The 54,218-nt window shown below is 63.0% G+C and carries 62 protein-coding genes and 1 pseudogene (2 of these 63 running past the window's edge); 27 read left to right on the plus strand and 36 right to left on the minus strand.

The window, feature by feature from the left end:
* A protein-coding gene (ald, locus tag AB0N72_RS08000; protein WP_363934340.1) for an alanine dehydrogenase crosses the window boundary here: on the plus strand, window positions 1-130 show its 3' end. The gene continues 989 nt to the left of window position 1, outside the view; the window shows 130 of its 1,119 coding nt (coding positions 990-1,119); its start codon lies off the left edge, out of view; its stop codon occupies window positions 128-130.
* A gap of 122 nt (window positions 131-252) precedes the next feature.
* Here ald and AB0N72_RS08005 read toward each other — a convergent pair whose 3' ends face one another.
* From AB0N72_RS08005 to AB0N72_RS08045, 9 genes are all read right to left on the minus strand, one after another.
* Window positions 253-1,047 (minus strand): hypothetical protein, encoded by a 795-nt coding sequence (locus AB0N72_RS08005; RefSeq protein ID WP_363934342.1) that lies wholly within the window; start codon window positions 1,045-1,047, stop codon window positions 253-255.
* Complete coding sequence (locus tag AB0N72_RS08010; RefSeq protein ID WP_363934343.1) at window positions 1,044-1,595, minus strand: sigma-70 family RNA polymerase sigma factor; 552 nt, start codon at window positions 1,593-1,595, stop codon at window positions 1,044-1,046. The genes AB0N72_RS08005 and AB0N72_RS08010 overlap by 4 nt, the downstream gene beginning before the upstream one ends.
* A gap of 88 nt (window positions 1,596-1,683) precedes the next feature.
* Window positions 1,684-2,397 carry a hypothetical protein gene (locus AB0N72_RS08015; protein ID WP_363934345.1) on the minus strand — a complete coding sequence of 238 codons (714 nt, stop codon included), beginning with the start codon at window positions 2,395-2,397 and terminating at the stop codon, window positions 1,684-1,686.
* 141 nt (window positions 2,398-2,538) lie between these two features.
* Window positions 2,539-3,585, minus strand: coding sequence for a Gfo/Idh/MocA family oxidoreductase (locus AB0N72_RS08020; protein WP_363934346.1), 1,047 nt, complete (start codon window positions 3,583-3,585; stop codon window positions 2,539-2,541).
* Window positions 3,586-3,774: 189 nt separating this feature from the next.
* Window positions 3,775-5,505, minus strand: coding sequence for an ABC transporter family substrate-binding protein (locus AB0N72_RS08025; protein WP_363934348.1), 1,731 nt, complete (start codon window positions 5,503-5,505; stop codon window positions 3,775-3,777).
* Between the two features lie 77 nt (window positions 5,506-5,582).
* Window positions 5,583-7,742: an ABC transporter ATP-binding protein gene (locus AB0N72_RS08030; protein WP_363934349.1), complete on the minus strand. Its 2,160-nt coding sequence runs from the start codon at window positions 7,740-7,742 to the stop codon at window positions 5,583-5,585.
* A complete protein-coding gene (locus tag AB0N72_RS08035; protein WP_363934350.1) occupies window positions 7,739-8,701 on the minus strand; it encodes an ABC transporter permease in 963 nt (320 codons plus the stop codon). The genes AB0N72_RS08030 and AB0N72_RS08035 overlap by 4 nt, the downstream gene beginning before the upstream one ends.
* Window positions 8,701-9,684, minus strand: coding sequence for an ABC transporter permease (locus tag AB0N72_RS08040; RefSeq protein WP_363934351.1), 984 nt, complete (start codon window positions 9,682-9,684; stop codon window positions 8,701-8,703). The genes AB0N72_RS08035 and AB0N72_RS08040 overlap by 1 nt, the downstream gene beginning before the upstream one ends.
* A 312-nt stretch (window positions 9,685-9,996) precedes the next feature.
* On the minus strand, window positions 9,997-10,611 hold the full coding sequence (locus tag AB0N72_RS08045) for a TetR/AcrR family transcriptional regulator (RefSeq protein WP_363934352.1): 615 nt from the start codon (window positions 10,609-10,611) through the stop codon (window positions 9,997-9,999).
* A gap of 121 nt (window positions 10,612-10,732) precedes the next feature.
* On the opposite strand from AB0N72_RS08045, the gene AB0N72_RS08050 reads away from it, so the two are divergent.
* Together AB0N72_RS08050 and AB0N72_RS08055 are read left to right on the plus strand one after the other, a co-directional pair.
* Window positions 10,733-11,299, plus strand: coding sequence for an NAD(P)H-dependent oxidoreductase (locus AB0N72_RS08050; RefSeq protein WP_363934353.1), 567 nt, complete (start codon window positions 10,733-10,735; stop codon window positions 11,297-11,299).
* A gap of 167 nt (window positions 11,300-11,466) precedes the next feature.
* The gene (locus tag AB0N72_RS08055; RefSeq protein ID WP_363934355.1) at window positions 11,467-12,306 is read left to right on the plus strand and encodes a hypothetical protein; all 840 of its coding nucleotides are present in this window, start codon (window positions 11,467-11,469) and stop codon (window positions 12,304-12,306) included.
* 32 nt (window positions 12,307-12,338) lie between these two features.
* On the opposite strand, the gene AB0N72_RS08060 is transcribed toward AB0N72_RS08055, so the two are convergent.
* The 3 genes from AB0N72_RS08060 to AB0N72_RS08070 form a co-directional block, all read right to left on the minus strand.
* Complete coding sequence (locus tag AB0N72_RS08060) at window positions 12,339-12,878, minus strand: hypothetical protein (RefSeq protein WP_363934356.1); 540 nt, start codon at window positions 12,876-12,878, stop codon at window positions 12,339-12,341.
* Entirely contained in the window at window positions 12,859-13,911 is a 1,053-nt protein-coding gene (locus AB0N72_RS08065) for a hypothetical protein (RefSeq protein WP_363934357.1), read from the minus strand. The genes AB0N72_RS08060 and AB0N72_RS08065 overlap by 20 nt, the downstream gene beginning before the upstream one ends.
* A 109-nt stretch (window positions 13,912-14,020) precedes the next feature.
* On the minus strand, window positions 14,021-14,869 hold the full coding sequence (locus AB0N72_RS08070) for an isocitrate lyase/phosphoenolpyruvate mutase family protein (protein ID WP_363934359.1): 849 nt from the start codon (window positions 14,867-14,869) through the stop codon (window positions 14,021-14,023).
* Window positions 14,870-14,981: 112 nt separating this feature from the next.
* On the opposite strand from AB0N72_RS08070, the gene AB0N72_RS08075 reads away from it, so the two are divergent.
* The 3 genes from AB0N72_RS08075 (at window position 14,982) to AB0N72_RS08085 (ending at window position 17,197) form a co-directional block, all read left to right on the plus strand.
* Window positions 14,982-16,289 carry a PLP-dependent aminotransferase family protein gene (locus AB0N72_RS08075; RefSeq protein ID WP_363934361.1) on the plus strand — a complete coding sequence of 436 codons (1,308 nt, stop codon included), beginning with the start codon at window positions 14,982-14,984 and terminating at the stop codon, window positions 16,287-16,289.
* On the plus strand, window positions 16,286-16,714 hold the full coding sequence (locus tag AB0N72_RS08080) for a universal stress protein (protein WP_363934363.1): 429 nt from the start codon (window positions 16,286-16,288) through the stop codon (window positions 16,712-16,714). The genes AB0N72_RS08075 and AB0N72_RS08080 overlap by 4 nt, the downstream gene beginning before the upstream one ends.
* 171 nt (window positions 16,715-16,885) lie before the next feature.
* Window positions 16,886-17,197: a hypothetical protein gene (locus tag AB0N72_RS08085; protein WP_363934452.1), complete on the plus strand. Its 312-nt coding sequence runs from the start codon at window positions 16,886-16,888 to the stop codon at window positions 17,195-17,197.
* Here AB0N72_RS08085 and AB0N72_RS08090 read toward each other — a convergent pair.
* On the minus strand, window positions 17,194-18,543 hold the full coding sequence (locus AB0N72_RS08090; protein ID WP_363934364.1) for an APC family permease: 1,350 nt from the start codon (window positions 18,541-18,543) through the stop codon (window positions 17,194-17,196). The genes AB0N72_RS08085 and AB0N72_RS08090 overlap by 4 nt on opposite strands.
* 220 nt (window positions 18,544-18,763) lie before the next feature.
* Here AB0N72_RS08090 and AB0N72_RS08095 point away from each other — a divergent pair, with 220 nt between their 5' ends.
* Complete coding sequence (locus AB0N72_RS08095) at window positions 18,764-19,852, plus strand: amidohydrolase family protein (RefSeq protein WP_363934365.1); 1,089 nt, start codon at window positions 18,764-18,766, stop codon at window positions 19,850-19,852.
* A gap of 12 nt (window positions 19,853-19,864) precedes the next feature.
* On the opposite strand, the gene AB0N72_RS08100 is transcribed toward AB0N72_RS08095, so the two are convergent.
* From AB0N72_RS08100 to AB0N72_RS08120, 5 genes are all read right to left on the minus strand, one after another.
* Window positions 19,865-20,461 (minus strand): phosphatase PAP2 family protein, encoded by a 597-nt coding sequence (locus tag AB0N72_RS08100; RefSeq protein ID WP_363934454.1) that lies wholly within the window; start codon window positions 20,459-20,461, stop codon window positions 19,865-19,867.
* Window positions 20,462-20,498: 37 nt separating this feature from the next.
* Complete coding sequence (locus AB0N72_RS08105; RefSeq protein ID WP_363934366.1) at window positions 20,499-22,127, minus strand: 2-oxo acid dehydrogenase subunit E2; 1,629 nt, start codon at window positions 22,125-22,127, stop codon at window positions 20,499-20,501.
* 56 nt (window positions 22,128-22,183) lie between these two features.
* Window positions 22,184-23,164, minus strand: coding sequence for an alpha-ketoacid dehydrogenase subunit beta (locus AB0N72_RS08110; protein ID WP_363934367.1), 981 nt, complete (start codon window positions 23,162-23,164; stop codon window positions 22,184-22,186).
* Complete coding sequence (gene pdhA, locus AB0N72_RS08115; RefSeq protein WP_363934368.1) at window positions 23,164-24,357, minus strand: pyruvate dehydrogenase (acetyl-transferring) E1 component subunit alpha; 1,194 nt, start codon at window positions 24,355-24,357, stop codon at window positions 23,164-23,166. The genes AB0N72_RS08110 and pdhA overlap by 1 nt, the downstream gene beginning before the upstream one ends.
* 150 nt (window positions 24,358-24,507) lie before the next feature.
* The gene (locus tag AB0N72_RS08120) at window positions 24,508-25,626 is read right to left on the minus strand and encodes a histidinol-phosphate transaminase (RefSeq protein WP_363934370.1); all 1,119 of its coding nucleotides are present in this window, start codon (window positions 25,624-25,626) and stop codon (window positions 24,508-24,510) included.
* Between the two features lie 91 nt (window positions 25,627-25,717).
* Between AB0N72_RS08120 and AB0N72_RS08125 the strand changes: the two genes are divergently transcribed.
* Window positions 25,718-26,146, plus strand: coding sequence for a phage holin family protein (locus AB0N72_RS08125; protein ID WP_363934372.1), 429 nt, complete (start codon window positions 25,718-25,720; stop codon window positions 26,144-26,146).
* 3 nt (window positions 26,147-26,149) lie between these two features.
* On the opposite strand, the gene AB0N72_RS08130 is transcribed toward AB0N72_RS08125, so the two are convergent.
* Both AB0N72_RS08130 and AB0N72_RS08135 read right to left on the minus strand, forming a co-directional pair.
* On the minus strand, window positions 26,150-27,496 hold the full coding sequence (locus tag AB0N72_RS08130) for a hypothetical protein (protein ID WP_363934374.1): 1,347 nt from the start codon (window positions 27,494-27,496) through the stop codon (window positions 26,150-26,152).
* A complete protein-coding gene (locus tag AB0N72_RS08135; RefSeq protein WP_363934375.1) occupies window positions 27,496-27,792 on the minus strand; it encodes a hypothetical protein in 297 nt (98 codons plus the stop codon). Before AB0N72_RS08135 ends, AB0N72_RS08130 begins: the two co-directional genes overlap by 1 nt.
* A gap of 181 nt (window positions 27,793-27,973) precedes the next feature.
* Between AB0N72_RS08135 and purB the strand changes: the two genes are divergently transcribed.
* The 5 genes from purB (at window position 27,974) to AB0N72_RS08160 (ending at window position 31,883) form a co-directional block, all read left to right on the plus strand.
* Window positions 27,974-29,380 carry an adenylosuccinate lyase gene (purB, locus tag AB0N72_RS08140; protein ID WP_363934377.1) on the plus strand — a complete coding sequence of 469 codons (1,407 nt, stop codon included), beginning with the start codon at window positions 27,974-27,976 and terminating at the stop codon, window positions 29,378-29,380.
* A gap of 150 nt (window positions 29,381-29,530) precedes the next feature.
* Complete coding sequence (locus AB0N72_RS08145; RefSeq protein WP_363934379.1) at window positions 29,531-30,187, plus strand: histidine phosphatase family protein; 657 nt, start codon at window positions 29,531-29,533, stop codon at window positions 30,185-30,187.
* Between the two features lie 179 nt (window positions 30,188-30,366).
* Window positions 30,367-30,870 (plus strand): GNAT family N-acetyltransferase, encoded by a 504-nt coding sequence (locus AB0N72_RS08150; protein ID WP_363934381.1) that lies wholly within the window; start codon window positions 30,367-30,369, stop codon window positions 30,868-30,870.
* A gap of 61 nt (window positions 30,871-30,931) precedes the next feature.
* Window positions 30,932-31,366, plus strand: coding sequence for a hotdog domain-containing protein (locus tag AB0N72_RS08155; protein WP_159706417.1), 435 nt, complete (start codon window positions 30,932-30,934; stop codon window positions 31,364-31,366).
* Window positions 31,367-31,526: 160 nt separating this feature from the next.
* Window positions 31,527-31,883 carry a nuclear transport factor 2 family protein gene (locus AB0N72_RS08160; RefSeq protein ID WP_363934383.1) on the plus strand — a complete coding sequence of 119 codons (357 nt, stop codon included), beginning with the start codon at window positions 31,527-31,529 and terminating at the stop codon, window positions 31,881-31,883.
* A 13-nt stretch (window positions 31,884-31,896) separates the two neighbouring features.
* Here the strand turns inward: AB0N72_RS08160 and AB0N72_RS08165 are convergent, their stop codons facing one another.
* From AB0N72_RS08165 to AB0N72_RS08195, 7 genes are all read right to left on the minus strand, one after another.
* The gene (locus AB0N72_RS08165; RefSeq protein WP_363934385.1) at window positions 31,897-32,343 is read right to left on the minus strand and encodes a hypothetical protein; all 447 of its coding nucleotides are present in this window, start codon (window positions 32,341-32,343) and stop codon (window positions 31,897-31,899) included.
* 48 nt (window positions 32,344-32,391) lie between these two features.
* A complete protein-coding gene (locus tag AB0N72_RS08170) occupies window positions 32,392-33,195 on the minus strand; it encodes an HpcH/HpaI aldolase/citrate lyase family protein (RefSeq protein ID WP_363934387.1) in 804 nt (267 codons plus the stop codon).
* Entirely contained in the window at window positions 33,180-33,965 is a 786-nt protein-coding gene (hpaH, locus tag AB0N72_RS08175) for a 2-oxo-hept-4-ene-1,7-dioate hydratase (protein WP_363934389.1), read from the minus strand. Before hpaH ends, AB0N72_RS08170 begins: the two co-directional genes overlap by 16 nt.
* A gap of 4 nt (window positions 33,966-33,969) precedes the next feature.
* Window positions 33,970-35,064, minus strand: coding sequence for a 3,4-dihydroxyphenylacetate 2,3-dioxygenase (gene hpaD, locus AB0N72_RS08180; RefSeq protein ID WP_363934390.1), 1,095 nt, complete (start codon window positions 35,062-35,064; stop codon window positions 33,970-33,972).
* A gap of 98 nt (window positions 35,065-35,162) precedes the next feature.
* The gene (hpaE, locus tag AB0N72_RS08185) at window positions 35,163-36,674 is read right to left on the minus strand and encodes a 5-carboxymethyl-2-hydroxymuconate semialdehyde dehydrogenase (RefSeq protein WP_363934391.1); all 1,512 of its coding nucleotides are present in this window, start codon (window positions 36,672-36,674) and stop codon (window positions 35,163-35,165) included.
* An 84-nt stretch (window positions 36,675-36,758) separates the two neighbouring features.
* The gene (locus AB0N72_RS08190; RefSeq protein ID WP_363934392.1) at window positions 36,759-37,412 is read right to left on the minus strand and encodes a GntR family transcriptional regulator; all 654 of its coding nucleotides are present in this window, start codon (window positions 37,410-37,412) and stop codon (window positions 36,759-36,761) included.
* Entirely contained in the window at window positions 37,405-38,910 is a 1,506-nt protein-coding gene (locus AB0N72_RS08195; protein ID WP_363934393.1) for a fumarylacetoacetate hydrolase family protein, read from the minus strand. The genes AB0N72_RS08190 and AB0N72_RS08195 overlap by 8 nt, the downstream gene beginning before the upstream one ends.
* 182 nt (window positions 38,911-39,092) lie before the next feature.
* Here AB0N72_RS08195 and AB0N72_RS08200 point away from each other — a divergent pair, with 182 nt between their 5' ends.
* On the plus strand, window positions 39,093-39,809 hold the full coding sequence (locus AB0N72_RS08200) for an alpha/beta fold hydrolase (protein ID WP_363934394.1): 717 nt from the start codon (window positions 39,093-39,095) through the stop codon (window positions 39,807-39,809).
* Here the strand turns inward: AB0N72_RS08200 and AB0N72_RS08205 are convergent.
* The gene (locus tag AB0N72_RS08205) at window positions 39,806-40,273 is read right to left on the minus strand and encodes a hypothetical protein (RefSeq protein WP_363934395.1); all 468 of its coding nucleotides are present in this window, start codon (window positions 40,271-40,273) and stop codon (window positions 39,806-39,808) included. The genes AB0N72_RS08200 and AB0N72_RS08205 overlap by 4 nt on opposite strands.
* A 399-nt stretch (window positions 40,274-40,672) precedes the next feature.
* Here AB0N72_RS08205 and AB0N72_RS08210 point away from each other — a divergent pair, with 399 nt between their 5' ends.
* The 3 genes from AB0N72_RS08210 (at window position 40,673) to AB0N72_RS08220 (ending at window position 42,228) form a co-directional block, all read left to right on the plus strand.
* Window positions 40,673-40,942, plus strand: a complete 270-nt coding sequence (locus AB0N72_RS08210; protein ID WP_363934396.1) for a GlsB/YeaQ/YmgE family stress response membrane protein — start codon at window positions 40,673-40,675, stop codon at window positions 40,940-40,942.
* A complete protein-coding gene (locus AB0N72_RS08215) occupies window positions 40,935-41,201 on the plus strand; it encodes a hypothetical protein (RefSeq protein WP_363934397.1) in 267 nt (88 codons plus the stop codon). The genes AB0N72_RS08210 and AB0N72_RS08215 overlap by 8 nt, the downstream gene beginning before the upstream one ends.
* Before the next feature lie 160 nt (window positions 41,202-41,361).
* Entirely contained in the window at window positions 41,362-42,228 is an 867-nt protein-coding gene (locus tag AB0N72_RS08220; RefSeq protein WP_363934398.1) for an AraC family transcriptional regulator, read from the plus strand.
* Here the strand turns inward: AB0N72_RS08220 and AB0N72_RS08225 are convergent.
* From AB0N72_RS08225 to AB0N72_RS08245, 5 genes are all read right to left on the minus strand, one after another.
* Window positions 42,220-42,783, minus strand: a complete 564-nt coding sequence (locus AB0N72_RS08225) for an isochorismatase family cysteine hydrolase (RefSeq protein WP_363934399.1) — start codon at window positions 42,781-42,783, stop codon at window positions 42,220-42,222. The genes AB0N72_RS08220 and AB0N72_RS08225 overlap by 9 nt on opposite strands.
* A 1-nt stretch (window position 42,784) precedes the next feature.
* On the minus strand, window positions 42,785-43,720 hold the full coding sequence (locus AB0N72_RS08230; RefSeq protein WP_363934400.1) for an SDR family oxidoreductase: 936 nt from the start codon (window positions 43,718-43,720) through the stop codon (window positions 42,785-42,787).
* Window positions 43,721-43,792: 72 nt separating this feature from the next.
* Window positions 43,793-44,593 carry a DUF1206 domain-containing protein gene (locus AB0N72_RS08235; RefSeq protein WP_363934401.1) on the minus strand — a complete coding sequence of 267 codons (801 nt, stop codon included), beginning with the start codon at window positions 44,591-44,593 and terminating at the stop codon, window positions 43,793-43,795.
* Between the two features lie 132 nt (window positions 44,594-44,725).
* On the minus strand, window positions 44,726-44,929 hold the full coding sequence (locus AB0N72_RS08240; RefSeq protein ID WP_363934402.1) for a hypothetical protein: 204 nt from the start codon (window positions 44,927-44,929) through the stop codon (window positions 44,726-44,728).
* A 109-nt stretch (window positions 44,930-45,038) separates the two neighbouring features.
* Complete coding sequence (locus tag AB0N72_RS08245; protein WP_363934403.1) at window positions 45,039-45,335, minus strand: hypothetical protein; 297 nt, start codon at window positions 45,333-45,335, stop codon at window positions 45,039-45,041.
* Between the two features lie 203 nt (window positions 45,336-45,538).
* On the opposite strand from AB0N72_RS08245, the gene AB0N72_RS08250 reads away from it, so the two are divergent.
* The 9 genes and pseudogenes from AB0N72_RS08250 to AB0N72_RS08290 all read left to right on the plus strand — a co-directional run bounded on the left by AB0N72_RS08250 (window position 45,539) and on the right by AB0N72_RS08290 (window position 49,646).
* Window positions 45,539-46,039, plus strand: a complete 501-nt coding sequence (locus tag AB0N72_RS08250) for an Asp23/Gls24 family envelope stress response protein (protein WP_363934405.1) — start codon at window positions 45,539-45,541, stop codon at window positions 46,037-46,039.
* A complete protein-coding gene (locus AB0N72_RS08255) occupies window positions 46,036-46,227 on the plus strand; it encodes a DUF2273 domain-containing protein (protein WP_363934407.1) in 192 nt (63 codons plus the stop codon). The genes AB0N72_RS08250 and AB0N72_RS08255 overlap by 4 nt, the downstream gene beginning before the upstream one ends.
* Window positions 46,224-46,592, plus strand: a complete 369-nt coding sequence (locus AB0N72_RS08260) for a hypothetical protein (protein ID WP_363934408.1) — start codon at window positions 46,224-46,226, stop codon at window positions 46,590-46,592. Before AB0N72_RS08255 ends, AB0N72_RS08260 begins: the two co-directional genes overlap by 4 nt.
* Window positions 46,589-47,170 (plus strand): hypothetical protein, encoded by a 582-nt coding sequence (locus AB0N72_RS08265; protein WP_363934409.1) that lies wholly within the window; start codon window positions 46,589-46,591, stop codon window positions 47,168-47,170. The genes AB0N72_RS08260 and AB0N72_RS08265 overlap by 4 nt, the downstream gene beginning before the upstream one ends.
* Window positions 47,167-47,772 (plus strand): hypothetical protein, encoded by a 606-nt coding sequence (locus AB0N72_RS08270; protein ID WP_363934411.1) that lies wholly within the window; start codon window positions 47,167-47,169, stop codon window positions 47,770-47,772. Before AB0N72_RS08265 ends, AB0N72_RS08270 begins: the two co-directional genes overlap by 4 nt.
* Window positions 47,773-47,861: 89 nt before the next feature.
* Complete coding sequence (locus AB0N72_RS08275; protein WP_363934412.1) at window positions 47,862-48,092, plus strand: CsbD family protein; 231 nt, start codon at window positions 47,862-47,864, stop codon at window positions 48,090-48,092.
* 94 nt (window positions 48,093-48,186) lie between these two features.
* Window positions 48,187-48,718 (plus strand): annotated as a pseudogene (locus tag AB0N72_RS08280) (RNA polymerase sigma factor).
* Window positions 48,715-49,320: an Asp23/Gls24 family envelope stress response protein gene (locus AB0N72_RS08285; RefSeq protein ID WP_363934414.1), complete on the plus strand. Its 606-nt coding sequence runs from the start codon at window positions 48,715-48,717 to the stop codon at window positions 49,318-49,320. Before AB0N72_RS08280 ends, AB0N72_RS08285 begins: the two are co-directional and overlap by 4 nt.
* Window positions 49,317-49,646: a hypothetical protein gene (locus AB0N72_RS08290; RefSeq protein ID WP_363934416.1), complete on the plus strand. Its 330-nt coding sequence runs from the start codon at window positions 49,317-49,319 to the stop codon at window positions 49,644-49,646. The genes AB0N72_RS08285 and AB0N72_RS08290 overlap by 4 nt, the downstream gene beginning before the upstream one ends.
* Here AB0N72_RS08290 and AB0N72_RS08295 read toward each other — a convergent pair.
* Window positions 49,630-51,063, minus strand: a complete 1,434-nt coding sequence (locus AB0N72_RS08295; protein WP_363934418.1) for an MFS transporter — start codon at window positions 51,061-51,063, stop codon at window positions 49,630-49,632. The two genes, AB0N72_RS08290 and AB0N72_RS08295, sit on opposite strands and share 17 nt — an antisense overlap.
* A gap of 78 nt (window positions 51,064-51,141) precedes the next feature.
* On the opposite strand from AB0N72_RS08295, the gene AB0N72_RS08300 reads away from it, so the two are divergent.
* Window positions 51,142-52,371 carry a GAF domain-containing sensor histidine kinase gene (locus AB0N72_RS08300; protein WP_363934420.1) on the plus strand — a complete coding sequence of 410 codons (1,230 nt, stop codon included), beginning with the start codon at window positions 51,142-51,144 and terminating at the stop codon, window positions 52,369-52,371.
* A gap of 15 nt (window positions 52,372-52,386) precedes the next feature.
* Here the strand turns inward: AB0N72_RS08300 and AB0N72_RS08305 are convergent, their stop codons facing one another.
* Window positions 52,387-53,895, minus strand: coding sequence for a protein kinase (locus AB0N72_RS08305; RefSeq protein WP_363934421.1), 1,509 nt, complete (start codon window positions 53,893-53,895; stop codon window positions 52,387-52,389).
* A 241-nt stretch (window positions 53,896-54,136) separates the two neighbouring features.
* On the minus strand, window positions 54,137-54,218 hold the 3' end of the coding sequence (locus AB0N72_RS08310) for a TetR family transcriptional regulator (RefSeq protein WP_363934423.1). 560 nt of this gene lie beyond the right edge of the window; the window shows 82 of its 642 coding nt (coding positions 561-642); its start codon lies off the right edge, out of view; it ends in the stop codon at window positions 54,137-54,139.

Here is a 54,218-nt window from a genome sequence, read left to right on the forward strand (position 1 = left end):
CGCGTTCGACCGCGACCCCGCCCTCGCCGCCGGCCTCAACATCGCCGCAGGCCACGTGGCACACCACTCCGTTTCCGAGGCGCACAACCTGCCCCTCGTCAACGACTGGCACAGCCTGGTTTCCGCCTAGTAAGCCAAGCTCGACGGCGGGGTGCGGCTTCCACACGAAGCCGCACCCCGCCGTCGTGGTTTAACCCCTCCGCCGAGTGGGCATTTAATGACAATGTTTCCCGCAAACATTGTCATTAAGTGTCATTTCGCGGGCAGTGAAGGGATCAGCTGCGAGGGAACCGGCACGGGAATGTCCGACGGACCAAGCTTGGAGGGATCAAGCTTGGAAGGGTCGATCTCCGGAGGTGTGACAGGCAACGACGGAGGCGCGGGAAGTACGCCCTTGCCCGGCTCGGGGTGTGCGGGAGCCTTGGGAGCCTGGGAATGGTTCCCGCCCGGCGTGGGACGCGGATCAGCGTGGTCGGAGCCGGCGGGGGTGTTCGGGGCAGGGTTGGTCCCGGGCTGGGCGGGGACCACGGCAGGCTGGCTTTCCTGCTGGACGGGGCCCGGTTCCGGAGTGGGCGCGCTGGGCTGCGGCGCGTTGCCCGAACCAGGGGTAAGTTGTGAGACCACCGAACCGATGGCCGCGCCAAGGTGTTGGAAAGCTCCCGGAATGCCGCCCTCCGAGGCCGCCGCCGCCGTCGCGCCGCCCGCCAATGAAACCGCCACGGCAAGGCCGGCGATGGCTGCGCGCCGCTTCTTCCTTCGCCGCGCGGCCAGCTCGTCGGCAGGGGCAGCCTGCTGCGTTTCCTCCGCTGGCGCGGTAGCCATCAGTTGCGTGGCCGCAGGCGCGGTGGACATCAGTTGCGTGGCCGCGGAATCGCCCGCCATCAGTGCGCGGACGGCGTCGGACGGCAACGGAGCCGTGTTCGCCAGGGAGCGCAGCGCCAGCAGTTCGGTGCGCAGATCGCTGTTGCCCTCCAGCCCCGCGTCCGCCAGCATGGAATCGATGACCTGCTGGTCGTTGCCGCGGCGGGGTGCAGTGTTTTCGCTCATGATGTGCCGTTCCTTAGTAGCGCACGTTTTTTCAGTGCGCCCAATGCCCTGCGCTGCAGTTGTTTCACGGCTCCTTGGGACTTGCCCATGATCTCCGCAGTTTCTTCCACCGACAGGTCGGCGACGACCCTCAGTGCCAGGACCTCCCGGTAATCCTCGGCGAGGTCCTCCAAAAGTGCCGTTACTCCCAGGCCCGTTACTCCCCCGAAGGCCTGGTCTTCCGCCGACGGCGTGCGGCGGGCGTCAAAGTCGGCCTCGTAAGGCGTGGAGTCCGGGGTCCGTTCGCGTTTGCGGTAATGGTCCACCATGCGGGCATGCGCCATGGTGAACAGCAACGTCTTGGCCCCCTGGAGTCCGCCGTGGAGGGTGTCCAGCTTGGGATACAGGGCCAGGAAGACGTCCTGAGTTACGGCTTCGGGATCGTCCACGCCCCGTGCTTTGAGATAGCCGAAGACCGGCCCGGAGAAGGCGTTGTAGGCAGCCGTGAAGAGCAGGGCGGGATCGTCGTGATCCGCCTGCAAGTATTCATCAGCCAAGGGTTCAAGCACCCGTGGACGCCTCCATCCCGCGTTATGTGGCAGGGCTCCTTGTCATCAAGCCAAGGAGCCCTGCCGTTAAACCGTAGCCGCTGTGGGCTTAGCGGACAGAATCGACGGGTGCGCCGTGAACAGCCGGAACCTCAGTGGGAACCTGGGTGGGCAGGGACGGTACGGCCGGGACGGCAGGCACTGCGGGTACGGCCGGGGTGGACGGAACAGCAGGCACGGCGGGGACTGCCGGAACCGCCGGCGTGGCCGGAACTCCGGACTTCACGGAAGCATCGACGTCGGCGTTTGCCTTGGCGTTGCCGTCGACCTTCAGGCCGGCAGCCTTGCCGGCTTCCACCACTGCGGTGCAGTGTGCCTTGACGTTGGCTTCGCCACCGGCAGCAATGGTCAGGGACTTGAATCCGGGAACCTTGGTGTCGGCCTGGAGGCCGCCGTTGAGGAACGCGGTGCAGAGGCCGAATGCCTCAGGTGACGTGGCATCTTCGACGTCGGCCTTGGCAGCGTTGACGGCGTCCGTCGCCTTGGACTTGCCGGCCTCTGCAGCATCTTTCGCTGTTGCCTGGGCGGTCTCGACGGCGTCGCTCGCCTTGGTCTTGGCAGTTTCGGCTGCCTCGGCTGCTTCAGCGGCCTTCTGGGTGGCAAGGGGTGCAGGGGCGCCAACGACGTCGTGCGCGGTCTGCTGGATTTCGGTGGGAAGTGCGCCATTGAAGGCTGCGACGCCGGTTCCGCCGACAGCTACAGCTCCGGCAGCCAGGACGCCTGCGGCGACTTTGCTGGTGGCAAGGACAGTGAACAAGGACATGAAACCCTCCGACAAACGATTTTGGGATTGCCCCGGCAGCTGTTGGGTGGCTGCCGGATGATCAGCGTGCGGACGTGGCCCGCACTCCCTCTACATCGCTGGGACCGCCCGCGAGGTTACGCCTTGTCCAAAAATTTTTTCCTAGGCCAATGCCCGGGCTTGTTCGATCAGCTTCAGGACCTCCACGGGACCGGCTGGATCCACCGGCAGGGGGCGCTGGGAGGCGGTGCCGCCGTCGTCGAGTTTTTCCGCAAGGAGACGGTAAAACTCCGGATACGCGCCGCGCTCGGTGGGGATGGTGGTCCGCTGGCCGTCCACTTCCAGCGTGCCGTAGTTTTCTTCGGGTTCGACGCCGTACGCCGGGTCCGTGGGCAGCCCGCCTCCCAGGACAAACGGCTCCTGCGGGTCGGTACCGAACTTCACGAACCCGCCATCGGTGCCGAGGATCCGGAAACGCGGGCCCTGCACGTGGCTGCTGAGGTTGAGGGTGACATGGTTGAGGACGCCTGAATCGTGCTGGAGAACCAGGAAAACGTCGTCGTCGGCGCTTTCCTGCGGACGGCGCGCCTGGATTTCCGCATAAGTCACGGTTGCCGGGCCAAAGAAGCGGAGGGCGAGGTCCAGAACGTGGGTGCCGAGATCGAACAACACCCCGCCGCCGTCCTCTGCCGTGGCACTGGCCTTCCACGCCTTGGCGATCTGCGGCGCCCAGCGCTCCATCCCCAGCTCGACCCGGGTCACGGTACCCAGCGTCCCGGCGTCGAGCAGTTTCTGCACGGTGAGCGCATCGCCGTCCCACCGCCGGTTCTGGTACACGGTAAGGACGCGGCCCAGCGTGGCGGCGAGTTGGATCAGTTCCTCGCCTTGGGCGCTGTGGATCACGAACGGCTTGTCGACGACGACATCGAGCCCGGCTTCCAGCGCGGCTTTTGCCAGCGGGAAGTGGGTTGCGGGCGGCGTGCCGAGAACGATGAGGTCCAACTGCCCGGCAAGAGCCAGGATGTCTTCCGGGGTGTCGACGATCCTGGCATGGGGGTACTTGTCCCTGGCTTTGGCTTGCCTTGTTTCGTCCGAGGTTGCGATGACGGCAAGTTCGTAGGCGGGATTGGCAGCGATGAACGGCGCGTGGAACACGCTGCCCGAAAGCCCAAAACCTGCGACGGCGGTGCGGATCGGCTTGGAAGTCATGCCCCAAGGCTACCGACCCTCGCTCATGTAATAACCCCTTCCCGCGAACCCTCCTTCACCTTATGAGCGAGCGCCCGCCGGAAGCACGTGGGATGTGAAGGAGGGTTGGGGGACGGCGAAGGCCGGGCCCTTCCGAACCGATCAACTGGTTCGGAAGGGCCCGGCCTTCAGGAAACTACAGCGTGGGGGCTACTTCTTGGCGCCCTTTTCCCAGCCGAGGGTGGTCCAGTCCGGAACGTTGGAGAGGCTCTTGAACAGGGACGGACCGTAGTTGGCCAGGCCCTTCTGCACGAACTGGATCTCCGGCCCGTTCAGGACGGTACCCATGGAGAAGTACTTCTCCATGTGCTTCTTTTCCACGTCCATGGCCGCCTTGTTGCGCTCGGCGTTGTCCGCCACTGTGGAGAGACGCTTGATTTCGGCGTCGAGCTCAGCATCTCCCAAGCCGTTTTCATTGGTGGTGGAATCGTAGTACTGCTTCACGGCATCAGTGGCATCCGGGCCTACGGTGTATCCCGAGATGGTCACATCAAACTCGCGCGAACCAACTACCTTGCCGAAGTCAGCGTCACCGCGCTGGTCAATGGACACATCCATGCCCGCTGCCTGGAGCTGCTTCTGCAGGGTCTGCGATGTAGCAGCCGTAGTGGGATCGTCACCGAAGTTGGTGATCTTGAAGGATACGGGGACGCCGTCCTTGGCCATAATGCCCTTGTCGTTGGCGGTGTAGCCAGCGTCTGTGAGGACCTTCTTGGCAGCGTCGGCGCCGGTCTCCTTTACGGGGTAGTTGTCCTGGTAGTACTCGGAGAACGGCATGAGCATCATGGAGCCCGAGCTTTCTTCGGACCAGTTCAAGCCGTTGAAGCGTACGTCCCGGATGGCTTTGCGGTCGACGGCGGTGAAGATAGCCTTGCGCACGGCGACATCCGTCAGCGCGGGGCGTTTGGCGTTAAGGTTCAGGCCGCCCGCGAAGAGACGCTGGCCCCGGCGTACATCTGCATCCTTGGTTCCTTCGAGCTGCTTGTAGCGGCCAAGCGTACGACCACTGGTGGCGTCGATTTCACCGTTCTTGAAGGCTGCGATGGTGGCGCTCGGTTCCATTTGGCGCCAGACCACCTTGTCGAGGACCGGCTTCTGGCCCCACCACTTGTCGTTGGGGACCATGGTGACAGTCTTGGCCGTGGTGTCGTAGTTCTCCACCTTGAACGGGCCAGCCATCCATTCCGGGTGCATGTTGCCGGCGAAACCGGTGTTAAAGATTTCCGGCGTGTTGATGGCCGGGTGAATCAGGCCGAAGAACAGCGAATCCAGCGGGTAAACAGGCTGCGTGGTGGTGACAATGACTTCCTTGTCGTTGGCCCCGGCCTTCACGGAATCCACGTAAGCGTAGTTACCTGCGGTGACGATGTCGATGGACTTGTCCTCGCCGCGAAGCATCTTCCACGTATTTTCGAAGGTCTTCACATCGATGGGAGTGCCATCGTTCCACGTGGCTTTGTCGTTGACCTTAATGGTGATGGTCTGCTTGCCATCCTTGACTTCGCTCTTGACGTCTTCGCAGAAGTCCTTGTTCGGCTCAGCCTTGCCATTGAAGTCAAGCTTCCAGCAACCACCGATGCCGCCGCTGCTGATGGCGGCTGTGTTGACCGGCGTCAAGACAGCAGAGGTGTCGGCGCTGTTGCCCACATTGGAGAAGCCGTTGAAATCCGGTCCGATGCTGCCCACGGCCAGAGTGACCGTGCCGCCCTGTTCCAGGTCCTTTGCTTCCTTTGCATTGACGCTGATCAGCTTGCTGATGTCGCCGCCTGCTGCTTCTGCCTTCTGGGAGGCCGGACCCGACGGCGTTCCCCCGCCGCCGCATGCGGTCAGCATCAGCGCCGCTGCAACAGCTACGCCGCCGATCGTCGTGTACTTCTTCATGGTGTGCCCTTCATGTTGTACGACTGAAATTTCATGTACGAGTGAGACCAAGGATTTACTGGATGCGTCATATGTCGTCAGGCATGCACCACCAGCATGTCGGCATCAATTTCTCCATCCGGGAAGAAGCAGGCGAAGTCCTGTCCGCCTTCCTTCTCCGACGCCAGTGGCGGCTCCAGGGTAAGGCACTTCTCCTGCTTGGCGGCAGGAAGAGCGGCGAACACTGGGCAGCGTGTGGCGAAGTTGCATCCCTTGGGCGCGTCAAGCGGGCTCGGCAGATCGCCCTGCAGGATGATGCGTTCACGGGTCCGTTCCAGCTCGGGGTCGGGCACCGGGATCGCGGACAGCAAGGCTCGCGTGTAGGGGTGCCGTGGGTTGTCGAAGACGTCGTCCACATCCCCGGTTTCCACGATCTTGCCCAGGTACATCACGGCCACGCGGTCCGAGATGTGGCGGACCACTGAGAGATCGTGGGCCACCATGAGGTAGCTGAGGCCAAGTTCGGCGCGGAGCTTGTCCAAGAGGTTGATCACCCCGGCCTGGACGGAAACATCCAGCGCCGACACAGGCTCGTCCAGGACCACGAGCTTGGGATTGACGGCGAGCGCGCGGGCAATTCCGATGCGTTGGCGTTGGCCGCCGGAGAACTGGTTGGGGAAGCGGTTGACATGGTCCGGCTGCAGGCCCACCAGCTTCATGAGCTCCATGATCCGCTTCTTGATGGCGGCCTTGGGCATCCCCAAATTCTCAAGGGGTTCGGCCAGGACTTCGTACACCGTGAAGCGGGGGTCCAAGGCGCCCGTGGGGTCCTGGAACACCATCTGCATCTCTTTGCGCATGGCCATGGTGGTTTTGTGATTGGTTGCCGCCTTGTTGCTGACGCCGCCGATCACTACCTCGCCCACCTGGTCCGGGTGGAACTCCATGATTTCCAGGAGGGTGGTGGTCTTGCCGCAACCGGACTCGCCAACGATAGAAACGCACTCACCCTCGCGGATGTCGAAGCTCAGCCCGTCCACGGCTTTGACCGTCCCGATCCGTCGCTTGATCAAGGCACCCTTGAGCAGTGGGAAGTGCTTCTTCACGTCCTTGAGTTCCAGGACCTTTTCGCGCTCGTGGCGGGTGACGCCGTCGAACTTTGACACGGGCTTGGGCGGCGCATGGAAGATCCGGTGCGCGTCCGCGTTGCCCGACAACTCCTCGGATTTGATGCAGGCCGCCTTGTGTCCCAGAGTCTGGCCGTCCGTTCCGGGTACAGGGAACAGCTCCGGCTCGCCGTGCAGGCAGGCGTCGCTGACCAGCGGGCAGCGGGCCGCGAACGAGCATCCGGTCACGGGCAGCGCCAGGTTTGGGGGCGTTCCCTCGATTGGCACCAGCGACTGCTTGGTGGCCGTGTCCACGCGCGGAACGGCGCCGAGCAGGCCCAGGGTGTATGGCATCCGCGGGTTGTAGTAGATGTCCTGCACGGTTCCGGTTTCCACCGGTTTGCCCGCGTACATCACCATGATGTCGTCGGCCATGCCAGCCACGACGCCGAGGTCGTGCGTGATCATGACGACGGCGGCCCCGGTTTCCTCCTGCGCGGTGTGCAGGACTTCGAGCACCTGCGCCTGGATGGTGACGTCGAGCGCCGTCGTGGGTTCATCGGCAATGAGTACCCGCGGATCGTTGGCGATCGCGATGGCGATCATGACGCGCTGGCGCATGCCGCCCGAGAACTCGTGCGGGAAGGCTTTCAGCCGGTCCTTGGGGCTCGGGATGCCCACCATCCGCAAAAGGTCGACGGCGCGGGCTTCTTTGGCCTGCTTGCTCATGGTGGGGTTGTGGACCGTCAGCGCCTCAATGATCTGGGTGCCAACCGTGTAGACGGGCGTCAGCGAGGACAGCGGGTCCTGGAACACCATGGAGATGTCGCTGCCGCGGTGTTTGCACATGGCTTTGTCGCTCAGGCCGAGCAGTTCCTTGCCTTTGAAGCGCACGGAGCCGGTGATGTCCGCAGTCTCGGGGAGAAGGCCCATGATGGCCATGGAAGTGACCGACTTGCCGGATCCGGACTCGCCCACGATGCCCAGGGTTTTGCCGGGCAGGAGGTCGAAATCCACGCCCCGGACAGCGTGGACCACGCCGTTTTCGGAGTTGAAGCGGACGTTGAGGTCGCGGACGCTCAGGACTGCATCGCCGGGGGCATAGAGTCCGGCGTCGCGAAGACGCTCAGCGGGGGTGATGTTGGTGCTCATTTGTTGGTCACCTTTGCAGTCTTGTTCTTCGCCCGGCCGATCGAGCTGGAGCTGGGGTCGAAAGCGTCACGGAGGCCATCGTTCATCATGGCCAGCGACCCCGTCAGCAGGAACATGACAGTCAGGGGGACCCAGAACATCCACGGGAAGGAGGACACCTGGCCGGTAGCTTGGCCGATCAGGACACCGAGGCTGACGTCAGGGAGCTTGATGCCGATGCCGATGAAGGAGAAGGCGACTTCGGCCAGCACAGCACCGGTGATGCCGCGGGTGAAGTCGAGCACCAGCAAGGAGCCGATGTTCGGGACCAAGTGGCGCCACACGATCCTGCGGGACGGGACGCCCATGTACTTAGCTGCTTTGACGTAATCGCGCTGCATCAGGGACATGGACAGTGAGCGCACAAGACGGGCGGTGCCCATCCAGCTGAAGAACAGCAGGACCACGATCAGCAGGAGCCAGCTGGGCAGGTTCTTGAGGCCACCGCTGCCGCTGGTTGCCACAGCCACCACCAGGATGGCGGGCATCATGATGAGTGCCTCGAGGATGAACAACATGGTGGCGTCCACCTTGCCCCCGAAGAACGCCATGGTGCAGCCGTAGACGGCGGAAATGAGGACTGATACGCCGCCAACAATGAGGCCGATGAAAATCGAAATCCTGGTGCCCTCGACAATGAGGGCCATGAGGTCGATGCCGGCCTGTGTCGTGCCCAGCAAATGGTCCGGAGACGGCGGCATACCGATGTTCAAGGGATCAATCGTGTCCTTGTCCCACGGCGTCAGGAATCCGCCGAAAAGGGAAAACAGGAACAACGCCAGGAAAATGAACAAACCGGCGACGGCGGTCCGGTTGCGCATGAAGCGACGGAAAATGATGCGGGACTTGCCGATCACGACGTCCTGGTCAGCTACGCGGGACTCGTCGATCTCTGCGATCGGGTCAATGATATTTGTCATTACTGGACCCTCACTCGTGGGTCGACCAGCGTGGTGGCGAAGTCGGCCAGGATGGCGCCGATGGCGAAGATGACCGAGCCGTAAGCCAGCGTGGCAGTAGCTACGTTGACGTCCTGCAGGCCGATGGACTGGATGCTCCACAGTCCGATGCCTGGCCAGGCGAAGATGGCCTCGGCGAAGAAGCCGCCCGTGAAGATCGCGGGGATGGTGAACGCGATGCTTTGGGCCACCGGAATGAAGGAGACCCGCAAGGCGTGCTTCCTGATGGCCTGGTTTCGGGTCAGCCCTTTGGCCCGGGCAGTGCGGACGAAGTCCGCGTTGACGTTGTCCAGGAGGTATTGCCGTTGCGCGATCTGGTAGCCCGCCCAACCGAAGACGGTCATCGCGAAGGTGGGCACGGCGTAGTGGGCCACAAGGTCGACGAAAGCCGGCCAGCCAGGGTCAATTCCTGGCGTCGAAATTCCCGTGACGAAGAAGATGCGCTCGCCAACGGCCTCATTGATGCTGATGGCGCCCAGCTGCACCAGGAAATAGGCGATGGGCGCAGGGAGGATATGGACCAGGTAGCTGTAGGACGTAATGGCGCGGTCCTGGAATTTGTACTGGCGGGCGGCGGAATACACGCCCAGGGCCACGCCAATGATCAAGGTGAGGATGATCGACGCGATGAAAAGGCGGGTGGAGACCATCACGCGGTCCGCGAATTCAGCGTTGACGTACGCGCCGTTCGGACTGCGGCCCCAGTCCCAGCGGGTGACAATGCCGCCCAGCCACTCGACGTAGCGCTCCCAGGCGTTCTTGTCCGGGTCCAGGCCGAGTCCCCGGAAGGATGCGGCTACCTGCTCGGGAGTTGGCCGTGGGATTTTTTCTTGCTCGAGGACAGCCGGTTTGAGGGACGAGACTGCCAGGAAATACCCGGCACTTGTGGTCAGGAAGATCATGATCAGGTAGATGCCTGAGCGCTTCAGCAGATATTTCAGCATGTCGGGCGGCTGCCCCGAATCGTGGCAAAACTCAAAGCTCGTCCTTCCGCGGTTCCCGGCTGTGGCCGGCGTCAGCTACGAAATGGCGCAGCGGGTGGTTTGGGTCCCCCAACGCCCCTTCAGTGATCACCGGGCCGTGTATGGCATGGGTCACATTCAAGAGGAAACTACCACAATAAGTGCTTCACGTTTTGCTTCCACGGTGGCACTTTAGCGCCTGCAGCCAGATTGTTATGTGCACGCTGCGTCACGATAACGACGGCGGCGCCACCTATTGCGCGCCACTCTGGGAAACCGTGCAGCTACTGCCCGCTAGGAAGCCTTCAGGAGCCGGGTGATGAGCTCACGCCACGAATCGGTGAGCCGCCGCGGCGACACGCCACGGACCCGCACGTCGTCGACGATCCTTTCCGGGTCCAGCGCATAGGTCAGGGACATCGCCATGACCCAGGGATCTGCGATGCCGGCCTCCCGCAACAAGACCTCCATATGCCGGTGCGAAAGCTTGGTGGCGGGGACATCGAACCGGTTGCGCGTCGCAGCACCAGCGGCCCTGAGCAGTTCACCGTTTTCGAGGACGAAGTAGATCCGACCCTCGCCAAAAGCCACCAAGCGATCCGCCGGAGAAGCGCCCGGACCCAGCGGCGGTGGCCCGAACATGAAACCACGCTGGAACTCCGACTCAGCATCACTCAACAGGGTCATCATGAGGCCCGCCCGGCTGCCGAAACGGCGGAAGACGGTCCCCTTGCCCACCTTGGCCTTGCACGCGAGCGCGTCCATGGTCAGGGCTTCCGCGCCGAACTCGTCCACCAACTCGCGGGCAGCACACAGAAGGCGCTCGCGGTTCCGGGCGGCATCGCTGCGCTCGTGCGGTAGCCCGGGCGTCCCCAATGGCGCATCGGGCTGGAGGGGGATGAAGCTCACAAGAAACATTCTAGACCCGGGAATAGAAACCGGACCGTGGTCCGTTTAGTATCGGTGAAGGCTTCAAAGCCCAGAAACCGCAGGCCGGAAAGCAACCCCCGGCCCGACACAAGGAGACACCATGTCCAAGAGCACCGTCCTGACCCTCGTCGGCAGCCTGCGCGCCGATTCCCACAACAAGAAGCTCGCCGAGGCCATCCAGCTGAACGCACCCGAAACCGTTGAGGTGCAGATCCACGATTCCCTGGGCAACATCCCCTTCTACAACGAAGACATCGATGTCGAAGGCCAGGTCCCCGCTGAAGCCGCTGCCCTCCGCGCCGCAGCCGCCAACGCCGACACCCTCCTGCTGGTCACCCCGGAGCACAACGGCACCGTGCCGGCCTCGCTGAAGAACGCCATCGACTGGCTGTCCCGCCCCTTCGGCGCCGGTGCCCTTGCAGGCAAGCCGACCGCCGTCGTCGGAACCGCCTTCGGGCAGTACGGTGGCGTCTGGGCCCAGGATGAGGCCCGCAAGGCCGTCGGCATCGCCGGCGCCAAGGTCCTCGAGGACGTCAAGCTGGCCGTCCCGGGTTCCATGATCCGTTTCGCTGAACTGCACCCGAAGGACGACGCCGAGGTCGTAGAGCAGATCAAGGGTATCTTCGAGCCGCTGACCGCCGCCCAGGACGAAGAAGCAGCAGCCTAGTCATTCACCGGACTGATGCCCCCGTTCCGCAGCTTGCGGGGCGGGGGCATTTTCTGCTTCTGCCTGCTTCTGCCCGCTTCTGCCCGTGGCGTGACCAACTCTTGTCCGAACCGTCACCGTAACGGCATTTCGCCTCCCGGCTTCCAGCCCTAACGTTGGAGATACAGGTGGACGGACAGGAGCGCGGGGCTGTCATGCATGCCGGACGGGGACCAAAAAGTACGACGACGATCACGGCTGCCTGCCTCGCTTTCGGCCTGTGGATTGCCGGCTGCACCCCGACTCCCGAAGCTGCGCCTCTCCCGAGCGCCGCCCCTCTCCCCACCGTGTCCGTGCTGGCGCCCCCGTCCGTACCGCCCAGCATCCCGCCCGCGGCTTCTCCCCCTTCCACGGTGGTGACCCCCGGGCCAGGTGTTCCCTCCGTTGCGGTCCCCGCCGAGCCGCCCCCTGCCTCGAGTTCCGCTCCGACACCAGCGCCTGCCCCACCCAGCAGCCCCGCACCAAGCACCACCAAGCCGGTTCCCGTCGTCGAGCCTTCGCCGGAACCGGGCACCAGCGCGCCCGAACCTTCGGCAACGGCCACGGCGGTTCCGGTGGCTTCGGAGGCTTCCGGGCCGGCGGTTTACTACGTCGCAATCGACGACGGCGGGGCGCGCGGTGTGCGGTTCGGCTGCAACGACAGCCTGGTCCCCGTGCGCGGGGTGGCTGTTCCGGGCGACCCGCTGTCCATCGCGCTGGGACGGTTGCTGAAAGCCGGCATGCCAGTGGACAGCGACGCCGCACTCTACGATTCGTTGGCGGACTCGTCGCTGACGTTCCTTTCCGGGTACATGAGTGGTTCCACTGTGGTGGTGAACCTTAGCGGAACGCTCCGACCAGGCGGTGTCTGCGACATTCCCCGCATCCAGGCCCAGTTGACCCATACGGTTGTGTCCGCCACTGGGGCGTCTCGGGCCGAGATCTACATCAACGGCAGGACACTGACGGAGGCGTTGAGCGTGCGGTGAGGAGGTGCTGGCTGTAGCGGATTTGGCTACGGCTAGGCAGTCGCGATTGCCAGTACCCGCCGGAGCGCCCAAGCCACGCGCAGCAAAGCCAGTACCGAGGAAAACGCCAACACGAAGACCAGCGCTTCGGGAATCCACAGGCCGGTGGGCGCATCTCCTTCCAGGACAACCGTTACCAAGGCTGCCACCACCAGCAGGCCCAGCCCGGGAATGGCGAACAGGAAGACCTCGCCAATTTGGCGGCGATGGGTTGCCGAGAGCCTTTCCAAGGGTAGCTCGCGTTGCCCGGGCGATGCTTTCTTGCCAAGGACGTTGATCAGCATGGAAACACTGGTGAGCGTGAGCCCAGCGGTAGCACCCGCCAAGGTTGCGAGTGTCTGGAACAGCGCCCGCCGTGTACCGGCGTCGACATGTTCCAACATCAGGGGTTGACGTGCCACAGCAGCGATACCCACCCAGAGAACGACAACCACGCCGGCCCACAGAAAGTCGGCGGTGGGATGCAGCAGAAACCACCGCCACAGGGTCCTGCGGCGACCGGTGCGTTCAACATCAACCTCGTACAAGCTCATGGCCCGCTCCGTCGTGGGGTTCACCGCTCGCTTGGGTCTCTTCCTCAGCGCTCACCACGGCCGCAGCCAAGGCAGCTCGAACCGTGGCCATTCCACCGGCGACGATGTCCGGCACCAGGGCGTTATCGGCCGAACCCTTGATCTCCGGCAAGGTCCTTGCGAAGAATGCTTCGTTGTCCCTGGCCTGCTTGTTGAGGATCGAAATTGCCTCCTCAGTGGACTTTTGGGGGTCGTTGAAAACATCCGGATCCACCTCGATGTGGGAGATGAACCGCTCCTTCAACAAATCCACTACCTCTCGCTCGCCAGTCAACGAGTCCTTGCCCTCGGCCACAACGTAATCGAAATGCTCCACGGAACCGGCCTGGCGGAAGGAATCGATCAACCGCTGAATGCGCTCCCGGATACCCTGCTTCTCGTTCGCACTGCCTGACCTTCCGACGCTCAAGGAAATGCGGAATGTTCCCTGGTTCATCAGCCGGGACGCACTGTCCAGCACGTCAGCCCATTCACCCTCCATGAGCTTCCCGGACAGGCGCTCGGCAGGAAGGGCGAACTCAAAGCGGCTCACCTCCAGACGTGCCAGGATCTCCTCGATATCCTCGCGCACCACCGGAACCAGAACCGGCTCCAGCCCCAGCATTCCCTCGAGGTACTCCCCCATCCGGGCCGCCCTGGGGCCGTTTCCGCTGGTCAGCACGGCAATGACGTTGCGCTTGAGGAACGCGAAGTAGGTGGTTTCCAGCAGATGATCTCCCGGTGCCAAGGGCAACGCCTTGCGCCGGCCGAGCGCATCGCCAACACTCGGCAGGTTGGTCTCCCGAACCCGGTCAAGGATCAGCACAGGGATAGGCGATGACGCCACCGCCCCTGCGAGCAGCACCGTTCCGTCCGCACTTGTGAAGTGGCGGTCCGTTCCGGCGTCCTGGGCCTTTTTCAGGACGCCGACCACACGGCGCGCAGGAAACGGACGGCTGAGCTCATCCCCATTCAGCTGCTCAATCCGCCAGAACTGCACACTGCGCCGTGCCATGCGCCCTCCCCTCACGAGCTTCTTAGCTTCTTAGCTTCTTTACCCAAGGTATCGGCGAGGTCCGACAATAAAGCCGGGCGCCGCCGTCGTGCGTTTACTGTCGGGCCGGCTAGAGGCTGTATTTGGGTCCCTGCTGGAACAACGCATCCATTTCGTCGTGGCTGCGGGTGCCGGCAAGGCCCGCCCAATTTCCGTCACCGAGGATCTCCGTGGCCACCCGCGCCACCTTTGCGTAGGCGGCTTTGGCGGTGTTGCCTCCAATGCTGACGCGACGGACACCGGCGTCGTGCAGTTCAAGGGGCGACGGAGCGCCAACGCCCGCCAGCGCGTTCAGCGGCGCCGGAATCCGGCCGGAAAGCTCGTGAAGGACGTGCAAATCGACGACGCCGGGCACGAAGATCCCGTTGGCCCCCGCGATGATGTACGACTCGGCACGCCGGAGGGTTTCGTCGTAGGCCGTGTCGGGGAACTGGCCGGACAGGTAGGTGTCCGTGCGGGCGTTGATGAACAAAGGGATGCCGCGTTCGTCCGCCACCAAACGGATCAGGGCGATGCGACGCGACTGCTCGTCGATGTCGGTGAGCGGCTCCTGAGCGGAATCTTCGATGTTGATTCCCACAGCTCCGGCGTCCAATACGGCATGGACGGTTGCACGGAGTTCGTCATCGGTGCGTCCGTAGCCGGTCTCGATATCCGCAGTTACCGGCAACGAGGTAGCGCCCACCACCCGGCCCAGCGCCGCCATCGCCAAGCCCCACGGCACGTGGTCGCCATCCCGGAAGCCCAAGCTCCAGGAAACGGCGGAACTCGAGGTGGCGATCGCCGTCGCGCCGGCTTCCTGGACAACGCGGGCGGAAGCCGCGTCCCAGACGTTCACCAGCACCAACGGCGTGGGTCCGGCATCATGCAGTCTGTGGAAGTGCTCGGCTTTTGTCACGGATCCCCGGTGTGCTGTCATAGCTACATTCCAGCCGCTCAGGCCCGCGCCGTAAAGCACGGACAGCAAAACGCGTGCCGTGCTTGAAAACAAGTGTTGCCTAATTAGCAACATCGGGGAGTATCCTGTGACTGTGACCCACGAAACATTGGATGCCGGCGCAACGTTGCCCGCTGAAGCCATCGACGCCATTGAGCGGGCCGCCACGGCCGCTCACCCGCACGAGGAATTGTTCTCGGCGCGGGCCGCCAACATCAAGCAATCCGCTGTCCGGGATGTCTTCGACATCTCCATGCAGCCCGGGCTTGTCTCCCTGGCCGGGGGTAACCCGTACCTCCAGTCGCTGCCTCTGGAAAAGCTGGGCCAGACTGCCGCGCGCATCATCGCCGAAGAAGGGATGACCGCCCTGCAGTATGGCGGCGGCCAAGGTACCGAGGAGCTCCGTTCGCAGATCTGCGACATCATGGCCGCCGAGGGCATCACCAACGCCCTGCCGGAAAACATCGTGATTACGGCCGGATCCCAGTCGGCGCAGGATGTGGCCACCAAGGTCTTCTGCAACCCCGGCGATGTTGTCCTGGTGGAAAACCCCACCTACGTGGGCGCCCTGAACACTTTCGAGGCGTACCAAGTGCAGGTTGAATCGGTGGAAATGGACGACGACGGGTTGGTGCCTGAGCTTCTTGAGGCAAGGATCGCGGCGCTCCAGTCAGAGGGCAAGAACATCAAGTTCCTCTACACGATCCCCAACTTCAACAACCCCTCGGGCATCACCTTGGCCGGGGAGCGCAGGCAGCGCATCGTCGATATATGCCGTGACGCGAACATTATTGTGCTGGAGGACAACCCCTACGGCCTCCTGCGCTTCGACGGTCATCCGATTGCCCCGATGCGCGCTGGGAACCCGGACGACGTGATCTATCTTGGTTCATTCTCAAAGATCTTCGCCCCGGGCCTTCGCATCGGTTGGGCTCTTGTTCCCGCCCATTTGCAGCGCCGCTTCTACCTGGCTTCCGAAGCCGTGACGCTCTGCCCACCGCCGCTGAACCAAATGCTCGTCTCTGCATATCTGCGTGACTACGACTGGAAAGGCCAGATCGACACCTACCGCACGCTCTACGCCGAACGCTGCCAGGCCCTCCTCTCCGCCCTGGACGAGTACATGCCCGCAGGCCTCACCTGGACACGGCCCGCCGGCGGCTTCTTCGTTTGGGTCAGCCTTCCTGAGGGTGTGGACACCTATCCACTGCTCGGCAAGGCGATCGACGCCGGCGTCGTCTTCATCCCCGGTGCCGCTTTCACCCCTGCGGACGGCCCCTCCAACAAACTCCGTCTGGCCTTCAGCGCGGTGCCGCCGGATACGATTGCCGAAGGCGTGCGACGCCTGGCACCTGTCCTCGCAGACGCCATCAGAGCCACCAATGAAGGAGCAGCACAATGACCGGAGTTGTGATTGTCGGAGTAGACGGAAGCGAGACGGCCATGCGGGCGGCGCAGACGGCGCAACAGTTGGCTCTGGGACTGGGGGCCAGCCTTCGCGTTGTCAGCGCTTTCGACAGCAACCGGACCGAAGTTGTTGAGATCGGCACGGATAAGTGGATTGTGTCCGATGCTGCCGAAGCCGAAACCGTAGCGCGCACCGTTGCCGGACGCCTCGCCCACGAAGGCCTTGAAGTGACGTATTCAGCAGCCCGCGGCAAGCCGGGCGAAGCTTTGGTCAAGGAAGCCGAAATCCAGGACGCCCGGCTGATCGTCGTGGGCAACCGCCGCATGCAGGGCCTTGGCCGGGTGCTGGGAAGCGTGGCCAACACCGTGGCCCACAGCGCCCCCTGCGATGTCTACATCGCCAAGACGGACCAGCCCTAAAGCGAGCTGTATCACGCGGCCGGGTGGGGAGACTCACCCGGCCTTTGGCGTCTTTCGGGCGTTCTCCGAAATCCAACCGTTATAAAATTGAGATGCCCCCAATGGCGTGCGCCACCTCCACATCTCAATTTCAGGGGAACATTCTTGCTTACTTTGCAGCCTCGCCAGCGCGTGGGCCACGACATCCTGCTTGCCCGTCACGGCAACAACATCAGCACGATGCGCTACGACCGCGCCAACAACCGAATCGTCGCAATGCTCGACGACGGCACTTGGGACAGCGCCCCGAACATGATCACGCCCAACCTGGAGATGCCGGAGACCGTTGGCAGCGTGTTCCGCAAGGATTGGCGCTTCCTGTCCCTGGCGTGCGTAGCGATGGTCACCATCGCCGCCGTCGCCATGGGAATCAGTGTTGAGTTGGCAAACAACATGTCGACGTCGGAACTTCAGGCGTTGCTGGTCAACTACCCGGCCTACTAGGCGAAATCCAAGGGTTGCTGCACGTCCGACCGCCTGCGGCCCGTCAGGAAAACAACTAAGCCGACAGCAAGCCAGGCGACTCCCAGCAGGTAGGTGAACCAGGCGAGGGACGTCCATAGCCAGGCTATGGACGCGAAACCGAGAAGCGGCAAGATCAGATTCCGCACGGTCCCCCACGGCCCCCGCTTCCGCAGGCGGAAAAACAGCACCTTGATGGTCGCCAGGTTCACCACGGCGAAGGCAATCAAAGCCCCAAAGTTGATCATGTAGACCGCTTGTTCCAGCGTGATGAACAAGGCCACCAGGGACACCGCCGAGACCAGCAGCGCGGCTACATATGGCGTACGGAAGCGCGTTTGGAGTTTCGCCAGCACCCCAGGCAGGATCCGGTCCCTGCCCATGGCGTAGATGACCCGGCTGACGCTCATTTGGGCGGCCGTTCCGCACAGCACCAACCCGCCCAAATTCACCAGCACAAACACCACCATCAAAACGTCACCGCCGGCGCGCTGCATGAGCTCGGTGCCGGCGGCATCAAGGTTTTCGATCGACCTCCAATCCGGTGCGATCAGGCTTCCCGCCACCGAAAACAGGGTGTAACCCAAGCCCGCGAAAAGCGTGGACAGGATGATGCCTCGCGGAACATCCCTCCTCGGGTGCCGCGCTTCCTCGGACAGGGTGGAGACGCCGTCGAACCCCAGGAACGCGAAGGCCACAATGGCCGCGGCCGCCATGACCGGTGCGATCCCCCCGCCGCCGGGAGTCAGGGGTTTGACGATGCTGTCCACGGTGAGATCCGGGGCGTTCAGGACGGCCAGGACAACAAAGACCAGGATGACAAGAACTGAAGCGGCCACCACCACGAGGTTCATTTTCTTGATCCACCCAACGCCGATCACGCTGAAGAGGCCCACGGTCAGAAGACAAGCCAACACTGCCAGCTGTGGTGGCAGACCGGGCAGCAGGCTGTTGAGGTAGAGGCCAAAGAGCAGGAAGTTCACCATCGGCAGGAACAGGTAATCCAGCATCATTGCCCAACCGACCATGAAGCCCACAGGCTTTCCGAAAGCACTGGATGCGTAGGCGTAGGCGCCACCGGTCACCGGAACGTGGCGTGCCATCTGTCCGTAACTGTGCGCCGTGAACAGCATGGCGACCAGGGCTGCAAGATAGGCCGCAGGAAGATGCCCGTCGCTGATCCCAGTCCCGGCCCCATACACAGCCACCACAGACAAGATGCCCATGGACGTCAGGCCGAAGGCGACCAGCGACGGCAGTCCGAGAACGCGCCTCAAGGTTGGTTCCGACGTCGTGGCCTCCGGAACGTTTGTTGATGTGGTGTACATGGAGCCTCCTTGATGCGACCGGCGTCACATAAATGAATGTTGTTCATTAGAGTAGGGGTCGCGGAGGTGGATGTACATACTTTGGTATTCCAGAAAGTATTCTTTGACTAATGCGAGTCGTCCATGAAGGCCTATTTGTGCTGCTTTTTACGATCCTCGGTCACGCGAGAACTGAAGTGCCGTGACTTTTGGTATACCGTTATGAATGGAGAGGACGCTAATGACCACACCCCATGCACCAAGGCAACTGCCCGGCAACGGCGACGGGCAAGCCGTCCTGCCGACGCCCGGTTTTGTGGATGCCCACATTCATCCCGACAAGACCGCCTGGGGCTCTCCGTGGCTCTCACGCCGTGGAGCGACCACGCTCAGGGGTCTCATTGACAACGATCTGCGGGCACAACTCTCTTATCAAGAGGGCGTTGAGGAACGGGCCCTCGCCCTCATGAAGCAAGCAGTCCGCAGCGGGACCATGGCGATGCGTGCGCACGTGGACGTAGCCCCGCAGCTCGGTTTGCGAAACATCCACGGTGTACGGGCGGCGGCTGAACAGCTGGCCCTCTACCTGGACGTCCAGATCGTTGCCTTCCCGCAGTTCGGACTTCTCAGCAACCCGGGCTCGCTGGAGCTCATGGAAGCATCCCTGTCCGAGGGGGCAGACCTGGTGGGCGGGATAGATCCAGCATCACTGGACGGCGACCTTCACGGCCACTTGGGTGCCGTCTTTGGACTGGCGGTCAAGCACGGAAGAGACCTGGATATACACCTTCACGACGCCGGGCGGGAGGGCCTGGCCCAAGTGCGCGCGATCGCGGACCGAACCGTGGCAGAAGGAATGCAAGGGCGGGTCACCATCGGGCATGGCTTTGCCCTCTGCGACACGTCATTGCCAGACCTTGAGGCTACCCTTGACGCGATGGCAAGCGCCGGTATGTGGATGGCCACCTGCGCACTTGGAGCCGACCCCGTCCCCGTATTGGACCTCCTGGAAAAGCACGGCGTCCGGGTTGCACTGGGGTCAGACGGCGTACGCGACGCCTGGTCGCCCTTCGGGTCCGGCAGCATGATGGACCGCACGCATCTACTGGGCTACCGGACGGGAGCCATGACAGATGAGGAATTGCAGAGGTGCTTCCGAATCGCGACGGCCGACGGTGCAGACCTCGTTGGTTCAGCAGCAGTCGCCGCGTTCTCCGGCGCGGGGTCCGCCGACCGGGTGGAATTCGCTGCCCGCTCCATCCCGGAGTTGGTTGTTGACCGGCCCTCGCCCCTGAGGGTTGTCCGTGCTGGGCAGGCAATAACTCCGTAAGGCCGCCCGGAGCTAGACCATCAGCTCCCGCAACAGCCACCACAGGCCCGCGATCACTATGCCGCCGAACAGCGATCCCACGATGACCTGCCCAAGGGTGTGGGCGCGAAGGACCAAACGGGACCACCCCACGGCAGGGACCAGGACCAGCAGGGGAAGCCATGCCGGGCCGAACATAAGAACAGCAATAACCACGGCTGCTGCAAGGGCGGACGCATGTCCGCTCATCTTCCAGAAAGCACTGACCACCGCCAAGACCGCAATGCCGCCGATCAGCGCGATGATCATCACCGAGACACTGACCGGACCACCCAGCAACTGCAGCACGAACAAACCCGCCACCACGGAGACGAGCGCCATCAGGAGCAACGCGGGTCTTTGCCTCCGGTCGCTGACATGGTGGTCAGTTATCCGGCCCAGCTTGACCATCACCAGGACGTAAGCCAGCGGCAGCACGCAGACAAAGAACGCTCCCACCAGGCCGAACCACATGGTTCCCGGGAATCCAGGCTCGATCGCAGGACTGATCAGCAGCAATACGAAGACCACGACGGGCGGCTGGAAGACCTCGGTCAGGACACGGGCAAAAGTCCGCCAAGGTCCTGTCAGCAGCTGAGGGGGTGTGTGAACAGGCTCCGTGCTCCGATCAATCAAGCAACAGCGCCGGTTCTTCAAGGATGGCCGCAACGTCTGCCATGAAGCGCGCCGACAAGTCGCCATCCACTACACGGTGGTCGAAGGAACCGCCGAGGGTGGTGATCCACCGCGGAATCACTTCCCCATCCAGGACCCACGGTTTTTGCTTGATGGTGCCAAAAGCGATGATGGCTACTTCGCCCGGATTGATGATCGGCGTTCCGGTATCAATGCCCAACGCGCCAATGTTGGTGATGGTCAGGCTTCCGCCCTGCATCTCGGCGGGCTGCGTCTTCCCCGCACGGGCCTTCGTGGCCAGCTCGTTGAGTGCCAGCGCCAGTTCCTTGAGGGAAAGATCCTGCGCATCCTTGATGTTGGGAACCATGAGGCCCCGGGGCGTCGCAGCCGCGATACCCAGGTTCATGAAGTGCTTGACCTGAATCTCCGCGCCACCCTTGCCGTCAGCATTCTCCACCCACGTGGCGTTGACACTGGGGTTGCGGGCGGCCGCCCAGATCACGGCCTTGGCCAGGATGAGCAGCGGTGAAACCTTGATGCCTTCAAAATCGCGCGACACCTTGAGTCGCTTGACGAACTCCATGGTGCGGCTGGCATCCACGTCAACGAAGATGCTGACGTGGGGTGCCGAGAAGGCGGAGTCCACCATGGCTTTGGCGGTAGCTTTGCGAACGCCCTTGACGGGCACGCGTTCGATCCGCTGATCCTGCGGCTTGCGCGAAGCACCCCAGAAAGTGTCCGCCTGATCGTGCTCGGCATCGCGTTGCGCCTGGTAGCTCACCAAATCCTCGCGGGTCACCTCGCCTCGCTGCCCGGTGGCGACTACATCTGCAAGGTCGATTCCAAGGTCCCGGGCAAACTTGCGGACCGGTGGCTTGGCCAGAACCTTGTTGACCAAGCCGCTGATCGTGCCGCTGAGCGCAGCGCCGCGGGTGGCGGCAGGCTGCTGCCCGGATGGTTGTGCGGCGGGCTGCACGGTCGACGCTGGCTGCACCACCACGGAGCTTGGCTGCACCGCCGGCGCAGACGGTTGTGCCACTGCGGCGGGCGATGACTGGCGCGCAGGTTCAACGACGGCGCGTGCCGCCGTCGGGCGCTGGGGAACCGGCGTTTCGGCTGCCTTGGCTGCCAAAACCGCTTGGTTGTCCTGGACTGTTCCTTCGGCGTTCTCAGCGACCGGGGCCGCAACCACGGCGCCGGCCGGACGTTTGCGGGCGCGGCGCTTTACGGCGTCGGCCTTGGGTCCTGATCCAACCAATGGTCCGCCAGCAGGCTGTTCACCGGCTTCGGCCGTGAGCTTGCCGTAGACAGGCGTGAAAGACTCCCCTGCGTCGGCCGCAACAGCCGGGGCTGGCGGAGCGGCTTCGGCTTCGCCGTCCTGGCCCTCCGAAACGGCAATTATTGCCGTTCCGACCTCCACGGTGATGCCTTCCTCCACCAACAACTCCGTGACCGTACCGGCAAATGGCGACGGCAGTTCAACGAGCGACTTGGCGGTTTCGATCTCGCAGAGGACATCGTTGATCGCGACGGTGTCGCCGGGCTTTACCTTCCAGGCAACTACCTCGGCCTCGGTCAAGCCTTCTCCGACGTCCGGCAGGTTGAATTTCTTTACAGTCACAGTGGTCCTCGATTTCCGGTTACCAGGCAGTGAAGCCGGGCAGGATCAGGGCGGGTTTAGTAGGCCAGGGAGCGGTCAAGGGCTTCGAGGATCTTGTCGATGTCCGGCAAGTAGTCCTCTTCCACCTTGGCCACTGGATAGGGCATATGGAAGCCGCCAACGCGGATCACCGGGGCCTCCAGGTGCAGGAAGGCGCGCTCACTGATGCGTGCCGCGATCTCACCGCCGATGCCGCCAAAGGTCGGAGCCTCGTGGGCCACAATCAACCGGCCCGTCTTCTTGACCGATGCTTCCACAGTGTCAAAGTCCACCGGGGAAATGGAACGGAGATCGATGACTTCAATGCTTCGTCCGTCTTCAGTGGCTGCGTTGGCTGCCGCCAATGCCACTGGGACCAAGGGGCCGTAGGCCACGATGGTGGCATCCGTGCCCTCGCGGACGACATGCGCTGTGAAGGGGTCTTCGGAAAGGCCCGGGTTCTCCACATCCACTTCACCCTTAAGCCAGTAACGGCGCTTGGGTTCGAAGAAAATCACGGGATCCTGGCATTCGACAGCCTTCTGGATCATCCAATAAGCGTCGTGGGCGTTGGAAGGCGTGATGATACGCAGGCCCGCCGTGTGGGCGAACAGTGCCTCGGGCGACTCGGAGTGGTGCTCAATGGAGCCGATGCCGCCGCCGTAAGGAATCCGGATTACGACGGGAACGGTCAGCTTGCCAAGGCTCCGGGCGTGGATCTTTGCCAGCTGGGTGGTGATCTGGTTGAACGCGGGATAAACGAAACCGTCAAACTGGATCTCGCATACCGGGGAATATCCACGCAGTGCCAGGCCGATTGCGGTGCCCACAATGCCGGATTCAGCCAGCGGGGTGTCCAGGACGCGGTCATCTCCGAATTCCTTGATGAGGCCGTCGGTGACACGGTAGACGCCGCCAAGGTGGCCGATGTCCTCGCCCATCAAGAGTGACTTGGGATTGCCCGTGAGCGTCGCGCGGAGACCTTCGTTGATGGCCTTGGCAATAGTCATTGTTGCCATTAGTTGGCTGCCTCCTGGTCACTTTCGAAGCCGGCCGAGTACTCCTCGAACCAGGCCAATTCCTCTGCAATCAGCGGATGTTGTTCGGCGTAGACGCTGGCGAACGCATCCCGGATGTCCGGGACTTCCAAGCCGTGGGTGGTGCTTCGCACGTACTTGGCGAGTTCGTCGCCGTCGGTCTTAACCTGATCGAAGAACGCCTCGTCGGCAAGCCCTTCGGCACGGAGGTACTTCTCCAGGCGGTCCAGCGGATCCTTCTCCCGCCAGGCAGCCTCTTCGGCGGACTCCCTGTACTTGGTGGGATCATCGGCGGTGGTGTGGGCACCAACCCGGTAGGTATAAGCCTCGATCAGGACCGGGCCACGGCCTTCGCGCGCGTGCTCCAGGGCCCACTCAGTGACGGCATGGACCGCTATGACGTCGTTGCCGTCCACGCGGATACCCGGGAAACCGTAGCCCTTGGCGCGGTTGGCCAGTGGGACCTTGGTCTGGACTTCGGTGGGGACGGAGATGGCCCAGTGGTTGTTCTGGCAGAAGAACACCACGGGCGCGTTGTAGGACGCAGCGAACACCATGGATTCGTGAACGTCACCCTCCGAGCTGGCGCCGTCTCCGAAGTAGGCAATGACCGCGGCTTTGGGATCAGTTGAGTCTGCGGCAGCTGCGGACTTCTGGTCCCGCTGGATGCCCATGGCATAGCCCACAGCGTGGAGGGTCTGCGCAGCGAGTACCAACGTGTACAGGTGGAAGTTGTTTTCGCGCGGATCCCAGCCACCATTCGAGACTCCACGGAACTGCTTCAACAGTTCTGCGAGGTCCACGTTGCGGACCAACGCAACACCGTGTTCGCGGTAGGTGGGGAAGATGTAATCCTGCGCTTGGCTGGCGTGGCCCGAACCGATCTGTGCGGCTTCCTGGCCCGTCAGCGGAACCCACAGGGCGAGCTCACCCTGGCGCTGGAGCGCCGTGGCTTCCTGGTCGAAGCGACGGATCCTTGCCATGTCGGTATAGAAGACCCGGAGCTTCTCGGGGTCGATCCGCTTGGCGTAGTCCGAGAAAATTGGGTCCGAACCCAGTGTCCCGTCGGGTCCGAGCAACTGCACCATTTCCGTAGGTTCGCCTGGTGCGGCTGCCAACGCGGTGGTGGCCGCGAGAGATTCTTCCGTCCCGGGGGGCAGTTGTGTCGAGCCCATTCCGTCTCCTTGCTTCGCCATAGCTGGTCGCCGGGCAATGTCTGTCGCTGGGATATATGCCCGTTCCGGAATGCATTCCGGAACGGGCATATTTTGGCTTTCGTCCCTTACTTTATCGGCAGTAAGTTCCGTTGGCGCATTTGTTAACCGCTAGGAACCACGCGGCGCCTTTGTATAACCTGCACAGAGATTCAGGAATCGCGTGTTGGCCTCCACCTCGCCGATGCTGACGCGGACGCCCTCGTTGGCGAATGCCCGAACCGAAAGCGCCTGTTCCGCGGCGAGGGCCGCAAATTCGGCACTGTTCTCGCCCAGATTCAACCAAATGAAGTTGCCTTGGGCCTCCGGAATGAACCAGCCCAACTCCCGCAGGCCGGCCGTCACCCGGTCCCGTTCAACCACAAGGCTTTGTACCCTCTCCACAACCTGGTCGAAATTCTCAATCGAGGTTACGGCGGCGCGTTCAGCAATTTGTGAAACTGCAAATGGCGTAGCCGTAACCCGGAGGTGTTGGGTGAGGGCCGGGCCGGACACGCTGTATCCCACGCGCAAACCTGCCAGTCCATGCGCCTTCGAAAATGTCCGCAGCACAATGACATTGGGGTACTTGCGGTACAGCTTGATGCCATCCACGGCCTCGGAATCCCGCACGAATTCCTGATACGCCTCATCAATGACCACCACCACGTGGGGCGGAACAGATTGAATGAAGCGTTCGGTTTCCTCGGCGGTCAGAATCGGTCCGGTGGGGTTGTTCGGAGTGCACAACAGGATCACCTTGGTGCGGACGGTGACTGCCGCGGCCATGGTCTCGAGATCGTGCCGGCCGTCTGCAAGCAAAGGAATCTGTACGCTCGCCGCGCCTGCCAGACCCACGCAGATGGGGTACGCCTCAAAGGAACGCCAGGCGTAAATCACCTCATCGGCCTTGCCATCCTCATTCTGCCCGGCAAAGGTGGCAAGAATCTGGTTCAGCGCCCCGAGGCTCCCGGCCCCCGTGACGACATCGTCAGCCGGGACCTCCAGGAATCCTGCAAGGGCAGTCCTCAGCTTCGTCGCCAGAGGATCGGGATAGCGGTTGATGTCCGTCTGGGCCGAAATTGCCTGCAACACTGCAGGGATCGGAGGCAACGGGTTCTCATTGGACGACAATTTGTAGCTGGTGAGGCCTTCAATCGCTGCTGGTGGTTTACCAGCAGCGTACTTGGGAAGCCTGTCCACGACCGGTCGAGGGAGTACGCCCTCCGGTGCGTTGTCAGTAGTAGTCATGGCTTCAAGCCTACTTGCACCCCTGCGGGGAACAGAGAGGTTCGCGGAGCTTACCCAGGCACAGCACAGTCGAGTGTGGAAACATGGGCGCATGGGTTCATTCATCATCCGCGTTCTCATCAACGGGCTCGCCCTCTGGGTTGCAACCTGGCTGTTGCAAGGCATGGACATCACAACCAGCGCAACAGAATCGGCCGCGGCAAACGCCGGACTGACACAGGGGGCCGACACTGCCGGGATCATCCTGGCGTATCTGTTCATTGGGCTCATTTTCGGCATAGTGAACGCATTCGTGCGTCCCTTGGTGAGGCTTCTATCGCTTCCCGTGACCATCCTGACCTTGGGCCTGTTCACCATCGTGATCAATGCGGCGATGCTGTACCTTACGGCGTGGCTGAGCAGCTTCACACCTGTGCACCTGACGCTGGACTCCTTCTTTTGGACGGCGATCCTGGCCTCGATCATTATCAGCATCATCTCCATGGTGGCCGGGCTCATACCGGGTACGCGCAAGCGGTAGCAGTCATCGCGCGCCAGCCGTTGAACGCGACTCCGGGAGGCCAGGACTTGAAAGGCTGCCCCGGCGATCAGGGATGGGATCACGGGTGAGCTTGAATCTGGTTATTTTGGCCGCCCCGCCGGCTCCAACCACACCGGAAAACGCCGCCGTGGAAGCAACCAACGAAGGATCGCTGCTGGCGCTGACCAGTTCGGCCCCTTTCGCGTAGTTCTCTTGGTCGTGGCCAGGGCCCAGGCCTGGACCTTCGCCTTCCGGCGTTTTGACCTCGTCGGTCAGCGTTACGGTCACTCTGTCCTTGGTGTCAGGGTTCATGTGGCCGTCGGTCCCCGGCACCCAGTCCTGTATGTGTTCCAGATGAAGGGAACTAATGCCTGGCTCGGGGGCGATACCCCCAACGGGTGCGCCTGCAGTAAGTACGAACTTGAGGTCGAATTCACTGAGAAACGCCTTGTTTTGGCTGAGGTTCATGGCGTGGACACCTCCCTGGCTATGTCCCACGGCGACCACTTGGTCCCCTGCTTCCGCCCCCGCTTCGCGCAGCGCCTGCGCGACAGCGGGGATGACTTCCTCGGACTCAAAGCCGACCGCTTCGCCGATTCCCTGCAAGTCGAAAGGATTCGTCGAGGGCGTATCAGGCTGTGTGCCAGGGATCAGCACCATCCAGGAGGAAGAACCGTGATTATCGAACTCGATAACCTCAATCTCGCCGTCGTTCCTGTCGTAAACCTTCTCAAGTCTCCGGAGGCTTTCTGCCATGGAAGGTTGCACTTCTTCAGTTGTCTCAGTGACCTTCTCCACGCTGACTGGACGGGGCTGGAACCCTGAAAGCAGCGGCGAACCAATAACTGTCCGGACCACGTCCGCGGCCTCGAAACCCTCGCCAATAATGCGGTTGTAATTGTCCTCTGTAAGGTCCCGCCCCAGGCACAAAAAGCCCCCCGCGCCCGAAAACCTCATTTGCCAGGGCACGGACAGGTTGAGTCTTACGTTTCGTTCCTCGGTAGTGGCGTAGTCCCGGTGGCTGGCGCGCACGTTGGCACTCACGTCCGCCAGCTCCTGACGCAGGCGGCCAACGTCTTTCCGACTTTCGGCTACCTCGTTGATGGCAAGACAGCCCGAGTCATAGGAATCGGCGAGATACGGTGTCAGTGCATCTTGAACCCGGCGGGCCTCTTCTTCGATACCCAGCAGCTGCCCAACCATGTCATCGAGTTGGTCGGCTCCCATCACAAGTTCTTCCAGCTGAAAGGAGATGCCGCCAACTCCGCCCCGGATACTGAGGATGCCGTCAGGAGGCGGCGGAGACGGCCTGGGCGCTGCACCGGCCCCGACGGGAGCAGAGTCGGCCATCAGTGGACCCTTCCGCCGGAGACGGAGACGTTCTGGGAATGCCTCAAGACAACGGCTGCCGCGCCGTCCAGCCTTTCCCTGACCCGCACGAGGGCAGAGGCATGGACAGCAATGGTGGTCCGGTACGCCCGTCCGGCCGGGGACTGCCAGTCCTCCAGCTGCATCTTCCGCAGGGATGCGAGAACGGCGTCTGCCTGGTCAACACAGGACTTCATCCGCCACGCAAGCCTCTGGACTTCGTGGCTTCGGGAGGCGCACTCCGAAGGATCGAACGTTGGCGGGGTGGCTGCAGGCATTAAGCCGAGGCTCATGGGGGTTGTACTCCAGAGGTCGTTCTGCTGATCGGTAGCCAAAACGCTACGGACGGGCAGGACCGGACGGAAGTGTCGCCGTCGCGTATGTGGATAACCTGACGGTCTTCCACATAGCCCCGTCATCGACCCTGCTCCTGCCGCAAGGCATGAAAGAATAGGCACCATGGCTGAATCCCCTCGTGTGTCCCTCGCTTCCGAACCCCTGGCCCTTGGTGCCCTTGATGGCCGCTACCGCGCTGCCGTCGCACCCCTCGTGGACTACTTGTCCGAGGCCGCGCTGAACCGCGATCGCGTCCACGTCGAAGTCGAGTGGCTGATCCACCTGACCAGCCAGTCTGTGCTGCCTGGCGCGGGTCCCCTGACGGACGAGCAGGTTTCGCAGCTCCGCGCCATCGTCACCGAATTCAACGCCGCATCGGTCAACGAACTCGCCGAGATCGAAGCCGTCACCGTCCACGACGTCAAGGCCGTTGAGTATTACATTGCCCGCCGCCTGCCTGCCATCGGCATCGAGAACCTGACTGCCATGGTTCACTTCGGCTGCACCTCAGAGGACATCAACAACCTCTCCTACGCTGTGGGAATCAAGGGTGCGGTGGAAGACGTCTGGTTGCCCAATGCCAAGGCATTGGTGGAGCAGATCGAGGCCATGGCCGAGGAAAACCGCTCGGTGCCGATGCTGTCCCGTACGCACGGCCAACCCGCCACCCCCACAACTCTCGGCAAAGAACTGGCTGTCATAGCCCACCGCCTGAACCGCCAGTTGACCCGCATCGCCAAGACCGAATTCCTCGGCAAAATCAACGGTGCCACCGGCACATACGCTGCCCACGTGGCCTCCGTTCCCGGTGCCGACTGGGAAGCAGTTGCAAAGTCCTTCGTCGAAGGCCTGGGCCTCACCTGGAACCCCCTCACCACGCAGATCGAAAGCCACGACTGGCAGGCGGAGCTGTACGCCGATATCGCGCGCTTCAACCGCATCCTGCACAACGTGTGCACGGATATCTGGAGCTACATCTCCATCGGATACTTCCGCCAGATCCCGGTGGCCGGCGCCACCGGCTCATCCACCATGCCGCATAAGGTGAACCCGATCCGCTTCGAGAACGCAGAAGCAAACCTGGAAATCTCGAACGGCCTCCTGGACACCCTCGCTGCGACACTGGTGACCTCCCGCTGGCAGCGCGACCTGACGGACTCCTCCTCGCAGCGCAACATCGGCGTGGCCTTCGGCCACTCGCTGCTTGCCATCTCCAATGTCGCCAAGGGCCTCAAGGCACTCGACGTCGCCGAGGAAGTCCTTGCGGGCGATCTCGACACCAACTGGGAAGTGTTGGGCGAAGCCATCCAGATGGTCATGCGCGCCGAAGCCATTGCAGGTGTCGAAGGTATGGAGAACCCCTACGAACGCCTCAAGGACCTCACCCGCGGACAGCGTGTGGACGGCGCCCGCATGCAGGAATTTGTCCAAAGCCTCGGTCTCTCTGCCGACGCCGAAGCACGGCTGCTGGCCCTGACCCCGGGCAAGTACACGGGCATCGCCGACAAGTTGGTGGACCACCTGAAGTAAACCAGGTGCCGCAAGGTCTCGACGGCGGGCGGGGCTGGGAGCCTCGGCCCGCCGTCGTGGATTAACACCGCAGGTCGGCGGAAAAAGCGGACCCTCCGAGACAATGGCTCGGAGACAATGGCTCAGAGACAATGGAAGGAGCGGAGCGCCATGAAGCTCCTGTTGATCAGGCACGGACAAACCCCCGGCAATGTCGCGGGCGAACTGGATACCGCGTTCCCCGGTCCAGGACTGACCGAGCTCGGTGAGCGCCAGGCCGAAGCCCTTCCGCAGGCTCTGGCCGATGAGAATATCGATGCGCTTTACACCTCCACGCTGCTGCGGACTCAACGCACTGTGCTTCCGTTGGAGCAAGCCACAGGCCTGAAGTCGACCATTCTGGACGGAGTCCATGAAATCGAGGCAGGGAGTCTTGAAAAGAAGACAGATCACGAGTCGCACTTGCGCTACATGAGCACTGTCTTCGCCTGGACAGACGGCGATCTGGACGTGCGCATGCCCGGAGCGTTCAACGGACACGACTTCTTCGCCCGCTTCGACGCCTCGGTGGAGAAAGTGGTGGCCGCTGGACACCAGACTGCGGTGATCGTAAGCCATGGAGCGGCAATCCGCTGCTGGGCCGGGCGCCGGGCCTCGGACATCGATACCCTGTTCGCCCAAACGCATCAGTTGCCCAACACCGGAATCGTGGCCCTGGAAGGCGACCCTGTAAACGGCTGGAAGGTGCTGCACTGGGACCAGGTCCCTGTCGGTGGCATGGCCTTGGCGGACCAGACTGCCGAAGACCCCACAGGCGAGGCACTCTAAAGCCTGCTCAGGACCTGAACACAAGGCAGAGCGGGCCGCGCAACACAAAACAACCCGCAGAAACACTCAGATCCCGCATTTCTCCCGACGCTTACGCGCAGGAAACACCACGGTAACCACAGCTGCCTAGGCTTGAGACGCATAGACACCTCCCCGAAACCCGGCGAATTGAGGCACAGATGCAGACCAACCCGCGGCTCAACATCCGGCAGGTTACGTGGGCCAACCCCGTGGGCGCGGACCTCCGGGCAGCGCAGCAGGCAGAACTGGATGCGCGCTTCGGCACCACCGACCACGAACCCGGCCCGCCGCCGTCGGAAGCTGACACCGCAGTCTTTGTGGTGGCATACGAGAAATGCTCGGGCCAGCCGCTTGGCTGCGGCGGCCTGCGCATGCTGGACGAGAAGACGGCAGAAATCAAACGGCTTTATGTGGTCCCCTATGCGCGGGGTTCGGGAGTTGCGAGCTCAATCCTGGCCGCGCTGGAGGCCCAGGCGCATTCACACGGATTCAGCGTGATCGCCGCGGAGGCGGGCTCGGCCCAGTCGGACGGACGCAGCTTCTATGAGAGTGCGGGCTTTGCGCCTGTGCCCAACTTCGGTCCGTACATAGGCGTCAACGAGTCGTACTGCTACTCAAAACCGTTGGATTCCCACAGTGCCTCCCACACGGCAATGGCCTAGCCAGGGTGAACTGCGGCACAACTTGCAGCAGGGAGTGGCACCGGTTCGATAATCTCGGATTATGGAAAAAGCAGACATCACCTTTCGCACCCGCAAATGGGTTCGGCCCGAAGACCTCAACGCCAATGGCACGCTCTTCGGTGGCAGCCTGCTGAAGTGGATCGATGAAGAAGCAGCGATCTACGCCATCCTCCAATTGGGCAACGGCCGTGCGGTCACCAAGTACATCTCCGAAATCAACTTCGTCAGCTCGGCAGTGCAAGGTGATCTCATCGAGATGGGCTTGACGGCCAAGCGCTTTGGCAGGACGTCCCTGACCATGCGCGCCGAGGTCCGCAACATGATCACCCGGCAGGCCATTTTGACCATCGAGGAGATCGTGTTCGTCAACCTTGGTGCTGACGGGCGTCCGCAGCCGCACGGCTACACGGAAATCACCTATGACCGTGACCGGATTCCGACGCACCACCTCACCGAAACTCTTGACGAAGACTGAGCCGCCCGCCGTCGACAGCTGCCGTGTTGCCTCCCCACCGCCTAAAGGCAGGAACCCTCGGCCTCCGTTGAACCCTGCGGCAGCTGAGGGTTCCACCCCCTAAAGGCAGGAACCCTCCGCCGCCGTTGAACCCTGCGGCAGCTGAGGGTAGAACGGGTACATGACCAACGACGTGAACTCCTGGATGGACAAGTACGAACGCGCGTGGACCTCGAATGAGCCCGAGGACATCCGGGCCCTCTTCACCGAGGATGCGGTCTACAACGACAAACCCAACACGGAGAAACCATGGAGCGGCCACGCGGAGATCATCAAGGCCTGGTCCGACGCCGCGGACAAGCCTGAGGACTGGACCTTCGAGTGGACACTCCTTGGCCAGGAGGACGACACCGCCTTCGTCCAGGGAGTAACCACCTACCTCAACGGGCAGCCGACGTATGACAACCTGTGGGTCATCAGGTTCGCCCAGGACGGTCGGGCTCGCGAGTTCACCGAGTGGTACATGGCGCGCAAGTAGCGCCGCCGGAGGATCAGTAGCGGGCGGGCTTACTGACCAGGACGTTGTCGTGGATCTTGGTCAGCCCCTGAAACTCCGGGCGACTGGTGTCCACGCCGTCATTGATCAATGTGGCCTCCGAATGGTCGACACCTGAGACTGTCACGATCCGCCCGCTTGTCGCAGTCCCCCCGCACCCCGCCCGCCACTGGTCCGGGAGTCCCACGGGGACCACGAACAAGCCGGCGGACCCTCCGGTGGAACTCCTTGCGCCGTAGTACTTCACGTCATCATAGGTAGCCAACAAACGGGCCGACCCAGGCTCGACATCATGGTCCACCCCGGTGAGGCCCACGCCATCGGGCAACTTGTCCTCGGCCGTCGCCTCGCGGTTCAGGGCGGCGGGGCCCGCTGGTTGCGGGGTACTACAGCCAGCCAGCACTCCCACCAGCGCAATCACCAACAACACACGACGCTTCATAGCTCTGCCCCCTCAGGCTTTTGCGTCGAGCCTAGCGCACGCAATGGGTTAGTAGCTGTCGCGATCGGCCGTTTCAGAGACAGGAATGAACGTCTTCACGAACCCCTCCGATGCCCGGGCCAGCACCGAAACATCGGCGCCGACCAGCACAAAGGAGGCACCGGCGTCGAGGTAGGCGAGGGCGGTGTCCTGGTTGAAGGCGTTCACGCCGGCGGGCTTACCGGCCGCCTTCGCAGCTTCAAGACAGTGCTCGACGACGGCCCTCACCAGGGGATTTTCCTGCTGTCCCAGCAACCCCATGGACGCTGCGAGGTCCGAGGGTCCCAGGAAGATGCCGTCCACGCCGTCGACTGCCAGGATTTCCTCCACGGCCGATGCCGCTGCCTCGGATTCGATCTGGACGGTGAGGCTGATGGAAGCGGAGGCAGTACCGAGGTACTCCGGGACGCGGTTCCAGCGGGACGACCTCGCCAAGGCGGAGCCGACCCCCCGGACCCCAAGGGGCGGGTACCGGACAGCTGCGACGGCGGCGGCGGCTTCGAACGCGGAGTTCACCATGGGGACCATGAGGTTCTGTACGCCGAGGTCCAGGTATTGCTTGATGATTACGGTGTCGTTGACAGGTGGCCGGACCATGGCCTGGACGGGGTAGCCACTGACGGCGTGGAGCTGGCCCAGAATGGATTCGAGTCCATTGGGGCTGTGTTCGGCGTCGATCAACACCCAGTCCAAGCCGGATCCGGCACAGATCTCCGCCACCAGCGGGCTGCCGGAACACACCCACATCCCGGCCAGCGGACGGCCTGCGTCGGTGAGGGCCGAATAGAAGGTAGGGCTCAGCTGAAGTGACATGTCACAACTCCCAACGGTCCGTAGTCCGCGTGCACGGTATCACCTTTGTACACCCACAGGGGCCGGGTAAACGAGCCTGCCAGGATGATATCTCCGGCCTTCATCGAGTCACCATGGGCGGCGATCTTGTTGGCCAGCCAGTGCACCCCGTTGGCGGGATGGTCGAGGACTCCGGCGGCCACCCCGGTTTCCTCTACGGTCTGGTTTTTGTACAGGATGGCGGACACCCAGCGGAGGTCGACGGCGTCCGGCCGCACCGGGCGACCACCCACCACCATGGCGCCCATCGCGGCATTGTCCGAGATGGTGTCGACGATGGTCCGGCCCTCCATTTCGATCCTGGAGTCCAGGATCTCAAGGGCCGGAACCACGTAGTCGGTAGCGTTGAGGACGTCGAAGATGGTGCAGCCCGGGCCTTTCAAGGCGGACTTCAGCACGAACGCGAGCTCCACTTCCACCCGGGGATGCGTGTACTGGTCCCACTCCACGGAGCACCCGGTTTCGAGGACCATGTCATCGAAAATAGCGCCGTAGTCCGGCTCGGTGATGCCGGTGGCCGCCTGCATGGCTTTGGACGTGAGGCCGATCTTCCGCCCTACCAACGTGCGCCCGGCTTCCTCGTTTCGTCGGCGCCAGAGCTGCTGCACCGCGTAGGAGTCCTCCACCGTCATCTCCGGGTAGCGGGCGGTCAGGCGGGGCACCGGCTTGCGGTTGCGGTTCGCTTCGAGGAGTTCGTCGGCAATGGCTTCGATCGTCTTCGCGTCCAGCATCGTGTTAGACCTGCGCTCCCAGTTTGAAGCCCTCAGCGGACTCGCCGGCGCCTTCCGGACGGGTATAGGAGAAGCCGTCCGCGCCTACGGTGACGGCCATTTCGGATTTCTCTTCGCGTTCGATGACCGGTTGCGGGTTGCCGTCGAGGTCCAGGACCAGGGAAGCCTCGGTGTACCAGGACGGGACCACGGGGTTGCCCCACCAGTCGCGGCGCTGGTTGTCGTGGACGTCCCAGGTGACGGTGGGGTTGTCAGGGTCGCCGGTGTAGTAGTCCTGGGTGTAGATCTCCACGCGGTGGCCGTCCGGGTCCAGGATGTAGAGGTAGAACGCGTTGGACACGCCGTGGCGTCCGGGGCCTCGTTCGATCCGGTCGGAGATGCGCAGGGCGCCCATTTTGTCGCAGATCTGGATGATGTTGTGCTTCTCGTGCGTTGAGAAGGCGATGTGGTGCAGGCGAGGTCCGTTGCCACCGGTCAGGGCAGTGTCGTGCACGGTCTGCTTGCGGTGCATCCACGCGGCGTACGTGACGCCGTCGGAATCCTTGATGTCCTCCGAGACGCGGAAGCCGAGGTCCTCCAGGTACTTGCGGCCGCGCGGGACGTCCGGGGTGACCTGGTTGAAGTGGTCAAGCCGGACAAGTTCGCCGGCGGAGTAGAGGTCGTAGCGCTGGGTGAGGCGTTCGACATGCTCGACGTCGTAGAAGAATTCGTACGGGAAGCCCAGTGGGTCCTCGACGCGGACGGAGTCTCCGACGCCCTTGGTGAAGCCTTCCTTGCGGCGCTCCACCCGGCAGCCGAGTTCGCGGTAGTAGGCCTCGGCGGCATCGACTTCGGCCGGGGACTTCACGCGGTAGGCAAAGGCTGCTGCTGCCGCAACAGGGCCCTTCCGGAGGACCAGGTTGTGGTGGATGAACTCCTCGATGGAGCGCAGGTAGATGGTGTTCTCGTCTTCCTCGGTGACGTGCAGGCCGAGCAGGTCCACGTAGAACGCGCGGGACTTGGCGAGGTCCGTGACCACCAACTCGAGGTAGGCGCAGCGGACGATGTCCGGGGCCGGAACCGTGGGGGTAGGAATGGGGCCGGTGAAAGGGTTGCTCATGATGGTCTCTCTTCGTTGAAAGCTGGGAGTTTTTGTACAGCAGATGCCCTTATGAGGGGTTCTCAAGGGCGTTAGGTGTACAAAAACTCGGGAGGGGGTTAGGCGCCGAACTTGGGGGTGTGCACGGAACCGAGGGTGATGTGCACGGCCTGCTGGTCCGTGTAGAAGTCGATCGAGCGGTAGCCGCCCTCGTGGCCCAGGCCGGAGGCTTTGACGCCGCCGAACGGGGTACGGAGGTCGCGGACGTTGTGGCTGTTGAGCCACACCATTCCGGCTTCGACGTTCTGGGAGAAGTTGTGGGCACGGGTCAGGTTCTGCGTCCAGATGTAGGCCGCCAGGCCGTACTTGGTGTTGTTCGCCAAGGCGAGGGCCTCGTCGTCGTTCTCGAAGGGCGTGATCGCCACGACGGGACCGAAGATTTCTTCCTGGAAGATCCGCGCGTCAGGCGCGACGTCGGCAAACACGGTCGGTGCGATGTAGTTGCCTTCGGGCAGGTGGTCGGGTCGGCCGCCGCCAGCCAGCAGGCGACCTTCGGACTTGCCGATCTCCACGTACGATGCCACCTTCTCGTAGTGCTCCGGGTGGACCAGGGCACCGACCTGGGTCTTGGGATCGTGGGGATCGCCCACCACGATGTTCTTGGCGCGCGCGGCGTACTTTTCGCAGAATTCGTCGTAGATGGCCCGCTCAACCAGGATGCGGGAACCGGCGGTGCAGCGTTCCCCGTTCAGAGAGAACACCCCGAACAGGGCCGAGTCGATGGCTGCGTCCAGGTCGGCGTCGGCGAACACGACGCACGGGGACTTGCCGCCGAGCTCCATGGACAGGCCCTTGAGGTTGGCCGCGGCGTTGCGGAAGATCGTCTGGCCCGTAGTTGTCTCGCCGGTGAAGGAGATCAGCGGCACCTCGGGGTGCTTCACCAGCGCGTCACCGGCTTCCTCGCCCAGGCCGTTGACCAGGTTGAACACGCCGTCGGGCAGGCCGGCGTCTTTGAAGATGGTTGCCCACAGTGATGCCGAAAGCGGCGTGAACTCGGCTGGCTTCAGCACCACGGTGTTGCCGGTAGCCAGTGCGGGGGCGAGCTTCCAGGACTCGAGCATGAAGGGGGTGTTCCACGGCGTGATCAGGCCCGCGACGCCGATCGGCTTGCGGTTCACGTAGTTGATCTGCGATCCGGGGACCTTCATGGCGTCGTCGAACTGGGCCACGATCAGGTCCGCGAAGAAGCGGAAATTCTCGGCGGCACGCAGGGCCTGGCCTTTGGCCTGGGTGATCGGCAGGCCGGTATCGAACGTTTCCAGCTCCGCGAGCCTGGCTTCCTGGGCTTCAACGGCGTCGGCGATCTTGTTCAGGATGCGGGCACGTTCGCGCGGCTTCATCTTCGGCCACGGTCCGTTGACGAACGCCTCACGCGCTGCGGCGACGGCAAGGTCGATGTCTTCCTTCTGCCCGGCAGCTGCGGTGGCGTAGTTCTGGTTGGAGACCGGGTCCAGGACGTCGAAGGTCTTACCCGAGACCGAGTCAACGAACTCGCCGTTGATGTAGTGCTGGATGTGGCTGGGCAGGTTTTCGGGAACGTAGTGCTTGGCTGTTTCTACTGAGGTCGTCATCGTTGAGTTCCTTTTCTTCCAACGCGGGGTCACTTACGGCCCATTCGGGGTGGTGTTATGGGCCATAAGTGACCCCGCGTTGCTTTAGTTGGTGGTGGAGAGGTAGGCGTCCAGGGTTGCCGCGCGGTGTTGGCGGGCTGCTTTTTCGATGGTGTCGGCGTCTGCTCCGGATTCGATAAGTTGGAGCAGGGCCTCGTGTTCGCGCACGGATTCCTGTGCACGGCCGGGGACGAACCGGAACGTAGAGGACCTTAGGGAGGCCAACCGGTTCCAGCCGCGGTGGACCAGGTCAAGAATGTGGGGGTTGGGGCAGTGCTCGAACAGGACGCTGTGGAAATCCTGGTTCAGCGCGGTGAACCGGACGGGGTCGAAATGCTCAAGGCACTCACGCATCTCCGCGTTCACCGCACGGGCCCGGGCAATGGACACGGAGTCGATCAACGGAGCCGACAACGCCGTGGCGGCACCTTCAACGATGCTCAATGTCTGCATCGTATACAGGTACTCGGTGGGGTCGATTCCGGAGACCGTGGCACCCACGTTCCGCTCAAACTTCACCAGCCCTTCGGCTTCAAGGCGGCGGATCGCTTCGCGCACGGGAACCACGCTGAAGCCAAGGTCCTCGGCGATCTTCGCCAGCACCAGCCGGTAGCCTGGCGTGTACGTCCCCTCAACAATCCGGGCCTTCACTGCGGTATACGCCTGTTGGGACTTGCTTTCGACGGCGGCTTCAGTCACCTGGGGCTCCTTCCGGGCTCTGCTTGGCGGACCATTCGGCAAAGCGAGCCTGCCATTCCTTGTTCATCGGGTATAGGCCGTCAACGCTGTTGCCTTCCTGGACCATTTGGAAGATGAACGCCTCTTCCTTTTCCTGCTGGATGCAGTCGTCCACGAGTTCCCCGGCAATGGCCGGCGGGATCACCAGGATGCCGTCGGAGTCAGCCACGATGATGTCCCCGGGCTGGACGGTCGCTCCGCCGCAGGCGATGGTGATATCCGTGTCCCACGGGATGTGGCGCCGCCCAAGCACTGCCGGGTGCGGGTTGGCGAAGTAGGTAGGCATCTCCAGGTCGGCCACGGCCGAGTAGTCGCGGACGCCGCCGTCGGTAATGATCGCCGCAGCACCCCGGACCTGGGCACGCAGCGCGAGGATGTCTCCAACGGTGCCGGTGCCCTTTTCGCCGCGGGCTTCCATGACCAGGATTTCGCCCTCGTTCACGGAGTCGATGGCGCGCTTCTGGGCGTTGAAGCCCCCGCCGTGGGTCTTGAACAGGTCCTCCCGATTGGGCACATAGCGAAGAGTGCGGGCCAGCCCCACCACCTTGCGATCCGGACGGGTAGCCTGCAAACCATCAATGCTCACATTGTTCAGCCCGCGCTTTCGCAGCTGCGAGGAAAGCGTGGCAGTGGCAACGGACTCAAGTTTGGCCTTCAACTCCGGCGTCAGAACACTCTCCGCAGCCTCCAGTCCCGCAGCTTCCCGCGATCCGTACGCCTCTTCCCGCTGGGTGTCATCTGCCTTGGGCCCGGCACCAAAGTCCGCGAACGGCGTCGTGCCTTCCGTCACCTTGGTAACCAGGCGGCCGCTGCTGAAGCCACCGCCGGTGACCTCAACCTCGACGACGTCACCCGGCTTGGCGACCGAGGCGCCAGCAGGGGTGCCGGTAAGGATGATGTCGTCCTCTTCGAGCGTGAGCAACTGGGACAGGTCCGCAACGAGCTGCGCGAAGGGAAAAAGCAAGTCCTCGGTGGTGTCGTCCTGGACGGGTTCGCCGTTGTGCCAAGTGCGGATCCGCAGTGCCGCGGGGTCAACAGCGTCGGCAGGGATCAGCGCCGGTCCGACGGGGGTGAAACCATCGCCACCCTTGGACCGGACGTTGGAACCCTTGTCCGCATAGCGGAGGTCATAGACGCCGAGGTCGTTGGACGCAGTGACCCACTCGACGTGGCTCCACGCGTCCTCCATGCTTACCCGGCGCGCTGACTTGCCGATCACCAAGGCGACCTCGCCCTCGTAACCGAGCAACTCGCAACCGGCTGGCCGCTCAACCGTGCCGGGCTGGTCCGCGGAGCCCAGCGCCAGGGACGAGGAAGGCTTCAGGAAGTACGACGGCTGCGCGGGAGTACGGCCGCGCTGGGCGGCACGGCTCGGGTAGTTGATGTGGACGGCAATGACCTTGCGCGTCCGGGCCAGCATGTCGTGGCCCAGCTCCTGCGTCCGGAACTCCAGTGTCACGGCGCCTCCTCCTGAAGGATATCTGATGCACCCAGCTATCGAGTACGAAATCGTATACGAAAACTATGGATCAGATATGTGATGCACGTCAACCCCTGTGGCGGGGCTGCCGGACTCCGCCCGCAGATGATCCAACAGAAATTGGGTTCATTCTGTCGGCGCCCTCCCGTAGGGTACGGGTCATGGACATCATCCTGGTTCCCGGTTTCTGGTTGGACGCGTCGTCATGGGATGAGGTGACTCCGGCCTTGGTGGCGGCAGGACACACAGTTCATCCACTGACCCTGCCCGGCTTGGAATCCGTTGACGCATCCCGGGCGGGCATCGGCCTCCGGACCCACATCGACGCCGTGGTGGCCACGGTGGATTCCCTTGAGGGCAAGGTGGTCCTGGTGGGCCACTCAGGTGGCGGCGCCATCATCCACGGGGTGGCAGACGCCCGGCCCCACCGCGTAGCCCGGACCATCTATGTGGACAGCGGACCGCTCGGTGAGGGCGGCGTCATCAATGATGAACTGCCCGACGACGGCGACGACGTCCCGCTGCCACCTTGGGAGGCGTTCGAAGACGAAGACCTGATGGACCTCACCGAGGACCTGAAAGCCGCCTTCCGCGCACGGGCGATTCCGGAACCCAAAGGGGTCGCGTTCGACCAGCAACACCTGGGCGACGTCCGCCGCTACGAGGTACCGGCCACGATCATCGCGTGCCAGTTCCCGTCGTCACTCCTCAAAGAGTGGATGGATGGCGGACACCCTTTTACGGCTGAACTGGCGAGGATCCGCAGCGTTGACTTCATCGACCTGCCCACAGGGCACTGGCCGCAGTTCACCAAACCGGCTGAACTGGGCCAGGCAATCCTGAGGGCCGTTAACCAGGATCGACAACCGGGCGGCTAGTGGCGGGGCGGCGTGTTGGTAGCGGGCCCCTCGGGCGCGGCACCGCCTTCATCCGTCCAGTCCGTTCCCGTGACGTCATCCAGGGCAGGGTCGGACACAACGTCTGAGGCTACGTCCGGCTTGGGAGTAGCGACAGGAACGGTGGCTACTTTAGGCTCGCCATCCCCGGAGCTTGCCCCATGCCCGGAGTCCGCCACGCCTGCGGCATTGGGCGCAGTAAGGCCCGGGAACACAGTCTCCGCCTTCTCCAGCAGTTTCTTGCCGGCTTGGTACAGATTCTCCAGAATGTCCGGAACCGTCTCCTGGACCGTCTCGGCAGCCTGGTGGACATTCTCCTGCACTTCAGGATTCTTCAGGACTTTCTCAGTGCCTCCGCGGACCCGCCGGTAGACCTCCGGCCAAGACTTGGAGCCCCACACGTAGCCAACAGCCACGCCGACGGCGAACAATGCTTTCCCTTTCACTGCCCTCACCCCTTCCAAGGTGTTCTTATTCGACCCTAGCCCTGCGGGCCGTTCCGTGTCATCCGCCCATTAGGGTGGATTACCCATTGATTCAGTTGCTCATTCATTTGCCGCAACAAAGCAAGCAATCCGCACAGCGTCGGAGATAGTCAGGTTACTTGCTACTTGTCCCGGGAGCGACTAGCGTTACTGGTGTAGTACTTGGTCCGACCCAATCGGCAGGAGTGCTTTATTGGTGCATATGACAAATACATCGGAGTCGAATGAGTAATTCTTCTCCCCACATTCCATAGGGCCTCAGGGGCCCCATTGCAGTGCCTGCACTGCAAAACAAGCCGGTGAACTTACTCGCTTCATCACGTTCATGGAATTTCCATCAACAAGAAAGTAGGAGCAAAAATGGGTTTCTTTGGTTTTCTTCTCCTCGGCCTTTTGGCCGGCGCTATCGCGAAACTTATTCTCCCCGGCCGCCAGGGTGGCGGCTGGTTCATAACCCTCATTTTGGGCGTCGTGGGCGCTCTTCTGGGTGGTTGGCTCGGCGGCCTGATCTTCCACACGGGCCTGCAGGAATTCTTCTCCCTGACCACGTGGCTCTTGGCCATCGGTGGCTCCATCATCGTGCTGCTGATCTACGGCCTGGTGACCAACCGCAGGACCACCCATGGCTGATCACCAGAACCAGAACCGCGACGCCAATGGTGAAGATCTCGACGGCCAATACACGGAAGGGGACTACGGCGACGCAGGAGCATCGCCGGAGACCCTGAAGGAAGATGCCGGCGGCGACTACACCGAAGGTGACTACGCCGAGAAGACGGTGCCCTCAGCAGACGCCGAGCTCGACGACAAGAACACGGAGGACACTCCGGCTGATCGGCCCTTCTCGTCCGAACCGGATGAAGAAGCATCAGGCTCCAGCCGACCGTAGCGTCACCGCAATAACCGAATCACCACAGGAACCCGGAGGACTGCCGTTGCAGCCTCCGGGTTCTTGCGTTGGCCCTACGCCTTGATAGTTTCAGGCATGAATTGTCGGGACATCCGCGCAAGGAGCGGCCTAGCGTTGTCTTCAAAGAATGGAGGCAACTGTGCAGGAATGGAACCGGGCCATGCGCATCATTGAGCAGGACCTGACGACGAACGTGGACGTGGCCGCCTTGGCCCGGGCAGCCTTGACGTCCGAATACCACTTCAGGCGGATGTTCTCGTCCCTCTCCGGGATTCCCATCTCGGAGTACATTCGACGCCGCCGGCTCACCGCAGCTACGGCGGAGGTCCTTGGGGGCGGGACCGTGTTGGACATCGCACTCCGCTACGGATACGGATCCGCCGAGGCATTTACGCGGGCTTTCAAAGCCATGCATGGCTTGACGCCATCCGAGGCAAGGCGTCCTGGCGCAGTGCTCCATTCCCAGCCTCAGTTGAGGTTCCATCTCCGCATCGAAGGGAATACCGACATGAAACACCGCATAGTGGACAAGGCAGCGTTCCGCCTGATTGGCCTGAAGACCCGGGTGCCACTGGTCCACGAGGGACCTAATCAAGCCATCATGGACTTCCAGCGAAGCCTGGATCCCACAGTCACGAAGCAAATGCTGGAGTGGTCAAACACAGACCCTTCGGGGCCCCTGTCCATCACCGACAACATCGACGAGCAACGCGCTGAAGGAAGCGAACTGGATTACTGGCACGCAGCCGCTTCCACCGAGACCGCTCCTCCTGCGGGCTTTGCTTCCCTTGAGGTTCCCGCCGGCCAGTGGGTGGTCTTCGAAACTGAAGGGAAGTTCCCCGAGGTCCTTCAAAGCATGTGGGCAGACGCCGCCACTGAGTGGTTTCCCGCCAACCCTTACAGGTGGGCGCCGGGACCGGAAATGCTCAGTGTCGAGGTGGAAGCCAACGGCACCCATGGCCGAGCCCAATTGTGGATTCCCGTTGAAAGGGAGGACCTAGGATGACGGATCTGATGCCAGGATGGGATGGATCTCCTCCAGGGGCAACACGTTTTGCCGGTACTCCCGGGTGAGCACCCTGAGCACTGCTTCAGCGGCCTCTGCATTTTCCGAGCCGATGGCGTCCGCCGCATAGATGACCTTGAGGTTGTGCGCGAAGGCGTCTGCTGCGGTCTGCGCAATGCAGTTATGCGCCGAGATGCCGGCCAAGACCACGGTGTCCACGCCCCAGTTCCTGAGCCGCATGGCCAGGTCGGTGCCGAAAAAAGCGCTGTCCCGGGTCTTGGAGAGCCGGGGATAATCCGCAGTGAGCAGGCCGGGAACAAATTCTGCCTGTTCACTGCCCCTGAAAATGAAACCTTGGTCATCGTCCAGCATGTTCAGGCTCCACGTGGATTTGTCCCGCTCATGCACCGTCCCGACCAGGAGCACCTTGGCCCCTGCTTCCGCTGCGGCACTCGTCAGCGAATTGCAGGCCGCCGCGATTTCGTCCCGGCGCGACGCCAGGGCGGGGTCCTCAAAGTAGGCGTTCTGCATGTCGATCACCAGCACTGCGATCATGTCAGAGCCCCTTGCCACCCGTAACGGGCAGCACTGCTCCGGAGATATAGGAACCCTCATCCGAGGCGAGCAACACGTAGGCGGGAGCCAGTTCGGCAGGTTGGCCGGCCCTGCCGAGGGGCGTGTCCTGCCCGAACGAAGGCAGCTTGTCCGGCCATTCCGTGGCGGGGATCAATGGAGTCCAGATGGGGCCCGGTGCAACTGCATTGACCCGGATTCCCTTGGGACCAAGTTCCTCGGCCATGGCTTTGGTGAAGGCGACCTGCGCGGCCTTTGTCATGGCGTAATCCACCAGTTGCGCGGACGGGTTGAAGGCCTGGATGGATGCCGTCACGATTATGGACGCGCCCGGGCGGAGATGGGGAATGGCTGCCTGGGCGGTCCAGATGAGGGAGTACAGGTTGGTCTTGAAGACGCGGTCGAACTCCTCTGTGGGGATGGTCTCCAAACCTTCCCTGTTCTTTTGGTACGCCGCATTCAGCACCACGACATTCAGGCCGCCGAGTTCCTGCACGGTACGGTCCACGATCCGGGCTGCGAAGCCTTCGTCCCGTGCGTCACCTGGCAGCAGGAGAACCCGCGCGCCGCACTCGCGGATCCATTCCGCCGTCGACTGCGCGTCCTCTTCTTCCTCCGGAAGATAGCTGATTGCTACGTTGGCGCCCTCGCGGGCGTAGGCGATGGCCACGGCGGCGCCAATGCCTGAGTCGCCACCGGTAATCAGCGCCGTTTTGCCCTGCAGCCGGCCGTGTCCGACGTAGCTCTTCTCGCCGTGATCGGGTTGGGGATCCAGCGGTTTGGTGAGTCCGGGCTGCTGCTGCTCCTGCTGGGGAAATTCATCCGCGTAGTAGCCGCTGCGGGGGTCGGAGGGCGCTGAGGCCAGCTGGTGCCCGCCTGGTTGTGGCTTGTCATTCCGGTGTGGATCTTCGTGAGTCATGGTTCTGCCCCTTTTCAGATTGCCTGCACGGTTCGCTTGCCTTGTACCCAGCGCGGTTGCGCCCAAACGGTGCTAGGCGCGGAGCGTCTTGGCCTTGACCATCAGGAAAAGTCCGTAGGCGATCAATCCGACGGCGACGGCGGCCAGCAGATACGGGCCGTACGGTTGCTCCCGCAGCGCCTTCAGGCTGCCATCCAAGCCGGTTGATTGCTCCGGCCGGGCGCTCACGGCGGCAATGACCACCAGCAGGCCAACCAGGAACAAGGCAATTCCCTTGGCTATGTAGCCCACTACGCCCACACCCACTTGGAACTTCCGGACGGCCTCCTCCGACGACAACGAGATGTCCCGCTTGAACGTCTGCCTGAAGCCCCGCACCGCGAACACGATTCCCGTGATGGCGATGCCCGCGCCAATGGCGACGAGTAGGAAGACACCAAAGGGAGCGCCCATGAGGGTGGCGGTGAAGTCAGTGCTGGACTCCCGGCTGTTCTTGCCCTGGCCCATGATGAACGAGACGATGGTGGCCGCCAAAGCGGCGAACACGATGGCCTGACCTGCTGCCGAGAGTCTTTTGGTGAGCTTCTTGCCGGAGCCGTGCTCCCCCAGGATGGCGTTCCCCAGTTGCCATAAAGCGAGCGCCGCACAAGCGCCGAAGCAAGCCCAGAGAAGAACGGGGCCTGCTGGTTGGCTGGCCAGGGAGGCCACCGCCCCCGACACATCGGCCTCGCCGGACCGTCCGAAGGCCAGTTGGAGGGCTATGACGCCGATAAACACATGCAACAGGCCGCTCACGCCGTATCCCGCACGCGCAATCAGCTCGAAAGTACGTGAATTTGAGGCTTCTTCGGCCACATCGGCGGCCTTCCTCATCTCCTCTTTAATGACAAGCCTCCTTAGTTTCCCGGTGGAAACCATCGTCCCACCGAAGCCCAGTGAAAGCCACGGCGTTAACGACGTCGGGCAGGCACCTGGGTGCCTGCCCGAGCGAAAACAGAGAGGAGCCTAGAATCCGACGACCGATTGGGGCCAGATGCTCCGAAGTCCCGCGCCCAAAGGGTTGAAGGGTTCGCGGACGGTCACCACGGCACGGGCCTGGCTTGGGGCATCCGCCGATTCGCGAGGGTTTTCAGCAGGGACTGAATGGGGGTCGGGGGTGGCGTAAGAAGCACTGGCGCTGTTGGTCTGGGCGGTGATGTGAGCAGTCATGTCGGTCGCCTTCCTCGCAGTTCCCATCAGCCCCAATGGCTGATGTTTCAACCATCGGGCAGGGCCCTCAAGAACGACGCCGGGTCATCTCAAGATTTGCTCAAGCTTTTTAGGCGATCTCGGGGGTCGACTCCTCCTTGAGCAGTCGCTCGACGGCAGCGAAGCTCATGCCCGACGCGATCGCCAAGTCCGGCAGCCCGGCTCCTGCCGCCACGGCGCTTCGCATGGCCCGTGCCAAGGATTCCTCGGCCTCGTCCATTTCCCATTGGAGGCTCTCCACTCGCGCCGAGGCCGTCCACACCACGTCCAGGAGTCCGGTCCTCATTGACGGCGTGGACCCGCAGGTGTCCACGCGACGGCCCAGGACAGCCTCGTCCTTAATTCCGGTCACAATCACTGCAGTCACTTTGGCGCCCTTCCGTAGGAATGTAACTCGATAAGCTAGTTATATGGGAAACTAACTAAAAAGGCCAGCAAGGCCCTCCATAGTGATGCACATCACATGCATCCGGGTGTGAGGAATCTCCGGGGAGTTACGTCCTATTCATAACGGCGCATACGAAGCGCCGCAGCTACAGAGAACGCAAGCAACGGACAAGGAGCAACGCCATGACGATCGAAACGCACACCCCCGCCAACGTTCCGGCCAAGAACACAAAGGCCACCCCAGGCTCAGGGCTCGAAGCTCCCGCACACCACGACACTCACGACAAGGGCAAAGATGGCCGCGGGGCCACCACAGTCGCCGACGGCGTAGTAGCCAAGATCGCGGGCATCGCCATCCAGGAAATCCCGGGAGTGCATGCCTTGGGCGGCGGGGCAGCCCGGGCCATCGGAAACCTGCGGGAAAAAGTTGGCCAAAAGGATCTCACCCAGGGTGTGAGCGTTGAGGTGGGCCAGACCCAGGTGGCTGTCGATGTGACGCTGGTTGTCGAATACCCCCACCCGCTCCAAGAGGTTGCGGACAACGCCCGCAACGCTGTCTACACCGCGATTGAGGACCTCGTCGGCATGGAAGTGACCGAGGTCAATGTGACCATCACGGACATCCATGTCCCATCAGAAGACGCCGACGCCGAAGACGCCGGACGTGAGCCGAGGGTCGCATGAGCCCCACCATCGCCGGCTTGGCTGTAGGCGCGGTTCTTGCCCTGGCAGGCCTGGCTTTCGGGTTCTGGGGCCTGCTGCTGACGGCATTGTTCATGGCGGTCGGGGCAGTGTTGGGCCGGTCCGCCGAGGGCAAGCTTGACCTCCGCGGGGTGTTGGATGCCTTGCGGGGCAAGCGCTCCGCGTCATGAGCCGCCTGGACGCCGCCGCTTCGAACAGCCGGGACCGGGCGGGCCATAACCGGCTCACCCACGCCGCCATCCGGAAAACCGTGGAATCAGTCACGGTACAGGCATTCGGCGTGGAGGCGGACAACGTTTCAGCGGCATTGGAAGACGATGCCGGAAAGCTCGGCGTCAGCCTCTCCGTCAAGCTGGCCCTTCCGGCGTTGCTTAAGCCACAGAGGCAAGCGGGCACCATCTTCGAACAGGCGCGGTCAGCCCGCGAAGAAATAGTGGCCAGAGGCACGGAAATCACCGGGCTGGACATTGGACGGGTGGACATCCGCCTCACCGGAGGGAAACCGGAACAACCCAGGCAAAGGAGGGTGGAATGAGCCAGGACCCCATAACCCGGCGCTTGGTCCGACGCGAAACGCACTCATCGAGGGCCGTCCCGTCCATCGTGGCTGCAGTCCTCCTGATAGCCGCCTGCCTTTGGCTGGCCCTGGAATCCGTGCTGTGGCTCCTCAAAGAGAGGCCCCTGCTCGCCAGCCCGGCGCAATTGTCCGGGTGGTTGATCGGGCTCCCGGCCAGCACCACGCCGCTGGGCATGGTGGCAACCGGCATAGGGCTGGGAATTCTGGCACTGATGCTTCTCGGACTGGCCTTGGGGACTGGCCGCAGGCAACGCCGCGCCCTTGGAAGCGGACGTGCCGCCGTCGTAGTCGACCACGAGGTGATCGCGGCAGCTGTGTCCGGAAAGGTCCGACGGGTCGCATGCCTGGCACCCGGGCAGGTGACCACCACCGTCGGAGGACGTTCCGTACGCGTCCAGGTGCGTCCGACGTCGGGCGAACCGCTGGCGCCGGAAGACCTTCAGGCAGCGGTCGACGGCGAACTGGCCACCTACGCACTGGATCGTCCAGCCCGGTCCAGCGTCCACATACTGAACGAAGGAGCGGTGGGGCAATGAGAAACACGAATCGGGCGCTCAACCGGATCCTGCTCGCGGTCATTGGCCTCGTCCTTCTGGGAGCCGGTGCCGCATTCATCGCGGCCGGAACTTCCCCGGGAGCTGCGGGGCGGTGGGCCAGCATCGGCTCGTCCGTCCGGGACCACCTCCGTCAGCTCGCTGGCACTGCACCTTTGCCCGAACCTGTCCGGAGCTGGTGGCTGGTGGCGGGAATTGCCGTACTCCTGGTGGGCGCAGTCCTCGGAGCTGCCTGGCTGGCTTCCCAAGGGGGCGGCAAGACACCACGCCTGGCCCAGCGCTCGGAAGGCAGCGCAGGGCGAACCGTGGTGGATGCAGGGCTGGTTTCCGCCGCCGTCAAGGAAGCCCTCAGCGGCAACCCCGATGTTCTGGCCACCTCCGTCTCGGCTTGGGAATCGCGGCGAGGCACAGCGCTGCGGCTCCGTTTGGAAGCCCGCAAAGGGGCTTCCCCAAAGGACATTGGCGACACTGTGGAACACCTCCTGCAGGAAGTGGACCACTGGCTGGGTCATCCGATGCCCGTCCTGGTCCGAATCACCAGCGGCCCCCGAACACAGGTGTCCGGATCGCGGCGTACCCGGTGACTGGCAGTTCGAAGTACTTCACCTGAAGCATGCACGGCAACTCAGAGCCGTGCACCGAAAGAGATACACCGAAGGGAAAAGGGAACACCATGGGAATCAACGACAAGATCAACAACGCAGCCTCCGAGCACCTTGGCGCCGCCAAGGAAGGAGCGGGCAAGCTCACCGGCGATTCGGCCCTGGAGCGTGAGGGCCAGCACGATCAGGCCCAGGCCAAACTCCAGCAGGCCGGCGAAAAGGTCAAGGACGCAGCAGCCGACATCAGCGAAAACGTCAAGGACGCTGCCCGGAAGCTCAAGGAAGGCTTCACCAACAAGTAGGCCGGGAACAGGGACGGTTCCGCCGAGCGGCGGAACCGTCCCTGTCCTTCCGATGAGCAAAGTGCCGGACTCACAGCACTGGAAAGGCAGAAACGTGACTGGTTCACCTGCGGCCTCCCCCGCAGCACAGCAACACCTGGACCTCGTGCCGGACGCGTTGCTGGCCGGCCGGGCAGCAGATGGTGATACTGCCGCTTTCGAAGCGCTCGCCCGGCGCCACGGGCCATTGATGCGGGCAACCGCCCGGCGGCTGACGGGCACATTGGCCGACGCGGACGACGTAGTCCAGGAGAGCCTGGTCCAAGCATGGAAACAGCTGGACAACCTCCGCGATCCAGCAGCAGTGAAAGGTTGGCTGCTTCGCATCGTAGGCACACGCAGCATCGACCATCTCCGGAAGCGGCGCAACCATGTCGCGCTGGACGATCTTGAGAATCAAGGTGATGCCCCCTCCGGCCCGAGGACCCAGGATCCGGAAAGCACCGCGCTGTTGGGTACTTAAGGAGTTCAACGACCTGAGCTACGAGGAGATTGCACAGACCTTGAGCATCAGCCCTGCCAGCGTCCGCGGCCGACTGGCCCGGGCACGGATTGCCCTTGCACGCACAATGGAGGAGTGGCGATGAAAACCCCCGGCGACGCACTGGAATGCGGGCACAGCCTCGCAGAACTGAGTGCTTACTTGGACACGGGATACATTGCGGATCCCGCTCATTTGGAGGCCTGCCCGGAGTGCCAGGCCGGACTCGCTTCCCTGCGCCGGCTCTCCGAGCTCGGCAATGAATTGCTGGCCTCGGACCTGGCCGACGCCGGAACGGGCAACGATGACTGGATGCAGTCCATACTGGACAACCTCCGCCTGGAACTGCGGCCAGGCAGGAGCATCCCGCTCCGTTCGGCGGACCCGAAGGATGCCCTCTGGGAAACCGAGGGCTCGGTGTCGGCCCTGATCCGCTCCGTAGCCGATTCCCTCCCAGGAACAGCCGCCGGCAAATGCCGCTTGAACGGAGATCTCACCGAGCCGGGAGCGGCCATCACCGTGGAGGTGGAGATCGCGGTGATCTATGGACACTCCATTGAAGAGCGGGCTGCTGCGCTGCGAAATGCGCTCTCAGAGATGCTGGCCGTCCAGACCGAACTGAACATCCAGGCCATCGACATCACTGTCACCGACGTGCTGGAGCTTCCCGCGCCAGCCAATACGCCGAACACCGAGGACCAGCCATGACGGAAAACGTGGAAGCCAGCTCCCCCACCCTGGCCGACGAATTGCTGGGGATTGTCCAGGCCGTGGATGGAGTCACCGCGGTGTACCCCGCCCAGCCATTGTGGCAGTCCATAGCCGGAGCAGCGGTTGCAGCGATGACCGGAGAAGCGCTGCCCCTGATTGGCCTGTCGGAGCAAGCCGGCGGCATGGCAGTCAAGGTGAGGATCGGCGTCGGGATCTTCCGGCCAGCCCCGGAAGTGGCCCGCGAAGCAGCCGCGGCTGTCCGCAGGCACCTGGGAAACCCAGCCGCCGTCGTCGAGGTTTTAGTGGTCAGGATAGGTCCGTAACCGCCCCCTGCGGGGCCGCGGTGTCCGCGTCCTCGCCCTGCGATTCCCTGGCAGCCCGCTCATAAGAGTCCGTAACGCGGCGGTAGACCGGGGTAAGGAAGGCAAGCAGGGAAACAACGATCATAATCAGTCCCGCCACCAGGAACACCAGGGCAATACCGCGGGAAGTTCCCTCCCCCAACAACGGCTGCAATTGGGCGGCGCCCTGGGCGGAGCGCGCGTAAGGGATGATCCAGAACTGCGCGATCGGCGCTATGAGGAACGCCGTGATGGGTGCAGCGGCAGATTCGAAGGCCATGGCGAAGCCAAAAACACGGCCTTGCCGGGGTAGGGGCACCACCTTCTGGATGACCGTTTGCTCGGCAGCTTCCACCACGGGAACCAGTGCCATGTAGAGCCAAATACCGGCAATGTAGAGCCACGCCCACTCCCGGACAGTGAAAACAGCACCGACGAGCCCCATCACGGCCACGGCAACCAGGAGGGTCCGCAAAGGGTTGGAGCCCAACCCGAACTTGCCGATCAACGCCCCACCCAGGATGAACCCCGTGGCTGCTACCGCAAACACGGTGCCCCAGATTTCCACAGGGAACATCTCCAGGCCATAGGGGTCCATCAAGGCCATGTAGACCCCGCCGATGAAATTGTTGAACGTAGAGAAGATGATCAACGCGAACAACCCGGAGATCGCCATGACCGCAGCCCAGGAGCCGCGGAGATCGAACCCGCCTTGGGCATCGGAGGCTGCGGCCCGCACTTCCTCGGGCAGGCGCAGGGTCAGCAGGTGCGCGAAGGCCAACGCGGTGAGCACCAAGGCCACCACGACGGTCCACCCCATTCCCAGGAGCCCCACCGATAGGCCGGAAAGTACCGAAGTGACGATGAACATGAGGCCTTGGACCATGCCCACCAGCCCGTTGGCATTGGCGCGCCTGTCCGGCTCGATCAGGATGGTCACCGTGGTGGACAGGGCGATATTGCGCAGGTTCTCCACCACCGCCCCCACCAGGACGATCAAGATGAAGATCCAAAACCACGGTTGGGACAGATCCAGCAGCGCTCGCTCCGGCGTCAACAGGAACATGACTCCCGACAACACGAACATCACCAAAGTGAAGCCGGCGGCGAAACGCATCACAGCCAGTTTGCGGTAACGGTCCACGAAGGTGCCGAAGCTAATGCTCGACAATGCAATGAGGAGCATGTAGGCCCCGCCGACTACTCCCGTGGCGATCACATTGCGTGTCTCCAAGTACACCCAGAAGGTCAGGGCGAACCACAGATAGCTGGTGGTGATGTTCGCCAAGGCGGTATTGACCAGGATCCCGGTGAAGGTTCGTGATCGTTCCGCGGCGGTACGTTCCTGAGGATTGACATTGCCAGTAGACCCGGCGGTAGCCGGTTCCTGCTCGGTCATGCGTCCCAGTAAACCACCGGGCGGAACCTCCCGGTAGTATCGGCAGGGAATTCACGAGACTCTTGGGGGTTGGTTTCAATGACGGAAATTCAGGGACGACTGTCCTTCACCACGGACTTCGGCCGGGACATGGAGCTCCAGGAATACGGCCTCGACCCTGCCATGGATTCCGTCCTGCTGCCGAACTCCGCCGTCATGAGCGCCCTGCAAAACCTCGTGCGGCTCGCCACGGAACTTTGCGGCGCCCCGTTCGGCGTTGTCAACATCATCAGCGCCAAATACCAGCACCAGATCGGCGCTTGGGGAGTGGAACCCGGAGTCTGTTCCCGTGAGGATTCCATGTGCGCCAAGGTCTTCCTCTCGCGCGAGCGGACGGTGGTGGCGGATGCTTCCCAGGATCCACGCTTCGCCGACAACCCTTTCGTCACGGGAGAAATCGGCAAAGTCCGCTTCTATGCGTCAGTGCCGCTGCAAACGGAATCGGGCTTTGTGCCCGGAACTCTGTGCGTCTTTTCGGACAAGACCAAGGAGCTAAGCCAGGAACAGGTAGGGATGCTGGAGGTCCTGGCCAAGCAGGTGGTCGAACTCCTTGAACTTCAGCACCGCACTGCCCAGTTGGACCGCACCTATTCCGAGCTCAGGGCCAGCAACGCCAAGCTCGCGGGATTCGCCGGGCGCGTGAGCCATGACCTCCGCATCCCGCTCACGACCATCCTTGGGTACGTGGAACTGGTGGAGGACGATCCCGACGTCGAACCCAACAGTCCCGCTGCACGGTACCTTGACCGGATCGGCGCCAGCGGACGGCGCATGCTGGGCATGCTGGAAGACGTCCTTAGCTACTCACGCGTTGGCGGCGGTATCCAGCCGGCTCCGGTCTCGCTGCGCGAGGTCACCGAAGAGGTGGTGCGCGATCTCGGGATTGAGAACGAGGGCATCGTGGAAGTCCAGGACATCATCGTTCATGCGGACCGGGGGCAACTCCGGACACTCCTGCAGAATCTCCTGTCCAACGCCATGAACTACCGCAGCCCCGAGCGTGACCTCAGGGTCGCCGTCAGCGGTGTGTCGAACTACCACGGCGCAACCGTCTACGTGGCAGATAACGGCAAGGGCATCAAACCGGAGGACCGCGAAAAAGTGCTGGAACCCTTGGTGCGGCTGCGGCGCGAAGGCGACGGCCCTGGCTCCGGACTGGGACTCGCCACGTGCAGCAGCATCGCGAAGGCCCACGGCGGCGACCTCAGCCTCGCCGAAACTCCCGGCGGCGGCACCACCATCGCAGTGAGCTTCCCCGCCGGGACGTAGTGGTTCAGCCGAACGCTACTTCCCGGCTTTGTCCTGGCTCTTCTCCGGCTTCTTCGCTCCCTTGCCGTCGTCCTTTGACTTGGGGGCGCCCGGACCCTTCACATCGGCCGGGGGCAGAACGGGTTGGGTCTGGACGGGGATGTTCTGAACGGGAACGTTCTGAACCGGGATGTTCTGGACTATCGGCGTCGGCACTTGCTCCGGCGCAGGCGCCTCAGGAAGGTTGACAGCTTCCACGGGTGCGATCTCTGGCGACGAAGCCGCTGGCGTCGGGAGGACCGGCGATGCGGGCTGCGGATCGGCATGGGATACGCCGTTGTTGGAAGGCTGGGAGGGATCGGTGGCATTACCGGCCGAGGAGAGTCCCTGGGAAAGAACCAGCAGGGCAAGAGGAATGGCCACGGCCGCGGCTGCTACGCCACGCGCCGTCTTGGGCCGCCTTTTGCTGAAGTCGCGGATGCCGGTGATCGTCGCCGGTTTCCGGGTCCGCGGGCGGATAGCCGGCGTACGCCTGGCAGTGGGCAAGACAGTGTTGCCGCCGACGCCGGGCGTCCGGGCCCTCGTCGTCCGTGCTGCCGCCGTCCCGGCCGCCGCGGCCCCAAGCGGCATCCGCTGCGGCACGGGAGGAAGGATCGCAGTCCTGCGCCCAGACTGGACGCCCTCTTCTGAAAGTGCCCGTTCCACCTCGAGGGCCGCGGGACGCTTTTCGGGATCCATGTCCGTCATCGCTTCCAAAAGCGAGCGCAGCGGCGCGGGAAGTTCCAGCGGAACCTGCGGTGACCTGTGAAGCCGTGCTGACGCGGTTTCCATGGGCGTGCCCGGATACTCGGCACGGCCTGTCAGGCATTCCAGGAGCACGAGTCCCAGTGAGTAGATGTCGCTCTTGGGCGACAGGTGCAGTCCTTGGGCCTGCTCCGGGCTGAGGTACTGGGCGGTACCCACAGTAAATCCTGTAGCGGTGAGGCGGTTGTCGTTCATCACCAACGCCACCCCGAAGTCCGCCAGCTTTACCGACTGTGCCAGCCCATCGCCGTCGGACACCAAAATGTTGGCCGGTTTGATGTCGCGGTGGATGACGCCGTGTTCGTGGACTTGGGACAAGGCTCCGGCGATCATGATGCCGATCCGGGCTGTTTCCGGAACCGTGAGAGGGCCTTCGCTCAGGACGGCACGCAGATCCCGGCCTTCGGCCAGTTCCATCACCAGGTAGGCGCGTTCCTCGTCATTGCGCGTGTCCACGCCCGCGTCGAAAGCTGCCACCAACCCAGGGTGGTCGAAAGCAGCGAGGAGGCGCATCTCGGTTTCCTGGCGGGCCCGGAAAGAGTCGTCGCCGGAACCGGGCATGAAGATTTTGACGGCCACATCACGGCCGAGCACCAGGTCGGTCGCCCGGTAGACAGCCGACATCGCACCCCTTCCCAGAAGGGGTCCCAGCTGGTAGCGGCCGTCCAAGGCGGCGCCGGTTTCCGCGCCATCCACGGAAGCGGGGGCACCTGCGCCCACGGTTTTTCGGTTGTAGCCCACGGTTGTCACGTCCTTTGGGACTACCTGGCGCGCCACGGACCAAAGAACTGTCCGCCGGTACCAAGTAATGCCGTCAATCACATTTCACGTAGCCGCGTGGCCCTTTGCTTCAGCCTTGGCGGCTTGAGCAATTCAGCTCAAACAGCATCATCCGGTTTCACCAGATAAGTCATCAGGATACTGATTAAACCGCCGGAAGGACAATGGGGAACTTCATAAGACGCCGCATCAGGGTGTTGCGTCAGCGCTGGCACAACCGATCAACGGCCGCCCGGAGCTTTCCCGCGGGAACACCGAGCGACCATTCAGCGACGTCCGTAACA

It is taken from the genome of Paenarthrobacter sp. NPDC089307, assembly GCF_040685055.1.
In the GTDB taxonomy this organism is placed as follows: domain Bacteria; phylum Actinomycetota; class Actinomycetes; order Actinomycetales; family Micrococcaceae; genus Arthrobacter.

Excerpts from the sequence above, each read along its gene's own strand:
- AB0N72_RS08005 (WP_363934342.1), bottom strand. The coding sequence starts at position 1,047 with ATGAGCGAAAACACTGCACCCCGCCGCGGCAACGACCAGCAGGTCATC.
- AB0N72_RS08015 (WP_363934345.1), bottom strand. The coding sequence starts at position 2,397 with ATGTCCTTGTTCACTGTCCTTGCCACCAGCAAAGTCGCCGCAGGCGTC.
- AB0N72_RS08020 (WP_363934346.1), bottom strand. The coding sequence starts at position 3,585 with ATGACTTCCAAGCCGATCCGCACCGCCGTCGCAGGTTTTGGGCTTTCG.
- AB0N72_RS08025 (WP_363934348.1), bottom strand. The coding sequence starts at position 5,505 with ATGAAGAAGTACACGACGATCGGCGGCGTAGCTGTTGCAGCGGCGCTG.
- AB0N72_RS08030 (WP_363934349.1), bottom strand. The coding sequence starts at position 7,742 with ATGAGCACCAACATCACCCCCGCTGAGCGTCTTCGCGACGCCGGACTC.
- AB0N72_RS08035 (WP_363934350.1), bottom strand. The coding sequence starts at position 8,701 with ATGACAAATATCATTGACCCGATCGCAGAGATCGACGAGTCCCGCGTA.
- AB0N72_RS08040 (WP_363934351.1), bottom strand. The coding sequence starts at position 9,684 with ATGCTGAAATATCTGCTGAAGCGCTCAGGCATCTACCTGATCATGATC.
- AB0N72_RS08050 (WP_363934353.1), top strand. The coding sequence starts at position 10,733 with ATGTCCAAGAGCACCGTCCTGACCCTCGTCGGCAGCCTGCGCGCCGAT.
- AB0N72_RS08060 (WP_363934356.1), bottom strand. The coding sequence starts at position 12,878 with ATGAGCTTGTACGAGGTTGATGTTGAACGCACCGGTCGCCGCAGGACC.
- AB0N72_RS08065 (WP_363934357.1), bottom strand. The coding sequence starts at position 13,911 with ATGGCACGGCGCAGTGTGCAGTTCTGGCGGATTGAGCAGCTGAATGGG.
- AB0N72_RS08070 (WP_363934359.1), bottom strand. The coding sequence starts at position 14,869 with ATGACAGCACACCGGGGATCCGTGACAAAAGCCGAGCACTTCCACAGA.
- AB0N72_RS08080 (WP_363934363.1), top strand. The coding sequence starts at position 16,286 with ATGACCGGAGTTGTGATTGTCGGAGTAGACGGAAGCGAGACGGCCATG.
- AB0N72_RS08090 (WP_363934364.1), bottom strand. The coding sequence starts at position 18,543 with ATGTACACCACATCAACAAACGTTCCGGAGGCCACGACGTCGGAACCA.
- AB0N72_RS08095 (WP_363934365.1), top strand. The coding sequence starts at position 18,764 with ATGACCACACCCCATGCACCAAGGCAACTGCCCGGCAACGGCGACGGG.
- AB0N72_RS08110 (WP_363934367.1), bottom strand. The coding sequence starts at position 23,164 with ATGGCAACAATGACTATTGCCAAGGCCATCAACGAAGGTCTCCGCGCG.
- pdhA (WP_363934368.1), bottom strand. The coding sequence starts at position 24,357 with ATGGGCTCGACACAACTGCCCCCCGGGACGGAAGAATCTCTCGCGGCC.
- AB0N72_RS08120 (WP_363934370.1), bottom strand. The coding sequence starts at position 25,626 with ATGACTACTACTGACAACGCACCGGAGGGCGTACTCCCTCGACCGGTC.
- AB0N72_RS08125 (WP_363934372.1), top strand. The coding sequence starts at position 25,718 with ATGGGTTCATTCATCATCCGCGTTCTCATCAACGGGCTCGCCCTCTGG.
- AB0N72_RS08130 (WP_363934374.1), bottom strand. The coding sequence starts at position 27,496 with ATGGCCGACTCTGCTCCCGTCGGGGCCGGTGCAGCGCCCAGGCCGTCT.
- AB0N72_RS08135 (WP_363934375.1), bottom strand. The coding sequence starts at position 27,792 with ATGCCTGCAGCCACCCCGCCAACGTTCGATCCTTCGGAGTGCGCCTCC.
- purB (WP_363934377.1), top strand. The coding sequence starts at position 27,974 with ATGGCTGAATCCCCTCGTGTGTCCCTCGCTTCCGAACCCCTGGCCCTT.
- AB0N72_RS08145 (WP_363934379.1), top strand. The coding sequence starts at position 29,531 with ATGAAGCTCCTGTTGATCAGGCACGGACAAACCCCCGGCAATGTCGCG.
- AB0N72_RS08150 (WP_363934381.1), top strand. The coding sequence starts at position 30,367 with ATGCAGACCAACCCGCGGCTCAACATCCGGCAGGTTACGTGGGCCAAC.
- AB0N72_RS08155 (WP_159706417.1), top strand. The coding sequence starts at position 30,932 with ATGGAAAAAGCAGACATCACCTTTCGCACCCGCAAATGGGTTCGGCCC.
- AB0N72_RS08160 (WP_363934383.1), top strand. The coding sequence starts at position 31,527 with ATGACCAACGACGTGAACTCCTGGATGGACAAGTACGAACGCGCGTGG.
- AB0N72_RS08165 (WP_363934385.1), bottom strand. The coding sequence starts at position 32,343 with ATGAAGCGTCGTGTGTTGTTGGTGATTGCGCTGGTGGGAGTGCTGGCT.
- AB0N72_RS08170 (WP_363934387.1), bottom strand. The coding sequence starts at position 33,195 with ATGTCACTTCAGCTGAGCCCTACCTTCTATTCGGCCCTCACCGACGCA.
- hpaH (WP_363934389.1), bottom strand. The coding sequence starts at position 33,965 with ATGCTGGACGCGAAGACGATCGAAGCCATTGCCGACGAACTCCTCGAA.
- hpaD (WP_363934390.1), bottom strand. The coding sequence starts at position 35,064 with ATGAGCAACCCTTTCACCGGCCCCATTCCTACCCCCACGGTTCCGGCC.
- hpaE (WP_363934391.1), bottom strand. The coding sequence starts at position 36,674 with ATGACGACCTCAGTAGAAACAGCCAAGCACTACGTTCCCGAAAACCTG.
- AB0N72_RS08200 (WP_363934394.1), top strand. The coding sequence starts at position 39,093 with ATGGACATCATCCTGGTTCCCGGTTTCTGGTTGGACGCGTCGTCATGG.
- AB0N72_RS08210 (WP_363934396.1), top strand. The coding sequence starts at position 40,673 with ATGGGTTTCTTTGGTTTTCTTCTCCTCGGCCTTTTGGCCGGCGCTATC.
- AB0N72_RS08215 (WP_363934397.1), top strand. The coding sequence starts at position 40,935 with ATGGCTGATCACCAGAACCAGAACCGCGACGCCAATGGTGAAGATCTC.
- AB0N72_RS08225 (WP_363934399.1), bottom strand. The coding sequence starts at position 42,783 with ATGATCGCAGTGCTGGTGATCGACATGCAGAACGCCTACTTTGAGGAC.
- AB0N72_RS08230 (WP_363934400.1), bottom strand. The coding sequence starts at position 43,720 with ATGACTCACGAAGATCCACACCGGAATGACAAGCCACAACCAGGCGGG.
- AB0N72_RS08235 (WP_363934401.1), bottom strand. The coding sequence starts at position 44,593 with ATGAGGAAGGCCGCCGATGTGGCCGAAGAAGCCTCAAATTCACGTACT.
- AB0N72_RS08240 (WP_363934402.1), bottom strand. The coding sequence starts at position 44,929 with ATGACTGCTCACATCACCGCCCAGACCAACAGCGCCAGTGCTTCTTAC.
- AB0N72_RS08250 (WP_363934405.1), top strand. The coding sequence starts at position 45,539 with ATGACGATCGAAACGCACACCCCCGCCAACGTTCCGGCCAAGAACACA.
- AB0N72_RS08255 (WP_363934407.1), top strand. The coding sequence starts at position 46,036 with ATGAGCCCCACCATCGCCGGCTTGGCTGTAGGCGCGGTTCTTGCCCTG.
- AB0N72_RS08260 (WP_363934408.1), top strand. The coding sequence starts at position 46,224 with ATGAGCCGCCTGGACGCCGCCGCTTCGAACAGCCGGGACCGGGCGGGC.
- AB0N72_RS08265 (WP_363934409.1), top strand. The coding sequence starts at position 46,589 with ATGAGCCAGGACCCCATAACCCGGCGCTTGGTCCGACGCGAAACGCAC.
- AB0N72_RS08270 (WP_363934411.1), top strand. The coding sequence starts at position 47,167 with ATGAGAAACACGAATCGGGCGCTCAACCGGATCCTGCTCGCGGTCATT.
- AB0N72_RS08275 (WP_363934412.1), top strand. The coding sequence starts at position 47,862 with ATGGGAATCAACGACAAGATCAACAACGCAGCCTCCGAGCACCTTGGC.
- AB0N72_RS08285 (WP_363934414.1), top strand. The coding sequence starts at position 48,715 with ATGAAAACCCCCGGCGACGCACTGGAATGCGGGCACAGCCTCGCAGAA.
- AB0N72_RS08290 (WP_363934416.1), top strand. The coding sequence starts at position 49,317 with ATGACGGAAAACGTGGAAGCCAGCTCCCCCACCCTGGCCGACGAATTG.
- AB0N72_RS08295 (WP_363934418.1), bottom strand. The coding sequence starts at position 51,063 with ATGACCGAGCAGGAACCGGCTACCGCCGGGTCTACTGGCAATGTCAAT.
- AB0N72_RS08300 (WP_363934420.1), top strand. The coding sequence starts at position 51,142 with ATGACGGAAATTCAGGGACGACTGTCCTTCACCACGGACTTCGGCCGG.